Source organism: Alkalimonas amylolytica (assembly GCF_900107845.1).
Classification (GTDB): Bacteria; Pseudomonadota; Gammaproteobacteria; order Enterobacterales; family Alteromonadaceae; genus Alkalimonas; species Alkalimonas amylolytica.
The window spans coordinates 287,032-344,702 of record NZ_FNRM01000003.1 but is presented as its reverse complement, the minus strand read 5'-3'; the positions used below and the strand labels follow the sequence as shown (position 1 = coordinate 344,702).

General features: G+C 50.9%; 50 protein-coding genes, 1 tRNA gene and 1 pseudogene (2 of these 52 only partly in view). 25 read left to right on the top strand and 27 right to left on the bottom strand.

What is annotated here, in order from left to right; translation table 11 throughout:
* Positions 1-2,516, top strand: partial view of an ATP-binding protein gene (locus BLW37_RS07830; protein WP_139243678.1) — the 3' portion only. Its footprint begins 574 nt before the window's first position; only the last 2,516 of its 3,090 coding nucleotides appear in the window; the start codon falls outside the window, past its left edge; the stop codon is at positions 2,514-2,516.
* A 31-nt stretch (positions 2,517-2,547) separates the two neighbouring features.
* Here the strand turns inward: BLW37_RS07830 and BLW37_RS07825 are convergent, their stop codons facing one another.
* Both BLW37_RS07825 and fadE read right to left on the bottom strand, forming a co-directional pair.
* Positions 2,548-5,718, bottom strand: coding sequence for an ExeM/NucH family extracellular endonuclease (locus BLW37_RS07825; RefSeq protein ID WP_091341615.1), 3,171 nt, complete (start codon positions 5,716-5,718; stop codon positions 2,548-2,550).
* Positions 5,719-5,968: 250 nt separating this feature from the next.
* Complete coding sequence (gene fadE / locus BLW37_RS07820; protein ID WP_091341614.1) at positions 5,969-8,437, bottom strand: acyl-CoA dehydrogenase FadE; 2,469 nt, start codon at positions 8,435-8,437, stop codon at positions 5,969-5,971.
* A gap of 196 nt (positions 8,438-8,633) precedes the next feature.
* On the opposite strand from fadE, the gene BLW37_RS07815 reads away from it, so the two are divergent.
* Positions 8,634-9,398 carry a class II glutamine amidotransferase gene (locus BLW37_RS07815; RefSeq protein ID WP_091341612.1) on the top strand — a complete coding sequence of 255 codons (765 nt, stop codon included), beginning with the start codon at positions 8,634-8,636 and terminating at the stop codon, positions 9,396-9,398.
* Here the strand turns inward: BLW37_RS07815 and BLW37_RS07810 are convergent.
* The 12 genes from BLW37_RS07810 to BLW37_RS07755 form a co-directional block, all read right to left on the bottom strand.
* Positions 9,395-10,174 (bottom strand): DUF3108 domain-containing protein, encoded by a 780-nt coding sequence (locus BLW37_RS07810; RefSeq protein WP_245785654.1) that lies wholly within the window; start codon positions 10,172-10,174, stop codon positions 9,395-9,397. The two genes, BLW37_RS07815 and BLW37_RS07810, sit on opposite strands and share 4 nt — an antisense overlap.
* Complete coding sequence (gene purN / locus BLW37_RS07805) at positions 10,149-10,805, bottom strand: phosphoribosylglycinamide formyltransferase (RefSeq protein WP_091341611.1); 657 nt, start codon at positions 10,803-10,805, stop codon at positions 10,149-10,151. Before purN ends, BLW37_RS07810 begins: the two co-directional genes overlap by 26 nt.
* Before the next feature lie 18 nt (positions 10,806-10,823).
* Entirely contained in the window at positions 10,824-11,864 is a 1,041-nt protein-coding gene (gene purM, locus BLW37_RS07800) for a phosphoribosylformylglycinamidine cyclo-ligase (RefSeq protein ID WP_091341609.1), read from the bottom strand.
* Between the two features lie 70 nt (positions 11,865-11,934).
* A complete protein-coding gene (locus tag BLW37_RS07795) occupies positions 11,935-12,342 on the bottom strand; it encodes a hypothetical protein (RefSeq protein WP_091341608.1) in 408 nt (135 codons plus the stop codon).
* Positions 12,315-13,247 (bottom strand): LysR family transcriptional regulator, encoded by a 933-nt coding sequence (locus BLW37_RS07790; RefSeq protein ID WP_091341606.1) that lies wholly within the window; start codon positions 13,245-13,247, stop codon positions 12,315-12,317. Before BLW37_RS07790 ends, BLW37_RS07795 begins: the two co-directional genes overlap by 28 nt.
* A gap of 32 nt (positions 13,248-13,279) precedes the next feature.
* Positions 13,280-14,248: a tRNA 5-methoxyuridine(34)/uridine 5-oxyacetic acid(34) synthase CmoB gene (cmoB, locus tag BLW37_RS07785; RefSeq protein ID WP_091341605.1), complete on the bottom strand. Its 969-nt coding sequence runs from the start codon at positions 14,246-14,248 to the stop codon at positions 13,280-13,282.
* A 7-nt stretch (positions 14,249-14,255) separates the two neighbouring features.
* A complete protein-coding gene (cmoA, locus tag BLW37_RS07780; RefSeq protein WP_091341603.1) occupies positions 14,256-14,987 on the bottom strand; it encodes a carboxy-S-adenosyl-L-methionine synthase CmoA in 732 nt (243 codons plus the stop codon).
* A 76-nt stretch (positions 14,988-15,063) separates the two neighbouring features.
* A complete protein-coding gene (locus tag BLW37_RS07775) occupies positions 15,064-15,435 on the bottom strand; it encodes a hypothetical protein (RefSeq protein WP_091341602.1) in 372 nt (123 codons plus the stop codon).
* Positions 15,432-16,985: a bifunctional GNAT family N-acetyltransferase/carbon-nitrogen hydrolase family protein gene (locus BLW37_RS07770; RefSeq protein WP_091341600.1), complete on the bottom strand. Its 1,554-nt coding sequence runs from the start codon at positions 16,983-16,985 to the stop codon at positions 15,432-15,434. The genes BLW37_RS07775 and BLW37_RS07770 overlap by 4 nt, the downstream gene beginning before the upstream one ends.
* A gap of 27 nt (positions 16,986-17,012) precedes the next feature.
* Positions 17,013-19,106 carry a tetratricopeptide repeat-containing diguanylate cyclase gene (locus BLW37_RS07765; RefSeq protein ID WP_091341598.1) on the bottom strand — a complete coding sequence of 698 codons (2,094 nt, stop codon included), beginning with the start codon at positions 19,104-19,106 and terminating at the stop codon, positions 17,013-17,015.
* Between the two features lie 91 nt (positions 19,107-19,197).
* A complete protein-coding gene (locus BLW37_RS07760; RefSeq protein WP_091341597.1) occupies positions 19,198-19,554 on the bottom strand; it encodes a hypothetical protein in 357 nt (118 codons plus the stop codon).
* Positions 19,554-19,916 carry a thiol-disulfide oxidoreductase DCC family protein gene (locus BLW37_RS07755; RefSeq protein WP_139243677.1) on the bottom strand — a complete coding sequence of 121 codons (363 nt, stop codon included), beginning with the start codon at positions 19,914-19,916 and terminating at the stop codon, positions 19,554-19,556. Before BLW37_RS07755 ends, BLW37_RS07760 begins: the two co-directional genes overlap by 1 nt.
* A gap of 152 nt (positions 19,917-20,068) precedes the next feature.
* Between BLW37_RS07755 and BLW37_RS07750 the strand changes: the two genes are divergently transcribed.
* On the top strand, positions 20,069-21,301 hold the full coding sequence (locus BLW37_RS07750; protein WP_091341594.1) for an Nramp family divalent metal transporter: 1,233 nt from the start codon (positions 20,069-20,071) through the stop codon (positions 21,299-21,301).
* A gap of 42 nt (positions 21,302-21,343) precedes the next feature.
* Complete coding sequence (locus BLW37_RS07745) at positions 21,344-21,622, top strand: hypothetical protein (protein ID WP_091341592.1); 279 nt, start codon at positions 21,344-21,346, stop codon at positions 21,620-21,622.
* On the opposite strand, the gene BLW37_RS07740 is transcribed toward BLW37_RS07745, so the two are convergent.
* On the bottom strand, positions 21,619-21,957 hold the full coding sequence (locus BLW37_RS07740) for a ribonuclease E inhibitor RraB (protein ID WP_091341591.1): 339 nt from the start codon (positions 21,955-21,957) through the stop codon (positions 21,619-21,621). The genes BLW37_RS07745 and BLW37_RS07740 overlap by 4 nt on opposite strands.
* 201 nt (positions 21,958-22,158) lie before the next feature.
* On the opposite strand from BLW37_RS07740, the gene BLW37_RS07735 reads away from it, so the two are divergent.
* The 3 genes from BLW37_RS07735 to BLW37_RS07725 all read left to right on the top strand — a co-directional run bounded on the left by BLW37_RS07735 (position 22,159) and on the right by BLW37_RS07725 (position 24,225).
* Positions 22,159-22,473, top strand: coding sequence for a cytochrome b562 (locus BLW37_RS07735; protein WP_171907576.1), 315 nt, complete (start codon positions 22,159-22,161; stop codon positions 22,471-22,473).
* Positions 22,474-22,515: 42 nt separating this feature from the next.
* Complete coding sequence (locus BLW37_RS07730) at positions 22,516-23,121, top strand: HAD family hydrolase (protein ID WP_245785653.1); 606 nt, start codon at positions 22,516-22,518, stop codon at positions 23,119-23,121.
* A gap of 63 nt (positions 23,122-23,184) precedes the next feature.
* Positions 23,185-24,225 carry a GGDEF domain-containing protein gene (locus BLW37_RS07725; RefSeq protein ID WP_091341587.1) on the top strand — a complete coding sequence of 347 codons (1,041 nt, stop codon included), beginning with the start codon at positions 23,185-23,187 and terminating at the stop codon, positions 24,223-24,225.
* Here BLW37_RS07725 and BLW37_RS07720 read toward each other — a convergent pair.
* A complete protein-coding gene (locus tag BLW37_RS07720) occupies positions 24,164-27,214 on the bottom strand; it encodes a transglycosylase domain-containing protein (RefSeq protein WP_091341585.1) in 3,051 nt (1,016 codons plus the stop codon). The genes BLW37_RS07725 and BLW37_RS07720 overlap by 62 nt on opposite strands.
* Positions 27,215-27,252: 38 nt before the next feature.
* Positions 27,253-28,329, bottom strand: a complete 1,077-nt coding sequence (gene hemH / locus BLW37_RS07715) for a ferrochelatase (RefSeq protein ID WP_091341583.1) — start codon at positions 28,327-28,329, stop codon at positions 27,253-27,255.
* A 426-nt stretch (positions 28,330-28,755) separates the two neighbouring features.
* Between hemH and BLW37_RS07710 the strand changes: the two genes are divergently transcribed.
* The 3 genes and pseudogenes from BLW37_RS07710 to BLW37_RS19005 all read left to right on the top strand — a co-directional run bounded on the left by BLW37_RS07710 (position 28,756) and on the right by BLW37_RS19005 (position 32,827).
* Positions 28,756-29,166: a hypothetical protein gene (locus BLW37_RS07710; RefSeq protein WP_091341581.1), complete on the top strand. Its 411-nt coding sequence runs from the start codon at positions 28,756-28,758 to the stop codon at positions 29,164-29,166.
* The gene (locus tag BLW37_RS07705; protein WP_245785652.1) at positions 29,153-30,370 is read left to right on the top strand and encodes a hypothetical protein; all 1,218 of its coding nucleotides are present in this window, start codon (positions 29,153-29,155) and stop codon (positions 30,368-30,370) included. The genes BLW37_RS07710 and BLW37_RS07705 overlap by 14 nt, the downstream gene beginning before the upstream one ends.
* A gap of 3 nt (positions 30,371-30,373) precedes the next feature.
* Positions 30,374-32,827, top strand: a pseudogene (locus BLW37_RS19005) (putative bifunctional diguanylate cyclase/phosphodiesterase).
* A gap of 8 nt (positions 32,828-32,835) precedes the next feature.
* Here the strand turns inward: BLW37_RS19005 and BLW37_RS07690 are convergent.
* Both BLW37_RS07690 and BLW37_RS07685 read right to left on the bottom strand, forming a co-directional pair.
* Positions 32,836-33,813, bottom strand: coding sequence for a glutathione S-transferase family protein (locus BLW37_RS07690; RefSeq protein ID WP_091341573.1), 978 nt, complete (start codon positions 33,811-33,813; stop codon positions 32,836-32,838).
* A 106-nt stretch (positions 33,814-33,919) separates the two neighbouring features.
* Positions 33,920-34,483, bottom strand: coding sequence for a TetR/AcrR family transcriptional regulator (locus BLW37_RS07685; protein WP_091341571.1), 564 nt, complete (start codon positions 34,481-34,483; stop codon positions 33,920-33,922).
* Between the two features lie 83 nt (positions 34,484-34,566).
* Between BLW37_RS07685 and BLW37_RS07680 the strand changes: the two genes are divergently transcribed.
* Together BLW37_RS07680 and BLW37_RS07675 are read left to right on the top strand one after the other, a co-directional pair.
* On the top strand, positions 34,567-35,457 hold the full coding sequence (locus BLW37_RS07680; RefSeq protein WP_091342029.1) for a sterol desaturase family protein: 891 nt from the start codon (positions 34,567-34,569) through the stop codon (positions 35,455-35,457).
* A gap of 83 nt (positions 35,458-35,540) precedes the next feature.
* Positions 35,541-36,383: a substrate-binding periplasmic protein gene (locus BLW37_RS07675; RefSeq protein WP_171907575.1), complete on the top strand. Its 843-nt coding sequence runs from the start codon at positions 35,541-35,543 to the stop codon at positions 36,381-36,383.
* Positions 36,384-36,387: 4 nt separating this feature from the next.
* Here BLW37_RS07675 and mutH read toward each other — a convergent pair whose 3' ends face one another.
* Positions 36,388-37,056 carry a DNA mismatch repair endonuclease MutH gene (mutH, locus tag BLW37_RS07670; RefSeq protein WP_091342026.1) on the bottom strand — a complete coding sequence of 223 codons (669 nt, stop codon included), beginning with the start codon at positions 37,054-37,056 and terminating at the stop codon, positions 36,388-36,390.
* Positions 37,057-37,438: 382 nt separating this feature from the next.
* Here mutH and rppH point away from each other — a divergent pair, with 382 nt between their 5' ends.
* The 8 genes from rppH to BLW37_RS07630 all read left to right on the top strand — a co-directional run bounded on the left by rppH (position 37,439) and on the right by BLW37_RS07630 (position 44,856).
* The gene (gene rppH, locus BLW37_RS07665; RefSeq protein ID WP_091341568.1) at positions 37,439-37,942 is read left to right on the top strand and encodes an RNA pyrophosphohydrolase; all 504 of its coding nucleotides are present in this window, start codon (positions 37,439-37,441) and stop codon (positions 37,940-37,942) included.
* Between the two features lie 22 nt (positions 37,943-37,964).
* Entirely contained in the window at positions 37,965-40,223 is a 2,259-nt protein-coding gene (gene ptsP / locus BLW37_RS07660) for a phosphoenolpyruvate--protein phosphotransferase (RefSeq protein ID WP_091342024.1), read from the top strand.
* 54 nt (positions 40,224-40,277) lie between these two features.
* The gene (locus BLW37_RS07655) at positions 40,278-41,072 is read left to right on the top strand and encodes a sulfite exporter TauE/SafE family protein (RefSeq protein WP_091341566.1); all 795 of its coding nucleotides are present in this window, start codon (positions 40,278-40,280) and stop codon (positions 41,070-41,072) included.
* Positions 41,073-41,091: 19 nt separating this feature from the next.
* Complete coding sequence (gene lgt, locus BLW37_RS07650) at positions 41,092-41,937, top strand: prolipoprotein diacylglyceryl transferase (protein WP_091341564.1); 846 nt, start codon at positions 41,092-41,094, stop codon at positions 41,935-41,937.
* A complete protein-coding gene (locus BLW37_RS07645) occupies positions 41,934-42,785 on the top strand; it encodes a thymidylate synthase (RefSeq protein WP_091341562.1) in 852 nt (283 codons plus the stop codon). The genes lgt and BLW37_RS07645 overlap by 4 nt, the downstream gene beginning before the upstream one ends.
* Before the next feature lie 86 nt (positions 42,786-42,871).
* Positions 42,872-43,456: a FlgO family outer membrane protein gene (locus BLW37_RS07640; RefSeq protein ID WP_139243676.1), complete on the top strand. Its 585-nt coding sequence runs from the start codon at positions 42,872-42,874 to the stop codon at positions 43,454-43,456.
* An 18-nt stretch (positions 43,457-43,474) separates the two neighbouring features.
* Positions 43,475-44,221, top strand: coding sequence for a FlgO family outer membrane protein (locus BLW37_RS07635; RefSeq protein ID WP_091341557.1), 747 nt, complete (start codon positions 43,475-43,477; stop codon positions 44,219-44,221).
* On the top strand, positions 44,221-44,856 hold the full coding sequence (locus tag BLW37_RS07630) for a FlgO family outer membrane protein (protein ID WP_091341555.1): 636 nt from the start codon (positions 44,221-44,223) through the stop codon (positions 44,854-44,856). The genes BLW37_RS07635 and BLW37_RS07630 overlap by 1 nt, the downstream gene beginning before the upstream one ends.
* Before the next feature lie 61 nt (positions 44,857-44,917).
* Here the strand turns inward: BLW37_RS07630 and BLW37_RS07625 are convergent, their stop codons facing one another.
* Genes BLW37_RS07625 through sufB form a run of 7 tightly spaced genes read right to left on the bottom strand, consistent with a single transcriptional unit; the run spans position 44,918 to position 51,036 of the window.
* Positions 44,918-45,331, bottom strand: coding sequence for a SufE family protein (locus BLW37_RS07625; protein ID WP_091342023.1), 414 nt, complete (start codon positions 45,329-45,331; stop codon positions 44,918-44,920).
* A gap of 55 nt (positions 45,332-45,386) precedes the next feature.
* Positions 45,387-45,920 (bottom strand): putative Fe-S cluster assembly protein SufT, encoded by a 534-nt coding sequence (gene sufT, locus BLW37_RS07620; protein WP_091341553.1) that lies wholly within the window; start codon positions 45,918-45,920, stop codon positions 45,387-45,389.
* A gap of 44 nt (positions 45,921-45,964) precedes the next feature.
* Positions 45,965-46,333 (bottom strand): HesB/IscA family protein, encoded by a 369-nt coding sequence (locus BLW37_RS07615; protein ID WP_091341551.1) that lies wholly within the window; start codon positions 46,331-46,333, stop codon positions 45,965-45,967.
* A 9-nt stretch (positions 46,334-46,342) separates the two neighbouring features.
* A complete protein-coding gene (locus BLW37_RS07610; protein ID WP_091341549.1) occupies positions 46,343-47,575 on the bottom strand; it encodes an aminotransferase class V-fold PLP-dependent enzyme in 1,233 nt (410 codons plus the stop codon).
* Positions 47,572-48,831, bottom strand: a complete 1,260-nt coding sequence (gene sufD / locus BLW37_RS07605) for a Fe-S cluster assembly protein SufD (RefSeq protein WP_091341547.1) — start codon at positions 48,829-48,831, stop codon at positions 47,572-47,574. Before sufD ends, BLW37_RS07610 begins: the two co-directional genes overlap by 4 nt.
* Entirely contained in the window at positions 48,828-49,583 is a 756-nt protein-coding gene (gene sufC / locus BLW37_RS07600; protein ID WP_425426616.1) for a Fe-S cluster assembly ATPase SufC, read from the bottom strand. The genes sufD and sufC overlap by 4 nt, the downstream gene beginning before the upstream one ends.
* A 16-nt stretch (positions 49,584-49,599) precedes the next feature.
* Entirely contained in the window at positions 49,600-51,036 is a 1,437-nt protein-coding gene (gene sufB / locus BLW37_RS07595; RefSeq protein ID WP_091341543.1) for a Fe-S cluster assembly protein SufB, read from the bottom strand.
* A gap of 355 nt (positions 51,037-51,391) precedes the next feature.
* On the opposite strand from sufB, the gene BLW37_RS07590 reads away from it, so the two are divergent.
* From BLW37_RS07590 to recB, 5 genes are all read left to right on the top strand, one after another.
* A tRNA-Arg gene (locus tag BLW37_RS07590) sits at positions 51,392-51,466 on the top strand.
* Positions 51,467-51,582: 116 nt separating this feature from the next.
* On the top strand, positions 51,583-52,140 hold the full coding sequence (locus BLW37_RS07585) for a 3'-5' exonuclease (protein ID WP_091342021.1): 558 nt from the start codon (positions 51,583-51,585) through the stop codon (positions 52,138-52,140).
* 86 nt (positions 52,141-52,226) lie between these two features.
* Positions 52,227-53,411, top strand: a complete 1,185-nt coding sequence (locus tag BLW37_RS07580; protein WP_091341541.1) for a CaiB/BaiF CoA transferase family protein — start codon at positions 52,227-52,229, stop codon at positions 53,409-53,411.
* Between the two features lie 70 nt (positions 53,412-53,481).
* On the top strand, positions 53,482-57,003 hold the full coding sequence (gene recC, locus BLW37_RS07575; protein ID WP_245785651.1) for an exodeoxyribonuclease V subunit gamma: 3,522 nt from the start codon (positions 53,482-53,484) through the stop codon (positions 57,001-57,003).
* Positions 57,000-57,671, top strand: partial view of an exodeoxyribonuclease V subunit beta gene (gene recB / locus BLW37_RS07570; protein ID WP_091341537.1) — the start only. The gene runs 3,255 nt beyond the window's last position; the window shows 672 of its 3,927 coding nt (coding positions 1-672); the start codon lies at positions 57,000-57,002; the stop codon falls past the right edge of the window. The genes recC and recB overlap by 4 nt, the downstream gene beginning before the upstream one ends.

Genomic DNA, 57,671 nt, shown 5'->3' with positions numbered 1-57,671 from the left:
TGCATGCTTTTGTGGCATGGGATTTAAACAAGCGCCATGAACAGCTACTTCGTTTAGAGCGTCAGTTCTTAACCTTTAGTGCGTACCAGTTAAGGCAGTTTCGTACCACTTTGCAGCAGGCAGCACTGAATTATCCACGTTATAAGGATGAGCGTATTCTGGATGATTTACTGCAGCTGCAGCCACACTTTATCTCGGCAGCGGTGACTGATCAGCATGGCGATGTCATTAGTTATCGTTTTCGCGGCGGACAGCAGTTGATGGGCTCAGTCAATGTTTCCGATCGAGATTATTTTCAGCAGCTGCAATTAAAACCGGTGGGTACTTACGTTAGTGATGCCTATGTAGGGCGGGGTCTGGGCGACGATCTGTTGTTTGCCGTGAGTGCGCCTATGCTAAATTCAGAGCAGCAATTTATCGGTATTGTGCAGTCCTCAGTGTTGCTCTCCTCGTTGGCACAACAGCTGCAACCATCTGACAGTCCTGAACAGATACGAGCCGTTTTGTTGGACAATCAGGATAAACAAATTTGGTCGGTCCCTTTTACCGAGGGCTATGGTCAGCTGTTTCTGCGTGGCAGTGACTTTTTGCCTGGGAAGCGTGTTTTTATCAACTCTTGGTTTCTGCCCGAGGGTGGGGTTCAGCTTAATCAGGATGGTCGAGGCTTTATTCGAAGCCATCAAACCGACGATGGCTGGTTGCTGCTGATGCACTATCAGCTAGACGCTGTTTTGTTCGGTTATAACATATTGACTTTAATAGTTATTTTGTTAGTTGGTTTGGCGATCTGGTTGCTGAATCGAACCTCCTTTTACTTTGTACGTTTTTATAGTCGTCCGTTACGGCAATTAGTGCAGTCCATTCAACGACTGGAGTTGCAAACGGATGCACCTTTTTGCGATCTGTCGGCCAGAGCTAGCGGTTTGGAGGTACAGCAGCTGTTCGATGAATACAATGCTATGGTGGTGCGCTTGCATCAGGCCCGAAACCGGCTGGAAGAGCTTAATGCCAGTCTGGAGCAACGGGTAAAAAAACGAACAGAAGAGCTGGCCAATGAACGGGATAGGGCGACTCAATTGGCTCAGGTTAAATCACGCTTTTTAGCCACCATGAGCCATGAGTTGCGCACCCCGCTAACCGCTATTATTGGTTACACAGAGCAGCTTCAGCTCGGTCAGTTGCTTAATGCAAAGCAACAGCAGCAGCTGGAAGTGATCAGCCGTAATAGTAATTATCTGCTGAGCATCGTCAATGATATTCTGGATGCAGCCAAGCTAGAAGAGGGCAAGCTATCAACTGAAGTCCAGTCGGTCGCTATCAAAAAGCTGTTGCAAGACCTTTGCAGTGACATGACCAAATTGGCCACCAGCAAAGGCCTACGGCTGGACTTTTGCTTTGATGACCGTATCCCAGTCTGGCTGCGACTGGATCCCCAGCGATTGCAGCAAATCTTGCTGAACTTGCTCAGCAATGCCATCAAATTCACTGAACAGGGGAGTATTCAGGTACAAGCCTGCCGTAGCTCCTCGCATCGTTTACAGATTTCGGTCAAAGACACCGGCATAGGTATGACGATGGAGCAACTGGATAAGGTGTTCAGTGCTTTTGAACAAGCCGATAGCGGCACCAGCCGAAGGTATGGCGGGACCGGCTTGGGACTGCATATTAGCAGCCAGCTGGCAGAGTTGATGCAGGGGGAATTATCAGTCAGCAGTGAGCCTGGACGAGGCAGTCTGTTTACGTTGGAACTGCCCTTGATGGAGCCAGAAGCCAGTTCGATCGATGTGGCTGCTAAAACTTCGGTCTCAGACATCTCTATCCCAAGGTTAGCTGGTAAGGCATTGGTGGTGGATGATGTGGACGATATTCGCTTGTTGGTGGTTGATTTATTGCAACAAAGCGGTTTAACGGTAATAGCGGCTAAAAATGGAGCCGAAGCCGTGCAATGGGCGAGGAAGCAGGCATTTGATTTAATCCTGATGGATATGAATATGCCGGTGTTGGATGGTGCGGAGGCCACCCGCCAGTTACGCGCAGCTGGTTTTACACTACCCATTCTGGCACTAACGGCGGATGTGTTACCGGAAGACCGAGCGCTGTTTTTGCAAGCTGGCTGCAATGAAGTCTTATCCAAACCGATAGAGCCAGCATTGCTGTATCAAGCTCTGGCGCGTTATCTGCAACAGCCATCCGCGCCAGCAGACAGTTTGCCAGCTGTTGCTCCAGCTGCCGGTATGTCCGCTTCGGAGCGCATTGCCGCTTTAAAGCAGCGCTATGTGGAGCAGTTGCCTGAAAAGTTAGAGCAATTGCAATTGTTGCTTGAGCAGCAAGATGAGGCGGAGCTTGCGGCATTGCTGCATCAGCTGAAAGGTACTGCGGGCAGCTTTGGTTTCCAGCGGGTTTCTGCAGTGGCTGCCGGCATGGAGCAGCAATTAAAAGCAAGGCAGCCTATGAAAGAAGTGGACTGTACTGAGTTAGCTGCAGCAATAGCAGCTGCACAGAGTGAAAGCCCCTGATACCGCCAGGACGGTATCAGGGGAAATATGATTAGAACTGAACCGTTAACAGCTCTGTGCACTGGGTGCTTTGCGCATGACACAACTGGTAACTAGCCTGACTAGCCTCAGTACGAAACTGATCATTGTAGCGGCCAGCGCGGTGAATGCTGGTAACCACAGTACCATCACGTACTAGCTGCAAGCCAGCTGCGTCACCGGTAATCCGCAGTTGCACCAAAGTAGAGCCGGAGCGAGCGCGGTTCACCCGGATAACGTTGAGCTCTGCATTAAGCGGTGGTAATGGCTCACTCAATTGCAAAGCAATCAACAGAGGATCGTGATCCGAAGCACGGAAGGGATCCGCGGCATAGAAATTAGCCGGTTTTTCCAGGCCGCCAGGCAGTGGGCCTTCGCTGTAGTTAAAGGCCGGCATTTCATCCGCGTTGATGTGCCAGGACTTGGCTTCTAATACCTTAGCTGTCATGGATGGGCTGGCAAAGGCATGATCCAGACTGCCTGACTCGCCCATAAAGGTGTAGCTGTACACACTGTAATCGTCCTGGTTGCTTTGTACTGCCAGGTTGACAAAACCTGCGGCTTCCAACGCGGCCAGCGGATCTTCTTTGGCGTAGGCATTAAAATCACCCAGCACCAAAATATCGCTATTGCCGGAGTTGGTGGGATCGGTGTCTAACCAACGCAACATCGCTTCGGCTGATTTGGTACGCCAGTTATTCCAACAGCCCTGACCATCGCCTTGATCTGCGTTTACACCGCTGGCGTTACCGCAAGATTTTGCCCGTAAATGCACGGCAACGGCGGTAAATACTGCACCTTGCTCTGTGGCAAAACTTTGTGCCAGCGCCGGGCGCTGCCGCGAGGTATCAAAGTCTGGATCCACGCTTGAGTCCAGTACGGCAAAATCACCATGCAGGCTTACTCGGTTGGCACGATAAATAAAGGCAGGCTTGATAGCATCGGTGCCAAGCCAGCCAGTGGCAACATAGCTCCAGTCAGCCGAAGTGGCAGCAGCATTGAGTGCCTCGACCAAATGCTCCAGAGTAGAGTCATCGGCATCATTTTCAATTTCGATCAAAGCCAGTACATCGGCTTCCAGAGCCTGAATGGCTGGTACCAGCTTATCCAACTGACGTTCCAGTTCGCTATCCGAGCGGGCTCCGCGACAACCTAACGCATTCGGGCCGCAGCGATTCCCCGGCAAATCAAAGGTGGTAAAAAGATTCTCGACATTAAAAGTCGCTACTTTGAGATCTCCTTGTTCTGCCAACTCAGGGGCATCCATTCTTGGGTTGCCGCTGGTAATAAAGTAGGGTGTGCTCAGATAGCGAACCCGATAGGCACCAAAGGCATAGCTCATCACGCCATCCAAACCAGCTTGCAGCAAATAACCATTTCGGATCGGATTGCTGGCGGAAATTTCGTTGATGCCATCCTTACCGGTGATAAAAGGCTGGCGGTTGACACCGGTCAGGCCATTATCAATGATGATGCGGTTCAGTCGGTTGCTTGCCATCAGTGTTTGTGCTTCCGAGCCTGGCGTGACAATCTGGGTTGGATTGAATAAGCGGCCATTGGACACGGTAAACTCACCAAAACGCACCGCATTAAAAACATCAGTTACGGTTAGATCATCGGCGGTTTGTACCCACATACCAGCAATACTTTCTAACTGCTCGAAGTTTGCTACCGGCAGACTGATTTGAGCCGGGCTGACCAGGTGCAAGCGATTGCTATCACAAACTGCCAGTTCACTGATATTTGCAAGCTGTGTTTCTTCAAAAAACTCAGCCACCGTGCCCCGTACCCGCACCAGGTCACCTGGCTGCACCGGCACCCCAAAGCCATTGTCGTAGACGAAAATACCTTCAGATGTAAGAGGGTTGCTGTCCTGATGGTGATCTTTTTCCTGCAGATAGAAGCCTCCCAGGCCACCGTTGTCGGTTTGCTGGAACACGGCTGTCACCACTGCCTGCAGCTGCACTTCAGCGCCTTGCAGCGGGCTTTGGAAGCCAGCACCCTGTACTTGATGAATACGGGTAGCCGGGTTATCGCAGGCAAAAGCAACCGGTTCAACCGGGTTTTCTGCGGTAAGCAGCAGATTGGCCAGACGCCAGGTACTGCAGTTGCCGCTGTCAAACTGATAACGCAGTGCCAGATGCACCGAGCCATTTAATGCTGAAAGTTGCTCAAAACCATCGAAGCGCACGGGTACATTGTTGCTGCTAAAGTCGTCCGGACTAATGCTGGTGAGTAATACCCAGTCAGCTGGATGCAACTCTGTACCACTGAATTGGGTGGAGTAGTAAATATCCAGATTATTGACGCCAGCAAAGCCGCGGGCGATATCGATGGCCAGGCGCTCACCGGTCTGGCTGTCGACATCAAAGGCTGGTGATACCAGCCAACTGTCATTGGCGCTGCAGCTGCCGTCGACAAAGCCAGAGAAGCTGACATTGTTAAAGCCGCCATCCCACTGCCATTGCTGCTCGCCCTGGAGGCTCCATTGTTGCCAGCCTTTTTCAAACGGGTTGCTGGCAAAATCACGTTGATACACGACGATACGATCGGCATCGGCAGTCAGGGTACCGGTCACCAGCAGATTGTCAAAACGGTTGTTGCCCGTGGCGTTGCTGGCACCATTTAGTTCAATGCGAAAGTACACACTGGCTTGGTTGTTTAGCTCAGTGACGGCAGAAAAATCGTAGCTACGCAGCTGAAAGCTGCTACCAAGGGCACCTGAGTCTACCGCAAAATCTGTGAAGTTCTCGCCATCAACAGACCAACTAATACGACGCTCATTAAACCCTGTGGCAGTGCCGCGCTGGGCCCAACTTAGTTGTAAGTCCTGATAACCCTCACTGCTGATTTGAAGGACAATGGCGGCGCCATTGTTGCTGGTGCCGGGCCCCCCCTGTACCGACAGGCTGCCACCGGCAGCATAACCTGGCAGGGCATTGATGGTACTGCCGGCAAAGGACTGAATGGTGATGTAACTGCCATTGGCTGCTGTATCTTCGTTAAAGTTGGTTAGGACAATGGCACCTGCGCCAACATCGGGCTGTTGAGGAAAGGACTCGGGATTAAAGCCAAAGCTGCCATCCGGCAGTTCATTGAAGTTTTGCGACCAGTAGGCGATGGGGGTTTGCGCCCATAAGCCAAAAGTGCCGAGTAACAGCACCAGTGCGAATAGTTGTTTCATCGTTCGGTATCCATATTATTTTAATGGTTATGACGTGGTACGGCTGTACGTCCTGGTATGCGTTTAGCCTATCCACGCGAAGTACGCATGGCGTCCAGCGTGAACCCGTAACTATAGAAGTCTTTTGTGTCATTTTCATTAAATTTTTTAGCAAATGCTAAGCTAGTTAGGAAGGATTGCTATGTCTGTTAACACTAGATGGCATAAAAAAACCCGGTTGGCACCGGGTTTTTCAAAGAGAAGCTTGATGTTAAGCGGCATTCACCTTAGCTGAGCTTTGCTGCTCTGAAGCCAACAGCGCTTTGTCGGCGGCCAGGTAATTAAAGTCGAAGTCGTCGACATTAATGGTACGCAAGCGACTGGCTTCTGCCTGACGTAAGACCTGGGCTTCCTGCTCGGAAATGACCTTCAGTTCCAGGCCTAAGTCGGCCACTTCGTTTAAACGGAAGAAAGGCAGACGTTTTTTCGCAGCTTCGGTAACTTTGTCAAACAAAGGTTCCGCCGCCAGTACATCACGCAATGCTTGTTCCACCATACCAATCGGGTTGTTGTCTTTGCCAGCCAGATACAGGTGGTGGCCCAGGCGCGAGCGGGCTTCACAAGGTGTTTGCATAATGCGGGCAACCTGGTGTTCCACTGTATCGCTTGGACGGCGCAGCGTACGACCCCATGGGAAGACCACGCGTTTAAGCACCACACCAACCAGACGGTTTGGAAAGTTATCAAACAATTCATCCAGCGCCAGCTGGGCTTTAGACAGGTTGTCTTCACAGGCCCATTGCACCAGAGGCAGATCCTGTGGCTGGCGGCCTTCATCCTGGAAGCGCTTTAATACGCTGGAAGTCAGGTACAGCATGCTCAGAATATCTCCAAGCCGGGCCGAAATTCGCTCACGGCGCTTCAGATCGCCACCCAGTGTACCCATGGCTACATCCGACATCAAAGCCAGCGCAGCACTGAAGCGATTCATCTGCTTGTAGTACTTAGCGGTCGCATCATTGTAAGGCGCACTGCTAAAGGCTGCACCTGTCAACGACAACCAGAAGGTGCGGAAGAAATTGCTGATGGCAAAGCCAATATGACCAAACAAGGCTTTATCAAAGGCGGTGACCGCAGCACGGTTGTCTTCGTTGTAGGCAGCCTGCAGTTCAGCCAATACATAAGGATGGCAACGAATAGCACCCTGACCATAAATGATCATATTGCGGGTCAGGATATTGGCGCCTTCAACTGTGATGGCAACCGGAGCGCCTTGATAACCACGGGCCAGATAGTTGTTTGGCCCCATGCAAATGCCTTTACCGCCATGCACATCCATCGCATCAATCATGGCCAAACGCATGCGTTCGGTAATGTGGTACTTGGTTATGGCAGAAATCACCGAAGGTTTTTCACCCAAGTCGATGGAGCCGACGGACATTGTAGTGGAAGCGCATGCCATGTAAGCGGAGCCACCAATGCGGGCCAAGGCTTCTTCGACGCCTTCCATCTTACCGATAGGGATTTTGAACTGACGGCGAATACGGGCATAAGCACCGGTCGACATCGCAGCAGCTTTAATGCCTGCTGTGCTGTTGGACGGCAGGGTAATTGCACGACCAACGGATAAGCATTCAACCAACATGCGCCAGCCCTGGCCTGCCATTTTGGCACCACCAATGATGTAATCCAGCGGAACAAAAACGTCGTTGCCCTGGGTTGGACCATTCTGGAATGGTACATTCAGCGGGAAGTGGCGACGGCCAATTTTCACCCCTGGGGTGTCGGCGGGGATCAGAGCACAGGTGATGCCTAAATCTTCTTTATCGCCCAACAGCTTGTCCGGATCTTGCAGTTTAAAGGCTAAGCCAAGCACGGTAGCAATAGGTGCCAGCGTGATGTAGCGCTTGTTCCAGGTAAGACGCATGCCCAGTACTTCCTTGCCTTGCCATTGGCCTTTGCAGACAATGCCATAGTCAGGGATCGAGCCCGCATCTGAGCCAGCTTCCGGGCTAGTCAAGGCAAAGCAAGGCACGTCCAGGCCTTTCGCCAAACGGGGCAGGTAATGGTTTTTCTGCTCCTCGGTACCGTAGTGTTGCAACAGCTCGCCTGGGCCCAATGAATTTGGCACGCCGACAATACTGGACAAGACCATACTCTTGCTGGTTAGCTTTTGCAGTACGCAGGACTGTGCATAAGCAGAAAACTCCAGGCCGCCATACTGTTTTTTAATGATCATGGCAAAGAAGCCTTTGTCTTTCAGGTACTGATAGACTTCAGGCGATAAATCGGCGCGGTCGTGGGTGATTTCCCAGTCGTCGACCATATCCAGCAATTCTTCAACCGGGCCGTCCAGGAAAGCCTGTTCTTCAGCACTTAACCGGGGGATTGGGAAGTTATGCAGCTTCTGCCAGTCCGGGTTGCCACGGAATAAATCAGCTTCCCACCAGGTGGTACCGGCATCAATGGCTTCTTTTTCCGTGCTGGACATTTCCGGCATGATCTTGCGATAGACACCAAGCAGCGGCTGAGTCAGCAGCTTCTGGCGAATAAAAGCGACATTCAGCGGCAGGGCAATCAGCAGGAATACAATCCAACTGGCCAATCCGACTGGGCCGGCAACAGTACCTGCTGCCAGGGTAACAGCTATTGCAGCTGTGAACAGCGTTAGACTGGCACGGTAATAGGCCAGAATGCCAATCACAACCAGTAGTATCAGGCTAAACACAAACCCTTCCATATCTATCTCCTAAGAGGTCTGACCACTAATGCTCTAAGAGTATAATCTTCCACAACAACTTGCAAGTCTTTCAAAGGCAGTCCGACATTTGCTCGTACAAAGCCCTTTACACCAGCTGATACGGGAAAGTATAGTCGGTTGGCTCACTTTTAGCGCAGTGGCAGTAAAACTGCCGATCAGAGGAGTTTTGTGGTTCATGTGTGAATTGCTCGGGATGTCGGCCAATGTGCCTACCGATATTTGCTTTAGCTTTAAAGGGTTAAAAGAGCGGGGTGGCCGGACAGGTCCGCACCGGGATGGCTGGGGTGTGGCTTTTTACGAAGGTAAAGGCGTCTGCACTTTTAAAGATGCACTGCCAAGTTATGAGTCGGAGATTGCCCGCTTGGTCAGTGATTATCCGATTAAAAGCTGCGCCGTGGTGGCGCATATCCGGCAGGCCAACCGTGGCCGGGTGAGTTTGCAAAATACCCATCCTTTTACCCGGGAGCTTTGGGGGCGTTACTGGACTTATGCCCACAATGGTCAGCTGCACGATTACAAAGACTTGCCGGTGGCACGTTTTCAGCCCGTGGGCACCACTGATAGTGAGCGGGCTTTTTGCTATTTGATGAGTGAGCTGGATAAGCGCTACCCAAACAAACCGCGCTCGCGTAAGGCTGCTTTTCGCTTTTTGCAAAAAAAAGCCAAAACATTGCAACAGTTGGGTGTGTTTAATATGTTGCTGACCGATGGTGAATACTTGCTGACCTACTGTACCACCAAATTACATTGGATCACCCGGCGGGCGCCTTTTGGCATCGCCCGTTTATCGGATGTGGATGTGGATATTGATTTCTCCCGGGAGACCACACCCAAGGACGTGGTAACTGTGATTGCAACCGAGCCGCTGACCCTCAATGAGCAGTGGCATAAAATGCAGCCGGGGGAGAGTCAGTTGTTTCGTTACGGTGAGCCTATTTAACGCAGCCCGGCAGCGGCAGTCTCAGCTGTGCGCTGCCAATGCACTTTATGCAGCTGCACATCGACTTGTTCGACATTGTTTTCACCGTGCCAAATGCGTACCAGCAAATAGTCCAGATCGGGGGCTACCCAGGCGTAAATTTGCCGATCAGAGTCTTCTTCAACGCGCTCAATGCGATAGGCCATCACATTGCCGTAGGGGAGCGGCAATAACTCTTTGGTAACCACCCGAAAATCATAGGTTTTTGGATCGCCCCGCCGATTCAATACTTCATAGCTAAATGAACGCTTACCAGCGGCCAGATCTATGGCCAGTTGTTGATGGTAGCTAAGTTGATCCAGCCAGTTGTCATCCCAGCTGTGGGATTTAAGTTCGCCTTTACTGCCTTCTCGTAATTCTTCTTTGATTGGATCCAGTGTGAGCACATAATTGCGACTTGGACCTGTGCCACTGCGGTTCATCCGGTAGGCCAGCGGTTGCACCTGGGAACCACGTATTGTAAATTGTGTTTGTTCCTCCCTGCGATCACGAAACACCATCCAACTGATTTCGCTACGATAACGTAGGGTATAGACACCATCGTCCTTTTTCAGCTCACGTTCGGCTTTACCGTGGCTCCGGCCATTACGGTACACCACATACTCTGCCTGGTAAGGGGCAAGCTCTAGTGGCAGCTCGTCCGAAACAGGCTCAGCTGCTAATGGCATTAGCAACAGTGGTAAGCATAAAAAAGGCGCCCGCAGGCGCCATTCAGAGTTCGTACTCATCATCGTCATGGGCATATCCGTATTGCGGTAATGGCTCATCATCCAACAAAGCTTGTTGGCCTTGCTGACGTAAACGTCCCTGACAAAACCAGCGGATCACTAAGGGGTAGGTGCGGTACTCCTGTTCATGCACCCGTTCGGCCACTGTTTCTGCATCATCGTCAGAAAAAATAGGGACTTTGGCTTGCAGCACCACAGGGCCACCGTCCAGCTCCTCAGTAACAAAGTGCACGCTGCAACCGTGCATTTTGTCACCGGCTTCGATGGCACGCTGATGTGTTTGCAAGCCTTGGTACTTGGGCAACAAAGATGGGTGAATGTTCAATAATTTACCGGAAAAATGCTGCACAAAGCCCGAAGTCAGAATACGCATAAAGCCTGCTAGTACTACCAGATCGGGTGCAAACTGGTCGATAAGCTGCTGCAATGCCAGATCATAGCTTTCACGGCTATCAAAGTCGCTATGGGCCAGACAATGGGCACTGCTGCCGGCCTCATGGGCCCGGATAAGGCCATAGGCATCGGCTTTATTGGAAATAACGGCGGTTACTTTACCAGCGATAAAGCCGGAAGCGCAGGCATCCAGAATTGCCTGCAAGTTCGTACCATTACCTGATATCAGTACAACGATGGATTTCATGCCTGCCCTTAGCTGCCCTTAACGGATAATGACTTGCTCTTCGCTATCTGAAGCAGCTTGGATCTCACCCAGATGCCAGGCCACTTCACCAGCCTGTTGCAACATGGCTAAAGCAGCTGGCAGTGCCTGGGCAGGAACCACCACAATCATGCCTACACCACAGTTAAAGGTACGGTACATTTCGTGGGTCGTTACATTGCCTTGCTGCTGCAACCAGGTGAAAATGGCCGGCCATTCCCAGCTGGACCCGTCAACCACGGCTTTGCTACCTTGTGGTAAGACGCGGGGGATGTTCTCCCAAAAACCACCACCAGTGATATGGCAAAGGGCATGCACTGGTTGTTGTTTAATCAGGCTGAGCAGGTTTTTCACATAAATACGGGTTGGTTCAAGCAAATGATCGGCAATGGACTTGCCTGCCAGCTCTGTGTCTGCTGACTGGCCGCTGATTTCAAGGATCTTGCGGATTAAAGAAAAGCCATTGGAGTGAGGGCCGGATGATGCGAGGGCGATAAGTTGATCGCCGGCTTGGACCTTACTGCCATCAATTAACTCAGATTTTTCGACCACGCCAACACAGAACCCAGCAATGTCGTAATCCTCACCATGGTACATACCAGGCATCTCAGCGGTCTCGCCGCCGACCAAAGCACAGCCTGATTGGGCACAGCCATCGGCAATGCCTTCGACTACGGTCGCAGCTGTTTCCACATCTAACTTGCCAGTGGCATAGTAATCGAGGAAAAATAGTGGTTCTGCACCTTGTACGATCAAATCATTGACGCACATGGCAACCAGATCAATACCCACACCATCATGGCGTTTTAAGTCCATAGCTAAGCGCAGCTTAGTGCCTACGCCATCGGTGCCGGAGACCAATACAGGCTCTTTGTAGCCAGCCGGGATTTGGCACAGGGCACCGAAACCACCTAAGCCACCCATTACTTCAGGGCGATGCGTACGTTTGACAGCACCTTTGATACGATCGACCAGGGCGTTACCTGCATCGATATCGACACCGGCGTCTTTGTAACTTAGGGTTGGATTTTGGTTGCTCACGGCATTCCTCAATTGAACAAGGGCTGAAAATGGACGCTATTTTACCTGCATAATCATTGCGACAAAAGCATTACTGGGTAGCATTTGTCATTGCCTGTTCGACATAGCCGGCTACACTGATGCTGTTATCCTGCATGATTTTATGGTAAATAACTGATGCAAAAGGAAATTCTTTATCCAGATAGGTCAGGCAAAGATAAGGCGCATCCTGAGTGCTTTTGTCGTGAAACCACTCACCACCCAGCTCACGGCGAAAGACTTCGCCAGTGTAGGCTCCCAGAATGGTGCACAAAGTGAACAACAAGTCCTGCGCATGCGCTTGTTTCTTTTGACGTTGATGCAAAGCGGACACCAAGGTATCGAGTGGCAGCAAGCTAGCCCGGCTAAAATCCAGCTCGAGCTGAAATTCTTCTTTAGCGTAGTTAACGGCATCATTGGCTGACTGAACCATCAGGTCCCTGAGCTGTTGATCGTGCATAGATTCTCCCTATTTTGTTCCGTTTGATGGGCTGCTAACAGGCACTGACGTAGTAACTTACTGCCGGGGCCCAATTGTTCTTCGTATGGACTTAATAAGGCCATGGGGGCAAGTTTTTCTCCACCACTGCCCAGCTGCAGTACCTTAAGGCTGCCGTCTTTTAAACCCGCTTGCACGGTGTAATCTGGCAGCCAGCAAAAGCCAAGACCCAGTTGCAGAATTTCGATGGCTTCGTAAAAATTATCAACGGTCCAGCGCTGTTCGGATTTCAACCATCCGCCTTGCTCCTGAGGTTTTTGCGCGGTATCACGAATCACGATTTGCAACTGTTGGCTAAGCTCAGCCAGATCCAGCTTGCTATGGTCGGCAAGAGGATGCTTGCTCCCAACTACAGGAATAAAGCGGGTCACATACAAGGGTTCACCAAGATGGCCTTTTGGCACCTGGCCTGAGATCACCAGATCAGCACTTTTATCGCGGATAATCTCGGCTGTCCCAGTGAGCACTGAATCAATAATTTGCACCCGGCTGCCACGGCTTTGCGGGTAAAATTTCAGCAATGCCTGATAAAGGTAATGCTTAGGATAAGCCAACTCAACCGCGATCCGAATTTCTGGTTCCCAGCCTTTATCAATGGTGTCTGCGAGTCGCTCCAAGTCTTCGATTTGCTGAGTCACCATGCGGGAACGCCGAAGCATCACTTCACCTGCTTCGGTTAAAAAGGCTTTGCGCCCTTTAACTTCCAGTAGCTCGACACCCAGCATGCTTTGTAATTTAGCCACCGCATGGTTTAAAGAAGACTGACTTTTATTAAGTAGATCAGCAGCCTGGGCATAGCCGCCGGCATCGACAACTGCTTGCAGGATACGCCATTGTTCGATGGTGGTTTTAGGGCGATAGGGCATAAGTCAGTCGCTCTCCTTTGGGTAACCGGCCGTTAGCGTTCAGCAACAATCACAGCCCGAAGCGGCGCTGGGTAACCTTCAATGGTTTTACTATGGTCATTTGGGTCGAGAAAATCAATTAAACTTTCATTTTCCATCCAGGCGGTGGCTCGTTGCTCTTGCAAGCTGGTTGGGCTGCAATCCACTACGCGAGGACTTTTAAAGCCAAGCCGTTTTAGCCAGTGGCATAAAGCAGCACAGCTAGGAATAAACCAGACATTACGCATTTTGGCGTAGCGTTCACCGGGAACCAAAACGGTGTGCTCATCGCCTTCCACCACCAAGGTTTCCAGTACCAGCTCGCCACCTGGGCGAAGCTGCATTTTCAGCTGTTGTAAAAACTCCAGTGGCGAGCGACGGTGATAGAGTACGCCCATGGAAAAGACCGTATCAAAGGCTTGCAGTTCAGGCAGTTCGTCGCAGCCTATCGGTAACAGATGCACCTTTGGATCCGGATTAAAGTGCTTGATGGCCTCAAACTGGCTATAAAACAGCTGCGAAGGATCGATGCCGACAACAAAATCGGCTTCTGCTTCTCGCATGCGCCATAGGTGATAGCCGCTGCCACAGCCCACATCCAACACAAAGCGGTTTTTCAGTGGCTGAATGTGGGGTAAGAGGCGCTGCCACTTCCAGTCTGAGCGCCATTCGGTATCGATATAAATGCCGTGAATGTTGAACGGGCCTTTGCGCCAGGGCATCAGCTGGCGTAATAAATGCTCAATGCGCTTTCGCTGTCCCTCATCAATTGCCTCGGCAAGGCCGAGCGTGATGGTATCACCTAATTCTTTGCTCGAGACCGTGGTCGCTGGAAGTTGCGCCAGCACTTTTTGCCAGCGGTGAAAATCACCATGGAGGGCCTCTTTTTGCCATAGCGCCAGTTGAGCGGGCAGGGTTTGAAGCCAGTGAGCAAGTCGATTGCCGGCGATTTGCTGGTAAAAAGGGATAAATAAATCTGTCATGCTGATCTCAAGGCTGTTTAAAAGCAATCATCGAGCAAAAGTTAAAGCACTGGAACCAGACGGTGCTTTCTTCAAAGCCTGCTAGCTGCAAGCGCTGCTGGTGTTCTTCGATACTGTCGGGCTGCATCACATTTTCCAGCGCGGTGCGTTTTTGGCTGATTTCAAGTTCGCTGTAGCCATTGGCTCGCTTAAAGTCGTGATGCAAATCCACCAGCAATTGGTTGCTGTGCGCATGTGGACTGATGATTTTTTCAGATAACAGCAAAATTCCGCCGGGCTTTAACGCCTGATAAATGCGAGTTAGCAAGCTGGCTCTATCTTGCTTAGCTAAAAACTGCAGTGTGAAGTTCACCACCACCATCGCTGCATTACTGAGCGCTAGCGCGCGGATATCACCTTCAATCACCTCTACCGGGACTTCGGAGCGAAAAGCCTCCAGGTGGCGCTGACAGCGCTGCACCATGGCCGCACTGTTATCAACGGCAATAATTTTGCAGCCTGCAGCGCTGATATTGCGCCGCATTGCCAGGCTGGCTGCGCCTAATGAACAGCCTAGGTCATAATAGTGGCTATCGGCTTGCTGGAAGCGGTTAGTCAACTGGCCTATGGTTTGGATAATGCTCTGATAACCGGGCACTGATCGCTGAATCATATCCGGAAAGACATCGGCTACCTGATCGTCGAAGCGAAAATCCTGAATATGCGCCAGCGGTTCGGCGTAAATATGATCTTTGTGCATAGGAGAAAGGGATAAACCACCATGGGCTAAGTGTATCTGATTTTGTTACAGAACACGATCTGCTTGTACTGGCTGCTTACTGGGCAGCCAGGCGTTTATTGGCTTCACGGCGACGAACATAGTCGATCAGTCCGACAATCAACAATGCTAGATTTTGATAGAGCGGTACCATGGCCAGGATCAGAATGGCGCGCTCACCCTCTGCTGGGTTATTCATCAGGCCAATGTAGGGTAGCAAAGCCACCAGGTGTATCAGCAGAGCGGCCAGCGGAAATAGCTTGTTTAACTGATAACGAAGGTGCAAAAAAATACAAATACCAGCCGCAGCCACGGCTGGAAGCAGCAGCCACAGCTGCAGTATGGATGCTGGTACCAGCTCGGTGCTTAGTTTGAAAACTAGCAAGGACTGCAGTGCCAGAAGGGCCAAAGTGGTGATCAGAAGCTTCATGTTGAAGGGGTCTCTTTCATGCTGTGTTTGCCAAGCCAGCTTACTTGATACAAATCGTGGCGTCGATCTTTTAAGTTCGTAACAGAGCCTTCATTGCGAATTTGTGTTAAACGGTCCAGATCCAGATCAGAGAACATCAGCATTTCGGTGTTAGGTGTAGTTTCTGACATGACGGCATCGTGCGGAAACGCAAAGTCGGATGGTGAGAATACCGCCGATTGGGCGTACTGCACATCCAGATTATCGACCGATGGCAGGTTACCGCAGCTACCGCAAATCACCACATAGCATTCATCTTCAATGGCTCTGGCTTGAGCACAGTGGCGCACCCGAAGGTAACCATTTTTCGTATCAGTCCAAAAGGGCACAAAGAGCACATCCATTTCCTGCTCTGCCAACAGCCGGCTTAGCTCCGGAAACTCTACATCATAGCAAATCAGAATGCCGATACGACCGGCATCCGTTTGAAATACCTGCAGTTTATCACCACCTTGGATGACCCAGTCCCGACGTTCATGCGGCGTAATATGGATTTTGCTTTGCATTTCGACGGTACCATCGCGCCGGCAAAGATAGCTGACATTGAACAAGTCATCACCCAGCAGCAAAGGCATGGAGCCAGTGATGATGTTGATGTTGTAGCTGACCGCCATATTGGACATTTCCTGCCGAAAGCGCTCGGTAAAGCCGGCCAAAAAGCGAATAGCTTCGGTTTGGTTGGATTTGTTGTCGCACAGGCCCATCAGCGGGGCGTTAAAAAACTCCGGGAACAGCGCAAAGTCGCTTTTGTAATCGGATAGGGCGTCCACGAAGTATTCAACCTGTTGCAATACTTCATCAACGGAGGTTGCTTGGCGCATTTGCCACTGCACCGCACCAACCCGGATTTGGGTTTTACGGCTTTCAATCAGGCGGCCTGGGGGCTCATAGAAAATATTGTTCCACTCCAGCAAGGTAGCGTAGCCTTGGGATTTTTCGTCCTCTGGCAGGTACTTTTTCAGCAAACGCTTTAACTGAAAGTCGTTGGAAAGTTGGAAGGTAAGAATAGGATCGTAAATCTCCCGTCGCTTCACAGCTTCCAGGTAGTCGGCAGCCGACATCTCATCGCTGTACTGATGGAAATTGGGGATCCTGCCACCAGCGATAATGGCGCGCAGGTTTTGCTGACGGCACAGCTCTTTTCTTACCTCGTATAAACGACGGCCCAAGCGATAGCCACGATAATCCGGGTCAATCAGCACATCCAAACCATAGAGCGCATCACCGTGCGGGTTATTCAGGATGGTCATCCGCTGGCTGATCAGCTCATCGTAAGTATGCGGGTTGCTAAAGCGGTCGTAATCGACCTGCAAGGAAAGCGCAACGCCTACAATATCGTCGTGATCTACCACGCAGAACTGGCCATCCGGAAAGTCCTGGATTAGTTTTTCGATGGTGTGCCTTGGCCAGGACCCACCCAAGTCTGTATAAATCCGGTCCATTAAGCGCTTTAATTGCGGATAATCGCTGACTTCAAGGTTTCGTATCTTAATTCTCAGCTCTTCTTGCACCCGGAGTTCTCCCTTAGGTTGAAGCGGTTAAGTGCGATGGACTTTAGGGCCTGCAACTTCACTGCATGTCAGTTGTTGCAGTGTCAGTGGCTGATTTTGTTCCACATCAAAGCTCGTCATGATTTCCGTTAAGGGTACGTGAAGGCCGGTGACGCCGCAAGCCTGATTTCGGCCTTTGGATTTGCCAGAGTAAAGAGCGAGATCAGCCAATTGCAGGGCTTTTTCCCAGTTGAGTTTTTCCTCTGGAATATCGTCAAAGGGCAGGGTAATAAAACCAGCGGTGGCGGTGACGACGATCGGTTGTCCATTGACCATAAAGGGTTTTTCTGCCAGCAGATACAAGGTGCGTTCAACCAGCGTATTCAAGTCTTTGGGCTTAATGCGGTGCAAATACAGCAAAAATTCTTCGCCACCCCAGCGAATGGCCTGATCATGTTGTCGTAGTGACTGGGTCAGGCGTTTGGCAACCTCTATCAGGATGTCATCGCCAGCGGCGTGGCCATGTTGATCATTGATTTGTTTGAAGAAATCAATATCAAGTAAAATCAAGGCATCACGCTCTTCGCCATGATGACGGTGTTCTTTTTGTTGCCAACGCTTGGCCATCCGCTGTTGAAATGATCGCCGATTGAACAGGCCGGTCAGTGGGTCACGCAGCGACTGAAACTCCAGCTGCTTGTTGGCTTCTTTTAGGCGGCGGTTAATGTGGCGGACCTTGCGATACAGTTGCCACATTAAAATACCTGCCAGGGCAGAAGCAAAAGCCGCCAGTAAAATCAGTCGGTTCTGCAATTGCTTGTTCTCGATGGTGCGCTCTTGCAGAGCATTGGCTTGTTCCAGCCGTTGGATATGGTGTGCTTGCTCTCTGGCTTGAAAGCGTTGTTGCATCTCTGCGAGGATGCGCTCCCTATCTGCCTGGAACAGCTCTTTGTTCAGGTCCCGTTGTTCACGCAGGATGGCTGCCTCTTCGCTATGGTAGCCTGCGTGATGAAGCGCTTTGGCAAATTCGGTTAAGAAGCGCTCTAAATCGGAGCGACGGCCATGCTCACGGTAATACTCGATGCTGCTACGCATCTGCTGCAAGCCTTCGTCATAATTGCCTTGCATCACTTCAATGTAACCGAGGTTGAGCAAGACTAGCTGTTGGGTGTATTCATCCTCCAGCTCAATGGCCAGCTCTTTGGCTTGAAGCAGCGGCTCAATGGCTTGCTGATATTGATGAAGTAGTATATGGGCTGCCCCTATATTGTTCAGGCTCAGCAGGGCTATACCCTGATAGCCCTGCTGAGTGGCCTGTTCCAGCGCCAGATAATGCGTCTGAATAGATGCTTCATGCTGGCCCAACTCACCTTCGATGTAACCTTTTGTTAGATAGAAGTCAGGCAGGTGATCTTTTATTTTATCTGGTACACCGGCAATAGCTTGGTTAATCAACTCAAGCCCTTGCTCAAGATTTTGCATATCCGCATGAAGTTGCGCCAGCTGGCTTAGTAAATACGTGCGCCGGATAGCCGTACGGTCATCATCGGTTTCGAGCACAGCTTCCATAGCCGCATGCAAATGCTTACTGGCCAGCTCGAACTGATTGTCCAGGATGTAAATTCGACCTAACAGATTGTTGGCATAAAATCGTATGCGAGGTTGCTTGACAGACTCAAGAAAAGACTCCAATTCAACAATGGTTTGGTAGGCCTCATTCATCTGGCCCTGATAGAACAGTACTTCAACTTGAGTAGCGAGGGCTTCGGCCATCACGTCCGGACTCGGATGCTGTCTGGCGAAATTGCCAAGTTGTTCAAGAGCCGCTGCTAATTGTACTTCGTCGTTGTTGTATAAGTAGTAAAACACTTTCATCGCATAAAGACGTGTGACTGAAGCCGGGGGCGTATTGGCTTGAAGTTGTTGCTGCATCGTTTGCAGCTGTTGCAAAGAAAGCTCTTGGTCCTGATCCAGGATATTCAGATACTGATCCAGCTGTTGCTCCAGTTGCGGATCTGTTTCGATCGACCAGGCTGGTGGGGGTAGCATCAGACAGATAATGACAGCACTCAGGAGCAAGCTAAAGCCAAATAATTTAGGCTGGGTTGAGCCATACAAAGGGGCGCTGGATGCAAAAAACATAACTGTCCTGAGTCAGAGACGACATTTTAAAAATAGCAACTATCGATTAGAAAGCCAATTGCTTTATTTATCAACAGTTTTTTAGTTAAGACTAATTGATTGGCTTCAGCTCTGTGCGACCAAGTGTGATTGAACTGTTTGCTGTAGCCAGTAACCAAAGGCAAGGGCTTTTTCTACGATACTTGCAATGCTGGGGAGATGGGTTGGTCAGAGCATCCCAAAAATCTTTTTCAGTGAGATTCGAACTGAGCAAGCTGTCCCAAAAAACATAGGCATTGTGTTTGACAAAGCCTACTTGGTACATGTTCTCCAGACGTTGTTGGCACTGTTGTTTTAAGCTGGGGTGGCTAAACAACGCGTGGAACAGTTGTTGATGTTTCTCAAGGAGCAGCTGATCGAGGTGTTGCTGCCTTTTGCTGGCGGGTCTGTTTTGTATTTTACGCTTCATTATTCAAGACTGCACTTGCCACTTTTTTCGCGCCAATGAGCCCACAATCGATAGCCTAGGCGACTAATTACGTACAGCGGAGGCAGGCGAAGTAAGCGTGTGGTTCGATGAAAGCCTGCCAGCTGCCAATAATACAAACTGGCATCAAAGCCAGTAATAAACTGTTGACCATCCCACAAGTGCAGCTGTTTCATCATGCTTATTTTGCCGACCCCTTTAAATGCCTCAAAATTGGCATCATGCAGATTTTTCAGTACGATTTTGCCCGTCAGGCGTGGTTCGAGGAGTTTCATCTCTCTGGCGCAAAGGCTGCAGCGACCATCATAAAACAGAATCGGCATGGCGTTATCATCTTCTGACAAGAGGGCTCCTTGAATACTGTGGTTAATCAATTGGCTGTATTGCACAGTACGAGTCCTGTGGACGAACTGATCATTTCAAGAGCAAGAATTGCATTGCTGCTACCAACAGGCATACTAAGCCATACAGTTTTCTTGTAAGGACATTCGTCACTATGCGCTCTTGGTTCCGGCTTGGTCCCGCCACCTTGGTTGCCGCCGCATTTATTGGCCCTGGCACAGTGGTCACTGCTTCATTAGCAGGCGCCAATTATGGCTATGCTTTGCTATGGGCTCTGTTGTTCTCTGTACTGGCTACCATGATTTTGCAGGAAATGGCTGCTCGGCTGGGGATTGTTACAGGGATGGGGCTTGGAGAAAATCTGCGCCAGCTGGTGGCTCAACCGGCACTGAAGTTCTTATTGTTTTTATTGGTAATAGCCGCCATCGTCATTGGCAACAGTGCTTATCAGGGGGGGAATATTACTGGAGCCAGCCTAGGGGCTGATGCTATCTGGGGAGATACCCTCATTATCAGCAGCATTCGCGCTTATACAGGGCTAAACCCATGGGCTTTATTGATAGGAACTCTGGCAGTATCGGTGTTGTGGCATGGCAATTATCGGCTGATTGAACGCTGTCTGATTGGCTTGGTGTTACTGATGAGCCTGGCTTTTGTCAGTACCATGTTGCTGACCCGTCCGGATTATGGTGCTATGCTGCAAGGTCTGTTACTGCCCGCTATTCCTCGCGGGGCCACACTGACGGTGATTGCATTAATCGGCACTACAGTGGTGCCGTATTCATTGTTCTTGCATGCAGCCAGTTCAGCCAATAAATGGCAGGGAGTGCATAATAAAGCGGAGGCATTGCAGCAATCCAATGCCGACTTGCGCACTTCAATTCCTTTGGGTGGGCTTATTTCGCTAGCTGTCGTTTCAACTGCCGCCACGGCCTACTTTGGACGAGGTCTTGCCATTGAAAATGCCGCTGATCTGGCGGTATCGCTGGAGCCTTTGTTTGGTCAACGAGCGACTTACCTGATGGCGCTTGGCTTACTCGCTGCTGGGTTGTCCTCTGCCGTCACGGCACCTTTGGCAGCTGCTTATGCGCTGAGGGGGATTTTACAGCTGTCGAATCTGCACTTTCGCTTGACCTGGCTCACCATCATTCTGATTGGCGTGGTGGTTTCTTCGTTGGGTTTGCGTCCAGTGTCGGTGATTTGGTTTGCGCAGGTGGCCAATGGTATTTTGTTGCCAGTGATTACCTTTTGTTTACTGGCCGCTATGAACATGGCAATACTTGGGCGTTACCGTAATAACTGGCGGCAAAATATAGTGGGTGGCCTTGTCTTTGTTATCAGCTTGCTGCTCAGTGGCCGCAGCTTATGGCTTGCTTTTGCTAGCTAGACCAGGCTTTGCAATAGAGGCTTCAACCCGGGGAGATGGTACATGAGTTGGATTGATTGGGTGGGGATGATACCTGCAATTATTTTTCCGGTGGCGACATTGGTGCAGGTGGTACATTTACTGCGAGTAAAAAATGCCACCGGGGTATCAGCTCTTAGCTGGAGCGCCTTTGCTGTAGGCAATCTGGCACTTTATGTCTATACCGAAAAGTACCTTGAGTGGCAAGCGTTGCTGGGCTTGTTGGGCACTGCTTTGCTGCAAGTCTATTTAATTGCGCTGATCCTGTACTATCAGCGCCAGGCTGTTAAAGAACAAATTTAGCTGGACTCGTCAGGCTCCTGGACACCCCAGCCATCGTATTTGCCAGCAAACTTTTTGGTCAATGCTTCCAGCTCTGCTTCAAAATCAGTTATTGCCTGATAGCTTAGCGGCAGCTGCTTGCTTAATTTAAGCTCCCACTGACTGGCCGCATCCAAAGCCAGTTGCAGTCTGTCTTGTGGGTACTGCTCAGTAAATGCAGCCAGGGCTGTTTCTGCTTTGTCCTGTCGTTTAAAAAAGATATAAAAATCAAGCTCAGTCTCTTGTTGTAGTCTAAAGCCGGATTCAACCAGCAGTTGCAACATATCGCCGTTCGCGTCGTCTGGAAAATGCGTCATACATGGATCCTGTTGTTTTTTTGCAAGTATACCAGTTTCGTTGTGGCTAGGCTTGCCGGAAGTGACATGGTAGGATCTTAGCGATATTTTTCCGGAGGTAACCCCATGAAATTAAGCTTTGCTGTTTTGCTATTCGCAGTAGTGAGTTGGAGTAGTCAGCTGTACGGTTATACCTCACAGACGGATAGCTTGGAGGTGATCATGAAAACCTTCTCATTTCAGTATCGTCAGGCAGTAGAAGCCGACTCGACTGAGCAGCGTCTGGTCCATGTGCGCCAAATGCAGCAAGGTATAGTCGCTGCTCAGCAGGCACCGATGCGGGATGATTTGGCTGAGCAATTTATCGAAGGTTTTCAGCGCGTAGCTGCCAAGCTGGATGGTATTGAGCTAGCCTTGTTAAATGGTCAGCTTGCGCAGGCAGAGCAAAAGCTGCAGCAAATTGACCGATTACGGATTGAGTATCACCAGTTGCGTAAACGCAGCTTCTGGCAATGGCTGTTTGGGGATCGCTCCTAGGCACTTTGTCGCTCATTCATTATGTCACCGGAGTAGATACGCATGCGGATGCTGACAAGCTCAATACGAGCAGATATTGATGTGGTGGCCTTTGATCTGGATGGTACTCTGGTCGACAGCCCGCTTGACTTTGTTGCCATTCGCCAAGAGCTGGGTTGGCAAGATGCCAGTGATTTGTTGCAGTCGATGGCCATGTTGCCGGATGAAATCAGTCGACAACATGCCGCTGGGGTCATTTATCGCCATGAAATGCAGGCGGCTGAGCAGTCGGTATTATTACCCGGAGTGCTGGAATGTTTGAGTCAATTTCAGGCGCAAGGCATTCCGACGGCTATTTTAACGCGTAATATGCGGGCTGCGACCCAGCTGATGATCCAGAAATTGCAGATCCCAATTTCTCTGGTTTTGACACGGGAAGACTGTGCAGCCAAACCCGATCCTGAAGGCTTATATCGCATTGCAGCTCACTACCACACCAAAGTACAGCGCTTGCTGTATGTCGGTGATTATCACTTTGATTTGACGACGGCAGCCAATGCTGGCGCTCAGTCTTGTCTATTGCTGAATGCGAATAATCACCAGTTCTCCTCTCAGGCCGATTGGGTCATCGCTGAATATCAGCAGCTAGCCAGAGCTCTGACAAGTTAAGGTTGCACCGCAACTAGACTTGTCCGTATAGTAGGCGTCGATAATTTAACCTTCGAGGTCGTTTTGATTGCCCGATTGCAGCGAGACTTTCACTTAGCCATGCTTAGCCTGGTTGGCATTATGGTGCTGGTCTGCGTCACACCCTATGCTATTTATCGTTACTGGGATGGCAGTTATTTGATTGCTGCGGTAGATAGTATTCTTGTTGTGTCCACGCTTGCCGCGGTCGCGTATGCCTGGTTGACGGGCAATACCAAAGCTGCTGGCTTCTTCGTTGCTTGCATGTTTTGTGCTGGTGTGGTGATCGTGGTCTTTGGCCTGGGGCCAGTTGGTTTATTCTGGACCTATCCTTTTATCGTGTTTATTTTCTTTTTGGTGCCGCCATTGCGGGCATTGCTTTTACTACTTCTGGTGCTGGTGACCTTGTTGCTGCTTGCTGCGCTCATACCCGGCAAAATATTTTTGGATGGGTTTCAACTGGTATCTTTTGTGGTGACCAGCGCTGTGACCAGCTTTTTTTCTTATGTGTTTGCTTACCGGATGTTGGTGCAGCGCCGTCAATTAGAATCAATGGCTGCTCAGGATGCGTTAACAGGTGCTGCCAACCGGCGTCAATTGGATCAGGCACTGGAATTTGCCGCAGGATCGGGACGACGCAGTAGGCATAATGAGATTGCCATGTTGTTGTTTGATCTGGATTTTTTTAAGCAGATTAATGACAGTGAAGGCCATCAGGCTGGTGATGCTATTCTGGTGGAGCTGGTTCAGTTGTTGCAAAAGCACACCCGTATGTCTGATCAAGTGTATCGATTTGGTGGTGAAGAGTTTGTCGTTTTACTGGAAGACATCACGCAAGAGGAAGCATTGGCTGTGGCCGAAAAGCTGCATGCTGTGATAGACAAAGAGCTGCGCAGCAGTCAGCGAACGGTCAGTGCTTCTGTTGGCGTTGCCGTTCTGGCTCCCGGCGAGAGCTGGGAGCAATGGCTAGCCCGTGCTGATGCCGCCTTGTACCGGGCTAAAGCGCAGGGACGCAATCAGGTGGTTATGGCTGAGATGGGCAACCCTGCAGCAAGTAAGGAAGCAACACCGGCTCCATGCTCTTAAGCACCTGGACTGGCAGTGCCGAAGTAAAACGCAATTGCTCCGCCTGAGCACCTGCGGCATAGGCGGTTAAGGTACCAAAGTAATCCGGCCCTAAGTAAAACACCAAAGTTGCCGTACGGTTCAGGCTGCGCTGATCGATACGATTGCCACGACTGTCAACCGTATTAATTCGATTATCCCCAGTACCGGTTTTACCGCCTGTTAGCCCCAGTTGTTGATAGCTGCCTTGCAGGCGTCTACCGGTACCATCCTGAACGACCTGGTGCAACACCTGACGCAGTGCAGTCGCCACTTCCGGCTCCATCACCCGGATCCCTTGCTGCTGACCTTGCTGCCAGCGGGTGTGATAAGGGGTGTCTTCTCCGAGCAACAACTCCTGCAGGGGCTGGTTTGGGTAGCGGATGCCATCATTCATAATAATGGCCATCAACTCGGCCAGAGCTGCAGGACGGTCGCCTGAACTGCCAAGTGCAGTGGCTAATGAGGGGACCAGATGATCAAAGGGATAACCCAGCTGCTGCCAACGGTAATGCAAATCCCAGAATGCTTCGATTTCCAGCATAATACCGATGCGATTATCACGGGCACTGCGATGCCTGGTTCGAAACAGCCACTGGTAGACTTCTTGACGTTCGTTGGTACTCATTGCCAGTATGTCTGGCCAATTTAACTCAGGATTTTGTTGTAATGTGCCAACCAACCATAGCTCGAGCGGATGCACTCTGGCATGGTAAGCATGATCAGGCAAGCTAAGCTGTCGCCGTGAAAAGCTACGATGCCAACGCTCCAATTGATTGCTGCTGATACCTCCGCTGGATTCCCTGGCAAGAAAGTCTTCCAATTGCTGTAAGTTGGCCTGAGGGTGCAGCCACAGGTAAATGGCGGCCAGTCGGTCTGGTCGTTGCCGTGCAGTCTGCAGTAATAATTGCAAACGTTGACTGGTATCCTGCTGCCGATGTTTACGCCAAAACTGCTGCAGGTAACTGGCTCCTTCCCGATCAGCAAAGCTGCTGAGGTAGTTGGAGCGCCGAGTGCCATCATCTTCCGCCAACAGTTGCTGGCCTTGGGTATCCTTGTGGTAAATGCTGTAATTGATCACATCGCGCAGCAGGCGCACGAAAGGCAAGTTAATCGACTCCTGGGTTGCTTCCAGCAAGGTAGGGGTTCGGGTATTGTCTTCAGCCATAAAGTTGCCGAAACTATGCAGGCCGCCACCGGTAAAAAAGCTTTCCGCCGGGCTGGCACTGTAACGTCGCTCCAGGGCCAACTGCAGCAACTGCGGTAGATCCAGATCCGGCGATTGCAGCAGTTGATCGATGACCCAACGACTGATGTGATCCTGAGGTGCGATATCCAGCAGTTGCAGTTCAGTCGTCGCCTCACCAGCATAACGCTGATACAACTCGGCAATAATTTCCAGATAACTGACCAGGACTCGTAACTTGGCTGTTGAGCCAAGCTCCAGTTTGCTCTGGCTGTTTAAATCAAAAGCCGCTGCAGAGGTATCGGTCTGCACTCTGAGCTGGTAACCATTGTGTTGGCGTTGATACAGGACAAAACTGTACTCTACCTTGCCTGCTTGCTCTGCAGTGAGCAGCCGATGACCTACCAGCCCCTGGTCCGTAGCTATCTGCGGGTTACGTAGTTGCTGTAAAAACCGACTTACCTGTTGTTGCATGCCAAGGTGCAGACTGCTGGTTGCCTGAAGATCAAGACGATCACTGTCATAGGACCGGAGTTGCAGTAGCTGATCCAGCTGCTGTCGCACCAAGTGACTGGCTTTCTGATCGCGGTTAAGATGCTTGCTTTGCCAGGGGTGGGGTGAGACCACCAAGGGGGTGTCCAATGCTAAGGCTACCAAACCCCGTTCAAGCAGTTGCTCTTCTGCCAACAGTTGCAGATACAAGTCGGTGAGTTGATTCAACTGAGTATGGCCTTGCAGCAAATAAAACGACGGACGCCGTTGAGCGATCATCAGCGCCAGCACCTGCTTCAAGGCAATGGCAGTTTCTTCGGTGGTTGCAAGCTCGCTCAGCACTATGCTGCTGCGATGATAGTCGCTGCCAAACCATGCCCAGAGGCCATCAGCTATACCATGAACCTCGCCAAAGCCTGGTGCTGCTGCCAGTGGTACCGTATTGATATAATGCAAAAGCAGTTGATTGCGGTGAGCTGCTGTTACCGGAGAGTTCTGATAAGCCCGCACACTGCCGGAAAGCATTTGGCGAAATTTATCGCTTAGCCCTTGGGTCCGTCCGGCAGGTGAGTGTCGGTATTTTTCCAATTGGGTTGCCAGGGTGCTGCCACCTCCGGCGGCATTGCCATTGCGGCCCAGCCACTGCTGGCCTTGACCAATCATGGCCGAACCTAAACGTGGCCACTCAATCGCAGGATTATGAAAGGGAGATTGGGCGCTTAGAATGCTTTTGTTTTCAATAAATGCCAGCATTTGCGGCATGATGGCTGGCATTTGCAGCAAGCTGTCAAACTGACGCTGTGGATAGGCAAACTGATAGATGGTGTCGAGCTGACAATCCTTGATCTGCAAGCCAGCTTGCTGCTTTTCCTGGTAGGGTGGAAAAAAACCCAGTTTGCTGTAACGCAGCAAAGCTGGTGAGAACTCACTTTGCTCGGTGATACGAAAGCCTTTTGCTGCCAGGCTTGTTTGCCACTGTGGAGCCAGACTGTAGCCACGCTGATGGTTGTAAGGGCCTGTGGTTGGAAAATGGATGGCACTGGCTGGTCCTTCTATCAACTGGCTGTCCAGCCCACGGGCGAGGTAGTGCAACAGCTGCGCTTGATAGAAGCTGGTACGGATCTCCTGCCAAATCAGCCATCCGGCCAATAACAGTGCTATCGGCAATAACCAGGGCCAGTAGCGACGTTTCGCTTTAGCCTTGGGTACCGATCGCTCTTCGGCAGCTGCGCTGAAGTCTTTTCGCTTCAGTAAAGGGGCTGAACCAAACTCAGGTTCGATCCGTGGTGTCATAGGGTTCTCACCGCTGTACTTATACTATTGCTCTGCTACTATTGCTCTGCACCAACTTTACGAGCTCTAAGCTGACGTTCCGGGTCCGCTTCCAGTTGCCAGTGGGCCAGGTTGTTCTCAATCAACTGACACAAGGCATCGATATGAGCCGGGTTATCATTGAGTGCCGGAATGTAGTGGTAGTGCTCGCCACCTGCATGCAGGAAATAGTCTTTGTTTTCTTCCGCTATTTCTTCAATGGTTTCCAGACAATCGGCGGAGAAACCCGGGCAAAATACCTGAACATTTTTAATTCCTTGTTGTGGCAGGCTTTTCAGCGTTTCATCGGTATAGGGTTTTAACCACTCCTCACGGCCAAAACGCGACTGAAATGAGGTGATGTAGTCGCTTTCTGTTAGCCCAAGCCGCTCAGCGATTAAACGAGAGGTTTTGTAGCACTCACAGTGGTAAGGGTCGCCATTTAGCAGGTAACGTTTTGGAATGCCGTGGTAGGAAAACAGCAGTTTGTCTGGTCGACCATGTTGCTGCCAGAAACGTTCGATTTGCTGAGCTGCGGCCTCAATAAAAGGAGGAAAATCATGATAATGACTAACAAAGCGAAAGTCAGGCAGCCAGCGCCGCTGCATAAAGTCTTTGGCAACAGCATCAAAGGTGGAGGCTGTGGTTGAAGCCGAGTATTGTGGATACAGGGGCAGCACCAGCAGTTTTCTGACTCCCTTGGCGAACAGTTCGTTCAAGGCGCTTTGAATACTAGGGTTGCCGTAACGCATAGCAAAGGCGACTTCGAGCTGTTGATGGCCTTTTGTTTGCAGTTGCGCCCGAATGGCATCGCATTGCCGTTGAGTATGAAACAACAGCGGTGAGCCTTGATCAGTAAACACAGTAGCGTAAGCTTTAGCAGAGCGTCGTGGGCGAATGCGCAAGATGACACCATGGAGAATGAGCCACCACAACAAGCGAGGCACTTCCACCACCCTTGGATCGGACAAAAATTCGGCCAGATAGCGCCGTAATGCCTTGGGTGTTGGCGCATCCGGTGTTCCTAAGTTGGTGAGTAAAACGCCGACTTTATCCTGCTGCTGATGTTGGAAGTTTTTTGTATTGGTATAACGCATAGACTTTGTCTGCCTAAAAGATGAATGACTGGCTGAACAGTACGCAATAAACACTAGGTCAGATGCCTGTGTTTACTCTGATTGCTGCTTGGACTCTGGCAGCTTGGGTTAGTCAATTACCCTCTCAGTATACGCAGTACGACCGCTGAATGCCAAAGTTCTAGCTGCTAAGTTGGTGAAAAATCGAACAAAAAAAACTAATTTTTGAGCATTCAGTCAACAGGGATGTGATAATAAACGAATAAAAGAATGATCCTGCTTGCTATGACACTGTTTTTCCTATGAAATGGACAAGTATGTACGACAGGCACTGCTTTGCAGGATGACAAGGCAGCTGATCGTACCGTGTTTAGTTTCACATGTATTCAGATCCAATTGGCCACTGGCGGACTTTGGTCGTGTCTGGAATTCTGGTACCGGTGCAGCATGTTTAAATATCTTTTTTTGGTTTTTGTTCTCTTTTTCAGCCTTTCCAGCCAGGCGGTACAGGTTATTGCCCATCCTTCGGTCGAATTAAAACAGTTAAGCCCAGCACAGCTTCGTGCCTTGTTCAGCATGCGTCAGACACAATGGCCGGATGGCAGCGCTGTACGCGTTTTTGTGCTCAGCAGCGATCATCCCTTGCATCAAAATTTTTGTAAAGAGCAGCTACGAATGTTTCCTTATCAGCTGGATAATATATGGAATCGATTAAGTTTTTCCGGGATCGGTACCCGGCCGCAATTGGTCAGCTCAGAGCAGGAGCTGCTGCAAATGATTCAGCTTACGCCTGGCAGTATTGGTTACAGCTCAATCAGTGCTGAGGACACAGGGGTTCGTATCATTGAAATACTCTAACTTTCAACGTTGGGCAGAGAGTCTGCCTTTTTCCAGACCGTTTGTAGGCCTTCTTGCGCTGATGGGCTGCCTGGCGTTACCAAGCCAGGCGAACGAATGGCAGTGGCATGGCTTTCTGGCACAAGGCGTCATTCAAGCCGACAAAAGCAACTTTATTAATCGCAGTGGAGAACCATCTTTGGCATTAACCGAGCTGGGGCTAAATGGCGCTTTACAACTGCAACCCAATTTACGTGTGGCGGGGCAAGTTGTTTATCTGGATGGAGGAAATCGTTACCCGGATGGCTTGAAGCTGGATTATTTGTTTGTAGACTGGGCTTTAGTCAATCAATTGGACTGGCGTCTTAACGTCTATGCGGGGCGTTTTAAGAATCAACACTGGATCTATTCCAGTACCCGGGATGTCCCCTTGACCCGTCCCAGCATCGTGCTGCCTCAGTCGGTGTATTTTGATACGTTCAGGGATATTGCGGTAAGTAGCGATGGCTTGGCGCTCAAGGCAAGTGTCGATACAACGGCAGGTCACCTTGAGCTGAACTGGAGCTTAGGGGCGACGCCTTTATCGGATAAACAAACCAGGTTATTGCTCGGTGAGCAAGTACAGGGTAAGTCCCGGCAAAAGTACGTGCATCAGGCCAGCCTGTTTTGGCAACCTGAATTTAGCAACTGGACGCTTGGGATATCTTTACTAGACTCGGAGTTTAGTTATCGAAGTGCGGCAGAAGCCCCCTTCCTGGATGCCGACTTTGTGGTGCAGCGCGTGATGTTCAATGCGCAATATCTGCAAGAACGCTGGCAGTTGGTCGCTGAAGTGTTTCAGGAACGTATGGATACCAGCGGTTTTTTTGCCCCAGACTTTGAAGTGCAACAGTTTGGTCAGGGAGGCTATGTGCAGGGCTTGTACCAGGTGAGCCCTGGTTTTCGGCTCAATGCTACCCTGGATTATTTTGTCGCCAATAAAGACGATCGCCGGGGTAAGAACTTAGAGCAAAGCTCTCAGGGAAGCATTCCGGCTTACTTTGGCTATCAGCACAGCTTTAGCCTGGCAGCCAGTAAAGATTTGGCACCCCGGGTTCGAGTACAACTGGAGCATCACTGGATGGAAGGAACGGGCCGGTTGGCCCCCGGGGTCTTGCCTGATTTAGTCACCAATCAGGATCGTTACTGGCAGTTGTGGGCTCTGCAACTGATGTATTGGTTCTAAAGCATGCGTCGCTTTATCAGTTTGCCATGGAAATTGCTGATCGTTATGTTGCTGGTGCTTTTTGTGATGACTTTTGGCCTGACCAGCTTTTCATTGCTGCGAGTACAGGATGAGTTCACTCAACAGCAGCAACACAAGCGTGTTTTAGGAGAGCAGCAGTTTAGTCAATACAATCAACTCATTGAGAATCAACTGAGGATCTGGGTGGAGTCGTACGCTGAGTTAAGTCTGCTATCCGAGCATGATTCTGGGTTGTCAGCTTTTAAGCAGGCACTTTCGCAGCAAATTGAAACTCTGCATTTGCATTTAAATGTTGATCATGTTTGGTTGTATGCCGATGTCAATGAGGTCGTGTTTCAAAGCTCAGCAGCAATACCTGCCGCCGTGGAGCAGTTAGTACAACAAGCCTTTACTCAGCAGCAGCCACAAAGTGATATTTTATGTGATCACTACTGCGTAAAGTCACTGGCCGTGCCTCTTTTATTGGATGACGGTGAAATGGCTGTAGTAGCCATGACCACCACATTAGTCGATATTCTTTTTTACCTGAACCGCTCGCTGCAGGCCGACGTGGCCATCGTCAGTCATCAGAGCAAAGATACCGCCCGGCCGTCTGACATACGACTCTTATCAAGCTCCAATGCTTCTTTATTAAATGACTTGTATTACCAATTACCGCAGTTACTGGATGTCAGTCACATTGCTAGCCAGGGGTTGCGCTTAGAGTTCGCCAATCGGCATTACTTTGCTCATATGCAGCCACTTGATACGCGTCATCTCAAACAGTTTCATTTGATCCTGATTGAAGATATCACCGATTATGTGTTGGCAAATCAGCAGTATCAACAGCGCATTATTTTAATCGCACTGCTGGCATTCTTGCTGCTAGCCTTGTTGACTTATGCCATTACCCAACGACTCAGCGCTCGTTTAATGACCTTAGCAGCACGCTTGCCGTTATTAGCCAACAGGGAGTTTAGTCGCTTTCGCCTGGATAGTGAGCGTCAATCAGCTTTCTTCACCGATGAAGTGGATACACTCAATGAAGCCACTTTAAAGTTAAGCTGGCAATTGGAAGTATTGAATGAGCAAGTAGAACAGCATACCCAAGAGCTGGAAAACATTGCCATGTACGATTTGCTGACCGGGTTGCCGAATCGGAACATGTTGCAGTACCAGTTAAAAAAAGCATTGGCTGCGCTTGAGGAATCTCCAGCTTTTGTTGGCCTGTTATTTTTGGATCTGGACCAGTTTAAAAAAGTAAATGACAGTCGCGGCCATGCAATTGGCGATCAATTGCTGATCGAAGCTGCCATACGATTACGTGCCTGCATCCACAGTGCCGATACAGTGTGTCGTTTTGGTGGTGATGAGTTTGTTATTATTTTAACCAAAATGTCGCATGCCACTGAAACAAATAAGGTTGCTGGAACAGTTTTGGCTGCCTTTGCTGAGCCTATAATGGTTGGCGAGGAAAGTTTCCAGGTGGGTACCAGTATTGGTATCAGCCTGACTTCCGATAGCACAACACCCACCGAAGATTTGATCCGTCAGGCTGATTTGGCGATGTATCAGGCTAAAGCTAAAGGGGGCAATAGCTGGCACCATTATACGGCAGAAATGTATCAAGCTTTTGCTTATCGTTTGCAGTTGGAGACCGAAGTTCGGGTGGCGCTGGAAAAAGGTGAGTTCAGCTTAAGCCTGCAACCGCAAATAGAAGTTGCTACAGGCCGGTTGTTTGGCTTTGAAGCCTTGTTGCGCTGGCAGCATCCTGTGCGGGGCATGGTACCACCAGATGACTTTATAGGTGTAATTGAGAACTCACATCTTATGGTGCCACTAGGGTACTGGGTAATTGAACGTTGCTTTGGCATTGCCCGACGCTTGGCTGATCATGGTTATACCAATCTCAAAATTGCTATAAATTTATCGGCTGATCAGTTTGTCGATCCAAACTTATGCGAGTTTTTACAGCAGCAATTGGATCGTTACCAGCTTGCAGCCAATCAATTTGAGTTGGAATTGACAGAAAGTACGTTGGTAAAAAACGTATCTGAAACATTGGCTAGCATGCACTTGTTAAAGGCTATGGGTTTTGGGTTTTCCATTGATGATTTTGGCACCGGTTACTCTTCACTGAGCTATTTAAAACAGATGCCGGTCGACACGATAAAAATTGATAAAAGCTTTTTGTTTGGCATGCTGGATAACCATGCCGATTACCAAATCATTACTTCCACCATCGCCATGGTGTAAAAGTTGGATTTAAGAGTGGTAGCTGAAGGGGTCGAGAGCAGCGCTCAGTTGCGTATTTTGCGGCAGCATCACTGCGATTTAGCCCAGGGTTTTTATTTTGCCAAAGCCATTCCGGAACCAGAGTTATTGCGATTTTTGCAAGAAAAATTCCGGGACGGCTATTGGCTCGGCAGCGGTAAAATGGAAACTAGCAGTAGCTGACCCCTTCGTCAGTCTTCATGTTCCAGCACCACTTGTTGCAAGGTCCAGTCACCTCGGTTATGGCGAGCACTGAAATCAAGTTCAGGTCCAATTGGCACTACCTGCGTGGGGTTAATCATCGGATGGCTGATGTAATAATGACGTTTAATATGCGACAAATCGACCGTCTCGGCGATGCCTGGTAACTGATACAAAGAACGCAGATAGTTGCTAAGCGCAGGGTAGTCGGCAATGCGACGATGATTGCACTTGAAGTGGCCAACATACACAGCGTCAAAGCGCACCAGGGTGGTAAACAGGCGCCAATCCGCTTCCGTCAGATAATCCCCGGTCAGAAATCGTTGCTCCTGCAACAGGTGTTCGGCCCTACTCAATGCTGCAAACAAAGCATCGAATGCTTCCTGATAAGCGTCCTGGCTGGTTGCAAAGCCGGCTTTGTAGACGCCATTATTAATATCCCGATACACCCAGTCATTGACGGCATCAATGGCTGTTTGCAGTTTTGCTGGATAGAAATCCAGTCGGTTGCCGGTTTGCTGATTAAAAGCCCGGTTAAACATGCGCACAATATCGGCAGACTCATTATTTACCAGCTGTTGCGCTTGTTTATCCCATAGCACAGGCACAGTAACGCGGCCTGTGTAGTCTGATTTCGCTTTGGTATACAGCTGATGCAAATAGTCCGCTGCATAGAGTGGATCCAACTCCCCCTCGTCGCCGCCAAATTCCCAGCCGTGTTCCAGCATGATTGGCGAGACAACCGTTACATCAATAAGTGACTGTAATTCTTTGAGTTGGCGCAAAATCAAGGCCCGGTGAGCCCAGGGGCAGGCCAGCGACACGTAAAGATGATAGCGGCTGGCATCCGCTTGCTTAGAAGGTTCTACGCTATTGCGAAAGCTGGCATCCTGGCGTTGAAACCGGCCGGATGATTTCTTGGTATCGTACCAACGATCCTGCCATTGTCCGTCTACTAGCAGTCCCATATGTTCCCCCTTTGTTCAGCCAAAAGATGACTATAACAAAGATGAAAACGAACAATAAGCGGCAAAAATCGCCTTTAATAGTCAATAATTTAGAAAGTTATAGCGGCTAAATCCACAAGTTCCGCCAACGACCCAGCTGCAAGCCACGTTCCAGCCAGGAGCGGGCGGCAGTTACGGCGGGTTCTGTCGCCGTTAGCCAGCGCACAAAGCCGGAGGTAAATACGGCGGTTAAATACAACTCCTGTTCGATGCGTTTGAAGTTTTGGGCTTTTAAATCAGCGATTTCCCGTAACCATTGTACTGTGCGGCTGATACGAAGTATGGCGGCTGCTTGCAAGTGGAGATGGCCTGGTTCCAACTTATAATACAGCATCTGCCGGGTGATCCGGCGATGAGCGGCCAGAGCATTCAGCCAATGCATCATCGCTGTTAACAACTTATCTTGCGCCGAGCTGTGTTCAAAGTCAGGTTGCTGCTGGCATGCCAGCATGGCTTGGTCTGCCAAATCAAACCAGGCATCCACCAAATCGTCTTTTTGCTTGTAGTGCTGATGGATCTCCACTAAGGGGATATTCAGGCTACTGGCAATATCCCGTAACCGGATGCTTTCCCAATCACTGTGTTCCGCCAGTTGCATCGCCTGTTGTAAAATTGACTGCTGCTTGTTCATTTGATGCCACCGTTTTGAATTACTTGTGCGAGCGAAATTTGCTATAAGTATGGCATAGTTCAGTTAAGAGGCAGCTTTGGATGATCCCGGTTGAGTGGATATTATTGGCATTAAGCCCGGTTTTTCTTGGTTTGGTAGCATTGGAATGGTGGTTTGGTCAGCGACTGCGGCAGCACTGGTACCTCTGGCGTGATACCCTGGCCAATGCGGTTTTGGCTCTGATGCATCAGGCGGGTGAGCTGCTGGCTTTATTGATACTGATGCCCTTTTATTGGTGGTTGCATCAATACCGCTTCTTTGAGATCCCACTCAATGGCTATACCTTGCTACTGGCTTTTGTGTTGCAGGACTTTTTGTATTACTGGTTCCATCGGGCGTCGCATCATATCCGTTGGTTCTGGGCTTCGCACATTGTGCATCACAGCTCAAGGCAACTGAACTTAAGTACTGCTTTTCGTCAAAGCCTGATGTATCCGGTATCCGGCATGTGGTTGTTCTGGTTACCCATGATGCTGCTTGGCTTTTCGCCCTGGTTGGTATTGGCTGTGGTATCGCTAAATCTGGCTTTTCAATTCTTTGTGCACACGCAGGCGATTAAACATGTTGGCTGGTTGGAATGGGTACTCAACACGCCATCCCATCACCGAGTGCACCACGCATGTAATCCTCAGTACATCGACAAGAATTTTGCCGGTGTATTGATTGTGTGGGATCGGCTATTCGGTACTTTTCAGCCGGAAGATGATGCTGAGCCTTGCCGTTATGGTATTACCACCAACTTCCAATCCAACAATCCGCTGGTGATTACCTTTGATGAATGGCGTTTGATGTGGTTAGACTGGCAGCAAGCGTCTGGCTGGCGAGAAAAATGGGCTGTGGTGATTGGGGCACCATCTAAAGCTGAGCCCTTGCCGATGGCATCTCCTGATAAGCACCAAATAACCACTGAGTCTGGTAAAAGCATGGACGGATAAAAGGAAAAGTCGTTGACATAAGAGGAAATTTTTTAAATCTACACTAAGCTTGAAAGTGGAGACACTAATTGCAGAGGTGTGATATGAAACCTTTCTTGCTAGGATTTTCAGCTGTTTTATTCTTATTGGTGGGGTGTGAGCCTCAGATACAACCTCCGGCTGCGTCTGAAGATGCCACGACGGCTCAAGCAAGCGATTATCGGATGGAAGAGCCCAAAGCTCATACGGCGGATTGCCAATTGACCATGGGCTTTGATGCTTGGGAGCCCTATCAGTATGTTGGGGTGGGGAATGTGGTGACTGGTTTGGATGTTGAAATTGTGCATGCTATTGCCAAGTCTATGGAGTGCTCGGTTGCTATGCGACAAGGTACTTGGGTAGAGTTACTAAGTGCTTTACGTGATGGAGAGGTGGATTTTGTGCTGGGAGCCTCGATGACGGATGATCGTCAGCAGTTTGCGCACTTTTCTGATCCCTACCGAGAAGAACAGTTCATTCTGTATGTTCGGCGCTACGAAGGCAACTTACCATACAACAACATTACCGAGTTTGTTCAGGCTGGCCGTAAGCTGGGTATTGTGAATGAATATTTCTATGGCGACGAAATTACAGCGCTTTATACCAACGACGATTACCATCCGCAATTTGTAGGGGCTATTATCAGTGAAATGAATATGGCACGGCTGATTGATGAAGAGATTGATGGTTTTTTAGAAGATAGTTTTGTTGGGGCATCTATTTTACGACGCAAAGGCCTGGATCAGTATATTGAGCCACATGGTATTCGGTTGGAGAGTTCACAAGTGTATGTGATGTTCAGTCGGGCTAGCGTCGATGAGGCTATGGTTGAAAAATTCAACGCCGGTCTGGCACAGATTAAAGCCAGCGGAGTTTACCAGCAGATCATTGAAAAGTACGATCACTAGGTTATCAGCTCTGGCCAAAGGCTTTACGCAGCAGCTGCTGCGTAAAGCTGCTTTTCAGGTAAAAGCCTCTGGGCAGAGCCTGAATAGGTTGGCCGTCTGCGCCAACGGCAGCCGTTAACGCCCTGCTATTGGCTGCTTTGGGACGTAATTGCAATACCTGGCCATGAGCGCCTCGGATTTGATCGATACCGCCTAAAGTAATCAACTCCATCAGCTCCTCCCAATCCTGCTGCAGCAATTGTTGCTCGCTAGCGTCAGGCTGCCATAAGAAGCCACTGCCTATCACCCGATCTGCGATTGGGATGCTTCGCTCTGCTAACAAAGGCAGCCAGAGCACTTTGCTTAGTTTCTGGCACACCCAGGAATCGTGCCACTGCTGCTGGCTGATGCCAGTAAGCGGGGCCACACAAACATAGGTGCTTTCCAGTGGCTTGCCAAGGCTATCTATGGGCAGTGTTTTTAACTCGACACCTAATTCAGGAAAGTCTGGTTCTGCCTTGGAGCCAGCGCTAGCCCCCAGGCCTTGCTCCAACAACTGACCAGCCCAACCTTTGTCTTGTTTTAAATTGTTTGGTACAACCGTACCCAATTCAGCAGCAAGCTGACCTAATGTTAATCCAGCCAAGGCCTGACAACGCAGCATTAATTCATCAAGAGTCTGAGGTGATTTCATTGTTTTAAGTCGGGCTTTTGTACAGCCTTGCAGCATAACATGCAGGAATTTTGGTCGTTGCATAAAAAGGCAGCGATCTGTGTTATGCACATGGCTCTTTTTTTTATAAGTGCCGAGTATAAACATAACTTAATGAAATTGCATGAATTTATATAGTCAATCATGAGTTTAAACTGAAATGCGCTAAGTTGTTCATGGGATAAAGCCTGTTTTTGCACAGCATTATCCACACAGTCTGTGAAAAAGTGCACATGGAGCATCTGGTGTGTGTCTATTTGTGGATAAGTCTCAGAGTTATGCTGTAGATAAAATACCGATTGCCGTACTGATAACTTTGTGAAAGAATCTTTGCTATAGCTGTTGTGAAAAGCTCGAGGTTTATGTGATTGATGCCGAAGGTTTTCGGGCCAATGTCGGCATAGTGATCTGCAATCACCAGGGACAGGTGTTTTGGGCAAGACGTTACGGACAACACTCGTGGCAGTACCCGCAAGGCGGCATTGATCAGGGGGAAACGCCTGAGCAAGCCATGTACCGGGAGTTGAATGAAGAGGTTGGTTTAAAGCCGGAAGATGTCGAAATTCTGGCGGTGACCAAACACTGGTTACGTTATCGGTTGCCAAAGCGACTGATACGACGTGACAGCAACCCGGTCTGCATTGGTCAAAAGCAGAAATGGTTTTTACTGCGGTTGACCTGCCCTGATGGGGATGTGGATCTGGCCAAAACCACCCATCCAGAATTTGATGGTTGGCGTTGGGTCAGTTACTGGTATCCGGTACGTCAAGTGGTTGCCTTCAAGCGAGACGTTTACCGTAAAGTCATGAAAGAGTTTGCCCCGATCGCTTTGCCGTTTCCCCGTAAAACAGGAAAACAAAAAGGGTAATTCGGATGGATAAGCCATGGCCATGCTCAGCCAGTTAAGGCGAATTGTTCAGGATGTGGCGCAAGAGCCTGTTCTGAGTCAGGCGCTCTCTGGTCTGGTCACCAATATTAAGCTGGCACTCAATACGGAGTGTTGCTCGGTTTATCTTGCGGATTACGATCAGCACCACTTTATGCTGATGGCAACCGATGGCTTGAACCCTGAAGCTGTCGGTAAAGTCGCCATTGGCTTTTCTGAAGGTCTTATTGGCTGGGTTGGGCAACGTGAGGAGCCCATTAACCTGGCCGCTGCTCACCAACACCCACGTTTTAAAGTAACCCCTGAAGTCAGTGAAGATCGCTTTTCTGCCTTTTTGGGGTGTCCGATTATTCATCATCGCAAAGTTCTTGGCGTGCTGACCATTCAGCAGGGCACGGAGCGGGTGTTCAGCGAAGATGAAGAATCCTTTCTGGTCACATTAGGCGCTCAGTTAGCTTCTGTGCTGGCAAATGCTGAATTGCGTGAAGCGGCCAGTCCAGGCTCCGGCAGTAAAAGCCGCTCCAGTCAATTAAATGGTTTGCCCGGAGCTCCCGGTATTGCTATTGGCGAAGCGTATGTGCTGCAACCAGCCAGCGACTTTAACGCCGTATCCTTGCAGCGCTCCGAAGAACCGGATAAAGAGTTATCCCGCTTTTATCGGGCGGTTCGTATCACCAAGGCTGAGTTTAAGCGTTTATCAGAGCGCATGGCAGAACATTTGCCGGCGGATGCGCTGGCTATCTTTGATGTATATCAGCAATTGCTGGATGCCGCCAGTTTAGGGCAGGAGATTGAACAACAAATTGCCGATGGCTGGTGCGCAAAAAGTGCGTTGAAGCGGGTGGTGGAAAAGTTTGCCCGTCAGTTTGAAGACATGGAAGACGCTTACTTTAAGGAGCGGGCCACCGACATCCGCGATTTAGGCGAGCGGGTATTGATCCATTTGCTCGATACCGAGCAGCGCCATCATAAACTACCAGATAAAGTGGTGTTGGTGGCCGAGAATGTGACCGCATCCATGTTGGCTGAAGTCCCCAGGCAGCAACTGGTCGCTATTGTGTCCTTACGCGGCTCCGTCAACTCACATGCCGCCATTATGGCCAGAGCGCTCGGCGTGCCTGCCGTGATGGGTGTTGAGGGGCTTTCGTTGATGCAATGGCAGGGACAGCGTGTCATTGTCGATGGCTATCAAGGTCATATTCTGCTAGACCCGGCCGAAGCCATCTACGCTGAATACCAGCAACTGATCAGTGAAGATGCTGAGTTATCAGCGCATTATCAGGCCGAAGTGACGCTGCCAGCTGAATCCGTGTGTGGTCATCGGTTTGCCTTGATGATCAACGCCGGTTTAGCGGTTGATCCCGAGCACATCAATAACGAAATTTGCGATGGGGTCGGTTTATACCGTACCGAGTTTCCTTTTATCATCCGCAATCAGTTTCCCACCGAGCAAGAACAGGTGATACTGTACCGGGACATGCTGTCTGCCTACCCAGGAAAGCCGGTGATTATGCGTACCCTGGACGTGGGTGGGGATAAACCCTTGCCGTACTTTGCCATCAACGAAGAAAATCCTTTTCTTGGTTGGCGGGGTATTCGTTTAACACTGGATCATCCGGAAATTTTTCTGGTGCAAATCCGTGCGATGCTTAAAGCCGATATTTCGTCCAATAATCTGCATATTTTGTTGCCGATGATTTCTGAGTTGTCGGAAGTGGACGAATCTCTGCGACTGATCAAACAGGCGTGCTTTGAAGTGGGCGATGAACTGGGGCTGGAGTTGGTGCGACCAAAGGTTGGCGTGATGGTCGAAGTGCCTTCTATCATGTATCAGCTTAACGAGTTAGCCAGCAAGATAGATTTTTGTTCGATTGGTACCAACGATTTAACACAGTACCTGCTGGCGGTGGATCGGAACAATGCCCGGGTCGCCAGCTTGTACGATGCGATGCACCCGGCAGTCCTTCGTGCGTTGAATCAGATGGGGCAGCAGTTGCAGGCGTTGCAACTGCCGACCAGTGTCTGTGGTGAGTTGGCTGGGGAGCCTGCTGGTGTTTTGTTACTGGCTGCAATGGGGTATGATTCCTTTAGCATGAACAGCAGCCAGTTGGCCAAAATCAAATGGCTGTTGCGCCGGGTAAGCCTGCAGGAGCTGCAGCTGGTGTTGAATGATGCACTAAACAGTGAGTCGCCCAAGATTGTTCGTCGTAAAGTGCATGGCTTTTTAGAGCAGAAAAACCTGGCATCTCAGTTACGTTCTTAAGCTGTCTTCATTTGGGGTTTCGTACCCGGGCAGTGTCTTTTAAAGGAAATTTTCTTGTTTAGTATCATCGTTATTTCAGCGCTGATGGGTGCCATTGTTGGTTTGCTGGCGGGTTTGCTTGGCATTGGCGGTGGCCTTATCGTGGTGCCGGTTTTGCTGATGTTGTTGCCTGCCTTTGGCATCGTGGCACCTGAACACGCCATGCTGGTGGCGATTGCGACGTCGCTTGGCTCCATTGTGATTACGGCAACGTCATCCATTCGGGCGCATCACAAGTGGGGCAATATCCCCTGGCCACTGGCCAGCCGCATTATGCTGGGCTCTGCTATTGGTGCCTGGTGTGTTGGCTATCTGGCGCATTTGGTCGACGGCGTGGTGTTGCAGCGAATTTTTGCGGTGGCGGTGACTTTAATTGCGCTCCGAATGCTTGGCTCTCGCTCAGTAGTGGGAAAACGTTCCTTACCGGGTAACCCGGCCATTGTCGGTGTTTCAGGTGTCCTGGGCGGGTTGGCCAGTTTGCTGGGCATTGGTGGTGGTGCTTTATTTGTGCCGGTACTCAATTATTTTTCGGTGGATATGAAGCGTGCCATTGGTTGCGCTGCTGCCAGCGGGGTAGCAATTGCACTTTTTGGCACTCTGGGCTATGTTATCGCCGGCTGGCAACAGTATCAGCTGAGTGATGGCTTTCTTGGCTTTATTTATTTGCCAGCCATGTTGGGGATTATCCTGACATCCATTTTCACCGCGCCGGTTGGAGCCCGTCTGACCCAGCAACTGCCGGTGATGAAGATTAAGCGCTTCTTCGGTGTTTTTTTGATGCTGGTAGCACTTCGCATGTTTTTTGCCTAAGCAGGACGTAACAGAGCCTATGTCGCAATCTTATCTAAGTTTTCCAAATATTGACCCGGTAGCTATCAGTATCGGCCCCCTGGCCATTCATTGGTATGGTTTAATGTACCTGGTCGCTTTTGCTCTGGCCTGGTGGCTGGCCAATCGTGCAGCTGCTCAGCCTGGTTCTGGCTGGACTTCACAGCAAGTCAGTGATTTGCTGTTTTATGGGTTTTTAGGGGTCATTCTGGGGGGGCGTATCGGTTATGTACTGTTCTACCAGTTCGACAGCTTCTTGGATGACCCGCTGTATCTGGTGAAAATCTGGACCGGAGGCATGTCCTTTCATGGTGGCTTACTGGGCGTGTTGGCTACGATGGCCTGGTTTTCCCGCAAGTACCAAAAAGATTTTCTGGCGCTTGGCGATTTCGCCGCACCCTTGATCCCACTTGGACTGGCTGCCGGCCGCATAGGGAACTTTATCAACGCCGAGCTATGGGGGCGGGTAACCGAGGTGCCCTGGGGCATGGTATTCCCGGGAGCAGGCCCACTGCCACGGCATCCATCGCAGCTGTATCATGTGGCTTTGGAAGGCATCCTGCTGTTTGTCATTATCCTGCTGGTACGTCATTTCAAACCAGCGAAAGGCACTTTAGGCGGTGTCTTCCTGCTGGGTTATGGCGTGGCACGTTTTATCGTCGAGTTTTTCCGTGAGCCGGATGCGCACCTTGGCGTGTTGTCCCTGGGCATGACGATGGGGCAGTGGCTCTGTCTGCCGATGATACTGGCAGGACTTGCTCTGATTGCTTATTGCCAACTGCGTCAACCAGGTAGCGACACAAGCAGCAAGCCAAGCCTTAAGCCAGGTAAGAAGGGGGCCGCATGAAGCAGTATCTGGCGCTTTGTCAGCGTATTATCGATGAAGGGCACTGGGTGGTGAATGAGCGCACCGGCAAGCGTTGCCTGACCGTGATCAATGCCGATCTGGAGTACCAGGTAGCTGCCAACGAGTTTCCGCTGATCACTACCCGCAAAAGTTTCTGGAAAGCTGCCATTGCCGAATTGCTGGGTTACATTCGCGGCTACAGCAATGCGGCTGATTTCAGAGCCCTTGGTACCAAAACCTGGGATGCCAATGCGAATGATAACGCAGCCTGGCTGGCCAATCCGCACCGCAAAGGTATTGACGATATGGGGCGGGTATACGGTGTGCAGGGCCGGGCCTGGGCCGGGCCGGATGGCCAGGTGATCGATCAGCTGAAAAAAGTAGTGGATGATTTGCGCCAGGGCAAGGACGACCGGGGTGAGATCATCACTTTCTACAACCCCGGTGAGTTTGATAGAGGCTGCCTGCGCCCTTGCATGCACACCCACAACTTCTCCTTACTGGGTGATACCCTTTATCTAACCAGTTATCAGCGTTCCTGCGATGTGCCTTTGGGGCTGAACTTTAATCAGGTGCAGGTCTTTACCTTTTTAGCGTTGATGGCGCAAATTTGTGGTGTAAAGCCGGGTAAGGCATACCATAAAATTGTCAATGCTCATATTTACGAAGATCAATTGGCGCTGATGCAGGATGTGCAGCTAAAACGACAACCTTTCCCCTCGCCCAAGCTTATCATCAACCCGGAAATTCAATGCTTGCAGGATCTGGAAACCTGGGTCACGCTGGATGATTTTGCGGTGGAAGGCTATCAGTGCCACCCGGCGATCCAGTACCCGTTCTCGGTGTAAGGTCGCCGCTTTTGGCTTGATTGTGTGAATTTGGCACTGATTTTGAATTAACGCTGTTATCTGTGGTTGGAAGCTGAGGCGTTATTGTGAGAAACGGGCTATTTTTAGTGGTTCTACTGGCGCTGAGCGCCTGCAGCCAGACAGTGGTACGGCAACAAGCTGCCGATACGGAGGCAAAACCACGCCTTGATCCTGTGCTGTTTTATACCGAACGGCTGGCCGATCAACTATTGACTGGCTTACCGCCCTTACCGCATGGCAGCATGACGGCGGTTACCTTTACCGACAGCGCCACCCTGCAGCCGGATAGCACCAATGTGCGGATGCGTCATTTGGGGCTGCAGTTGCAGGAAAGCATGCTGACGGTGGCCAGCCAGTTGGGCTATCAGGTCACGGAGTTTCGTGCTGGTCAGGCCCTTCAATTGCACGCTCAACACGACAGCCTGCTTACCCGGCAGTTATCTGAGTTGGCGACCGAACAGGCTGTGCGCTACGTTATTGCGGGCACCTTATCGCAACACGAAGATTTTACTATAGTAAATGCACGGCTGGTCGATACAGAGACAAACCGGGTATTGGCTGCCGCTGCCGATCAGATCCCTACCGCAGTGTTGGGTTCCGCCGAGCAGGTGCAGCTCCGCCAACAAATGATCTACCGGTCATCTCATTAACTCGAAAGCGGGGGCACTATGCAAAGCAGTATCAGGCGAAGCAGTAACAGGTATAGCAGTATAAGACTGCAAGGGTTTATTGGGCTCGTCGCCGTATTGCTGCTAAATGGCTGTGCATCGCAGCAAAAGTGGCAGGACTACCGCGAGCGTACCCTAAGAGCGGCTCCGGTTCCTGCTTCGGCGGAGCCAGATGCCAGGTACTATCAGAGCCTGACTGCCCAACAAGCCAGCTACAGCAGCAACCGGCGTGCTGAAGCACGCTTGCAGCAGCGGTATCAGGGTGGGCAGCATATGTCGCTGAATCACTATGTGCAGGGCATGATGCACGATTTAATGGCCGTGATGGATCCAAAAATTGCGGATTCTGTCTTTGCAGTGACCAGTTTTGTCTATCTTGATGGCCCATACGATGAAAGTGACTTGCTTGGTAATCAGCTGGCCGAAAGCTTTATGCATGAAGTGCATCAGTTTGGTTTGCACCAAATCGACTTTAAAACCACTGATTTTATCCGGGTCACACCGCAAGGCGACTTTGTGTTTAGCCGGGATTTTCTGGAGCTGCGTGAAGAACAACCGATCGAGTATGTCCTTGGTGGTACCCTGGTACGGCACCAATCCGGTGTTATGGTCAATGCCCGTCTGGTAGGTATCGACTCTAAACGGGTACTGGCCGTGGCGCAAGGCTTTATCCCGCAGCCAGTGATTGCCGGTTTGCAGCCATCAGAGCGGCTTCATCGGGTGCTATTAAAACAGGGTGCTGACTAATGCGTGGTTTGAGGCTGCTTGCTTCCTTACTGCTGGCTCCTTTATTGCTTGCAGGTTGTGGCCAGTTACCGTTTTGTAGAGCGGATCACTGCCAAAATATGGAGCATGATCCGGCCAAATTACCGGAACCGACCACCTGGTACCGTCAGCCTGGGGTTTCCAGGCCGGGTACGTCCGAGGTATGGTTACCTCATTTACCCCAGAGTCAGAAGCGGTTACAGCACTATGTAGACCAACTGGCTTATCAGTTGGCTCAAAGTGACGCCATTCAAGGCCAGCGCATTGCCATCAGCAGCTTTGTAGAACTGGATGAAAGCCTGAGCCAAACTACACCACTTGGGAATCAACTGGCCGAGCTATTGCGCACTGCCTTGCCGCAGCATGGTATTGCGGTGGTAGAGCACAAGCTTACTAGCCAGTTATGGGTTGGGCCTCAGGGTGATTTAGCCTTATCACGTGATACCCGTTTGCTGGCCAGACAGCTTCAGATGGATGCAATTCTTACCGGTACTCTGATTAGTACTGAGCGTGGCATGGAAGTACAGGCACGAGTGGTGCAGCTCGACGCACAGACTATCAGCAGCAGTGCCAGTGCGTTTATCCCGCACTTGGTGTTGAACCAAATCCGCCCCTAGCCTTACTTGCTTTTAGTACCGCAGTGACTTGCCACGGTTCATTATGAAGTGCGTTTTAGCGTCAAGATTGTGCCTGTTTAGCCAGGCCTTGTATTTTTGCCACTATAGCGCGCAGACCATTGCCGCGGGTTGGGCTAATATGACGCTCTAAATCCAGCGTCTGGAAATAGCCATCAATATCAAAGGCCAGGATCTTTGCCGGTGTTTGGTTGTGGTAAGCGGCCAGCACAATGGCCAGCAGTCCGCTCACAATGACTGCATCGCTATCGGCCTGAAACTGCAGCACGCCATCCTTCGTATGACTCAGTAACCAGACCTTGCTTTGGCAGCCGGGCACCAAGAGTTCATCTGTTTTTTGCTCGGCTGCCAGCTTTGGGATACTTTTGCCCAAATCGATGATGTACTGATAGCGCTGCTCCCAGTCATCAAAAAATGCTAAATCTTCAATGATGTCTTCATAGCCTGGTAAATTCATAACGGACTCTTTATTTGCTTTGTATTGCCGGATGTCGGTTGAAGCTTCTGGTGCACTAAAAAAATAATCCAGCTTCAAGTTGTGCTTCTTCGCTCATCATCTCGCGTGACCAGGGCGGATCAAACACCAGGTTCACCTGCACCTTTTTTACGTTTGGCACCATGCCGACCCGGTGTTCCACATCGCCGACCAGCACTGGGCCCATGCCACAGGCAGGAGCGGTCAGGGTCATATCAATATGCACTGTATGCGTTGCTTGTTCTACTTTCACCTTGTAGATTAACCCCAGCGACAACAGGTTGATCGGAATTTCCGGATCGTACACGGTTTCCAGTGCCTGATAGACCTGATGCTCTTCAATGCCAGAATGCTCTGGGGTGGTAAACTCCAGCTTCAATGGTTTGCGGCCGATGGCATCGGCATCGGTACCATCCACCCGGTACATGTTGCCACGCCAGGTAATGGTAAAGTTACCCCCCAGGTCCTGAGTGATGGTAACAAACTCACCGGCAGGGATAAGCTGTTTATCACCATTCGGCACGCGCCGCACCAGACATTCGCGCTCGGTGGAGACTATTTTTTGTTGCATTCATTCACCTTCAGAGCAAACAGCACGCAGTGTGGATACACTGCTTAGCTCACATTAAAGCTTTCGCCGCACCCACACTCTGCGACCACATTCGGGTTGTTGAATTTCAACACACCATTTAAACCTTCTTTCACGTAGTCGATTTCCGTGTTCCGAACCAGGTTCAATGCATCGGGTGCAATGCAGAAAGTCAGGCGATCACTGGCCTGAATGGCTGTATCGCCGGTTTTTGCTTCAGCAACGATGTCGAGCACATAAGCATAGCCAGTACAGCCACTGGTTTTGGTGGATAACCGAACCACATGGCCTGGCGTACTGATCAGTTTGCTTTCGAAGTGCCGGATAGCGGCGTCGGTCAGGCGAACGGCATCGCCATCTGTTGTCTGGGTTGGTGTAAAGGTTTCTACGTGCATGGTTTATCCTTAGGCTAGCATCTGCCGGGCTTTTTTCAACGCAATAAATAATGCATCCACTTCTTGCAGTGTGTTGTACACCGAAAAAGAGGCTCTGGCTGTGCCGGGAACGCCAAGACGCTGCATCAGCGGTTGGGCGCAGTGCGAACCGGTTCGAATGGCAATGCCTTGCTTATCCAATAGAAAACCGACATCAGCCGGGTGGCTTCCTTCCAGTAAAAAACTGAATACGCCGATTTTATCCGCTGCCGTTCCCACAATTTGCAAACCGTCAAAGCCATGTGCTTGTTCGGTGGCGTAGTCGAGCAATCTGCGTTCATGCGTCTGGACAGCCGTGAGATCAAGCCGGTTAAACCAATCAATGGCGGCAGCAAGGCCAATGACGCCGGCAATATTGGGGGTACCTGCTTCCAGGCGGTTTGGCAACTCACCCCAGGTAGACGACTGATAGGTCACCTGAGCAATCATTTCTCCGCCGGTTTGCCAGACTGGCCAGTCCTGCAGTACCGCTTTTTTACCCCAGAGCACACCGACTCCGGTGGGGCCAAAGAGTTTATGGCCTGAAAAGGCATAAAAGTCGCAGCCGATATCGCTGACATCCACACCGCCGTGCGCAATGCCCTGAGCCCCATCAATGAATACCAAGGCTCCTATAGCGTGCGCTTCTGCTGTTAATGTTTTGATCGGGTTGACGGTACCAAGCGCATTGGAGACATGGGGCAGTGCGACCAGTTTGGTCTTATCGGTAAGCAAACGGGTAAAAGCTGTGGTATTTAGAGCACCATTGTCGTGGATAGGTGCCACTTTTAAGCTGGCCCCGCTGCGCTTACACGCTTGTTGCCAGGTGACTAAATTGGCATGATGCTCCATCTCGGTTACCAGCACTTCATCACCTGGCTGCAGGCGTTGCCCGATGCCATTGGCCACGATATTGATGGCTTCCGTGGTGCCGCTGGTCCAAATCACTTCGCTGCGATCCCGGGCCCCAATAAAAGCGGCCACCGTATCGCGCGCTTGCTCAAAGCGCCGGGTCGCTTCATCAGCCAGATGGTGGGCGCCGCGATGCACATTGGCATTGCATTGGGTGTAGTAATCGGTAATGGCCTGAATCACCGCCTTCGGCTTTTGTGTCGTTGCTGCATTATCCAGATAGACCAGTGGGTTGCCTTCAATCTGTTGCTGCAAAATTGGGAATTGAGCCCGGATTGCGTCGATGTCGAAATGGCTGATAGCTGCAGTCATCGAACTTCCATCTCCTTAAAGCGGGCTCTTAGCTGAGGCTCCAGCCACTGTGCCAGCTGCTGGTTTGGCATTTGGTTGATCAGTTCCTGAATAAAGCCATAGTTTAGCATCACCAATGCCTTAGAGCGCGAGATACCACGAGACATCAGATAATAAAGCGCTTCCTCTTCAATCTCTGCAACCGTGGCGCCATGGGCACACTGCACATCATCGGCATAGATTTCCAGCTCAGGTTTGGTATTGATCTGGCCGCGGCGCGACAATAATAAATTGCGGTTATTCAGTTCAGCCAGGGTTTTCTGGGCATCACGATGAATATGAATTCGACCATTGAACACAGCGTTGGCTTTATCACCAACAATACCGCGTACATTTTCTTCGGTAGTGCCGTTGGGTTTGGCATGCTCAATGGTGCTGTGCAGATCAAAATGCTCGGACTCGCCTAGCAAGTAAATCGCATTAAGCTTTGCTTTGGCATGTTCACCATTATGAATAATATCAATATCGGTGCGCGATAACTGGCTGCCATAGCCAATCAGGGTGCTGTTAAGGTTGGCATGATGATGCAGGCAGAAGTGGCAGCCACCGAAGTAAATGGCCTCGCCTGTATGCATCGCAAGCCGGTAATGCTCCAGCTCTGCCTGTTCACCTAAGTCACACTCGGTGAAACCTGTACTCAGACTGTTTTGCTGGCCCAGGGCCTGCTCAATCAGGGTCGCTTTTGCCTGGTTGCCAAGCCGAACCAGCACCCGGTGATGCGACTCATGGCCGCCAGTGCTTAGGCTGATGATTCGAATAGGTTGCCCGATGTGGCTGTTTTGCTCGATATCAATAAACAAGACGTCGCCAGCCAGTGCATCGTTCACCAGGCCAAACAAGTGATGTTTGGGTTTGATCTGAGAGAAAAGGGTGGTGGCTATCACCTGTTGCACAGCCGATGTCGTTTGCACACTGGTAATTTGCAGCCCTGCCGGCAAGTTCATTTGCGCCAGGTTAGTTTGCAACACGCCATTTTTAAACACCAAATCCAGACAGTCCACACCAGGAATTGGCTCGACAGTGGACTGTTGCTTTGCCGATTCGGCAGTTAAATCAAGCTGTTCCAACGCCGTTAACGAAGTGTACTTCCAGCTTTCGGTCCGTCGGGTTGGCCAGCTTGTGTTGCTTAACGCCTCAAGCGCGCGCGCACGTGCCGGGCTTAGCCAGTCATCAATGCCCTGGCCACGCTCTATTGCCTGCTGCAGCCATGCATTCATGCACTTGCCTCCTCACTGGTATCCAGCCCCAAAAAGGCATAGCCTTGTTGCTCAATTTGCTTGGCCAGGCTGGCATCGCCGCTTTTCACTACTTTGCCATTGGCCAGGATATGGACAAAGTCTGGCTCAATGTAATCGAGCAAGCGTTGGTAATGCGTGATGACGATAAAACTGCGTTTGCCATCGCGCTGACTGTTCACCCCATTGGCTACCACTTGCAAGGCATCCACATCGAGGCCAGAGTCCGACTCATCCAGGATACACAACGTTGGCTCAAGTAAAATCATTTGCATGATTTCATTGCGCTTTTTCTCGCCACCAGAAAAGCCTTCATTCACGCCACGCTTTAAGAAATCCAGTGGCAACTGCACTTGCTTGCAGGCTTCTTTGGCTTTTTTCAGAAACTCCGCTGCGGTCAGAGGCTCTTCGCCACGGTGCTGACGCATGGCATTCACCGACTCTTTCATAAATTCCATATTACTGACACCAGGGATCTCAACCGGGTATTGGAATGCCAGAAACAGACCATTTCTGGCCCGATCTTCGGTTTCCATCTCCAGTAAATCCTGCCCCTGAAAATCAACCTGGCCGTCCAGTACTTCATAACCTTCCCGGCCAGACAGGACATAACCCAGGGTGCTTTTACCAGCGCCATTTGGCCCCATGATGGCGTGCACCTCACCTGGTTTGATAGTCAGGTTCAGGTTATTCAAAATGTTTTTTTGCTCAACACGAGCATGCAGGTTTTTAATGGTTAGCATCTGGTAATTATCCTACTGAGCCTTCGAGACTGATTTCGAGTAATTTGCCTGCCTCTACGGCAAACTCCATGGGCAATTCTTTGAATACTTCTTTGCAGAAACCGTTCACGATCATCGAGACGGCCTTTTCGGCATCCAGGCCGCGTTGTTTGCATAAAAACAACTGATCGTCGCTCACTTTCGAGGTGGTGGCTTCATGCTCTACTTTGGCGGTGGGGTTACGACTTTCAATGTACGGAAAGGTATGAGCACCGCAGCGATCACCAATGAGCAGGGAGTCGCACTCGGTAAAGTTACGGGCACCATCCGCTTTAGGTCCCATGTGCACCAGACCACGGTAGCTGTTATTGCTTTGTCCGGCACTGATGCCTTTGGAAATGATGGTAGATCGGGTATTTTTACCCAGGTGGATCATCTTGGTGCCGGTATCGGCTTGTTGGTGGCCGCGTGTCAGTGCCACCGAATAAAACTCACCGACGCTGTTATCGCCTTTTAAAATGCAGCTTGGGTATTTCCAGGTGACAGCAGAGCCGGTTTCCACCTGAGTCCAGGATATTTTGGCATTGGTATGGCACAAGCCACGCTTGGTCACAAAATTATAAATACCCCCTTTGCCATTCTCATCGCCCGGGTACCAGTTTTGCACGGTAGAGTACTTGATTTGTGCATCATCCATCGCCACCAATTCGACCACAGCAGCGTGCAGCTGATTTTCGTCGCGCTGCGGCGCGGTACAGCCTTCCAGATAGCTGACATAACTGCCTTCATCGGCAATGATCAGGGTACGTTCAAACTGGCCGGTGTTTTGCTCGTTGATACGAAAGTAGGTGGATAGCTCCATCGGACAGCGCACACCTTTTGGAATGTAAACAAAAGAGCCATCGGTAAAGACGGCGCTGTTTAAGGCGGCAAAATAATTGTCAGAGCGGGGGACCACAGTACCGAGGTATTTTTTTACCAACTCAGGATATTCCTGAATCGCCTCTGAAATTGGGCAAAAGATAACGCCGGCTTCTTTTAATTTCTCCCGAAAGGTCGTGACCACGGACACCGAGTCGAAGACTACATCGACCGCGACGCCAGCCAACATTTCCTGTTCGTACAAAGGAATGCCCAGCTTTTCGTACACCCTTAACAGTTCCGGGTCGACCTCATCCAGAGATTTGGGTTTATCTTTCATGCTTTTGGGCGAGGAGTAATAGGAAATCGCCTGATAATCGATTTTAGGGTACCGCACATGGGCCCAGTCCGGCTCTTCCATACTAAGCCAGTTGTGGTAAGCGCGCAGCCGCCACTCCAGCATCCATTCAGGCTCATTTTTCATGGCAGAAATACGGCGGATCACATCTTCATCAAGCCCTGCGGCGAAAGTTTCTGACTCAATGTCAGACACAAAGCCGGCTTCGTATTTTCGGGATAATGCTTCTTGGATCTGCTCGGTCATAGCTATGATTCTCGCTGCTGTCGTTGTTTGTGTCACATCGCAATTTTTATACTAACCGGGTATCGTAACCGGCTGATCGCTCTATCAGCGAGTGGATGCGATGGAAATTACGGACTTGTCTAAAGCCCATTCTATAATAGTTGACTAAAATACTCAACTATTATTCCTGACTATTTTACTCGGTTATTAGGTGTTTGGTTACGTACGAAGACCTGTTTTGGCTCGATCTATAACAATAAAAGCCTGGGTATTTTACCTGATTTTGCTGCGGGTTCAGCCAAAACTGCCTAATTAAATCCACCTACAAATCAAGGCTTTTGGTTGGCGGCAATTTTCTGATAGAATTCAGCGCTATTGCCCTATAGTTAAATGGATATAACGGCCCCCTCCTAAGGGGCAGTTGCAGGTTCGATTCCTGCTGGGGCAGCCAAGACCTCATTGTATCACTTCCCCCTTGGGGTACACTTATCTTATCGTTTTAAATCAGAGCATGTAAGCTTGCGTTGTGAAAGCAAGTTTCATGGCAAGCATCATTCGGAAACCACCATGCCAAACCAACTGTTCATTGTTGATCTGGAAGCCACCTGTTGGGACGGGGATGTACCTGGGCTTAGTCGTCGGCAGACCGTGGATGATATGGAAGTGATTGAGTTTGGGTGCGTAGTGGCAACCACCGATGGCAGCGTGCTGGATGCCCGTTCTTTTATGGTGTGTCCTTTGATGCGGCCGGTGTTAAGCGCATTTTGCACCGAGCTAACCAGCATTCGCCAGCAGGATGTAGATGGTGCTCCGATTTTTAGTGAGGTGATTGTTGCCATTGATGCCTGGTTGCAGCCTTATTCTCTGAACGCCTGGGGTTCCTGGGGCGATTATGATCGGCATCAATTGCTGGCCGAGCAGCAGCGTTATGGCCAGGCACCGTCTTTTATGGCGTTAGAGCATATCAACCTGAAAAAGCGCTGGCGCGAGGGCAGGGCATCTAATCGACGCTCTGCTTTGCCGACAGCCCTCGCGCACCATGGCTTGCAGTTTGATGGCTCTTATCACCGCGGTATTGACGATGCGCGCAATATAGCGCGCTTGCTGCCTTTTATGACTTGTTAGTCTGGTATTTTTTTGTCTTCAGCGACTTTTGTGGATAAATACCGTACTCTGTTTCAGGATGAATACCCGGATTATTGGAGTGGTGTATGGCTGGCCCATTACAAGGTGTAAAAGTTCTGGACTTAAGTCGTATTCTGGCGGGGCCTTGGGCCAGTCAGGTGCTGGCCGATTACGGTGCAGAAGTCTGGAAAATTGAAAAACCCGGCGAAGGAGATGATACCCGTCAATGGGGACCACCATTTTTGCATGATCAAGAGGGGCAAAACACCGGTCAGTCGGCTTATTTTTTGTCGGCCAACCGTGGCAAAAAGTCGTTGTGCATTGATATCCAAACTGAGCAAGGCCAACTGCAGATTAAGCAGTTGGCGCAGCAAGCGGATATTTTGCTGGAAAATTACAAAGTAGGTGGTTTGGCCAGGTATGGCCTGAATTACGCGAGCCTTAAAGCCAGTCATCCCCGGCTGATTTATTGCTCCATTACCGGCTTTGGTCAGACTGGACCTTATGCTAACCAGGCCGGTTACGATGCCATGATCCAGGGCTTGGGTGGCTTAATGAGCATCACCGGTGAGCCGGATACGCATCCCGGTGGCGGGCCGCAAAAAGTCGGTGTGGCAGTGGCGGACTTGATGACCGGTATGTACGCTGTTTCTGCTATTTTGGCCGCCTTGCACCATCGCAACCAGACCGGCCAGGGCCAATACATCGATTTAGCTTTGCTGGATACCCAGGTGGCCTGGCTGGCCAACCAGGCCTCCAATTATCTGGTCAGTGGTGAGGTGCCGCAGCGTCTTGGCACGGCTCATCCGAATATCGTGCCCTATCAGGCGATGCAGGTAAAAGATGGCTTTATTCTGCTGGCGGTGGGCAACGATCGGCAGTTTCGTAGCTGCTGTGCGGTGCTTGGTTGTGCTGATCTGGCCGATGATCCCCGCTTTAGCAGCAATGCATTGCGGGTGCAGCACCGTGATGTCCTGATCCCGCGACTTGCCACTCAGCTGTTGCAGCATGGCGTGGCGCATTGGGTCAAAGCCTTGTCTGAGCAGCACGTACCATGCGGGCCTATCAATAACCTGGAGCAGGTTTTTGCCAATCCTCAAGTGCAGGCCAGGGGCATGCATATTCAGGTGATGCATGCCAAAGGCTATCAGGTGCCCATGGTTGCCAACCCGGTAAAATTTTCTGCCACCCCTTTGTCGTTTGATTCGGCCCCTCCGGAGCTTGGTGAACACACCGACGCTGTGTTACAGCAACTTGGCAAAGGCCGTTAACTCATATTTCCTGTCATAAATCAATTTTTTAGCGGTTTGCATTTTTTTCAATCTGCCACTGGGGGATTCATTGAATGCAAGAAGCTATGGCATACTGTGGCAAACGCATAACAACAATGAAAAGAACAGGGATCCGATGACAGCTCAGGACTGGCCAACAGGTTTTATGGTGCTGCAGGGCAACCGGCTGGAGCAATTGCGTGACATCATGTTGCAGTGGTGTCAGCGCTATCCGTTGTCGCCGCTGGAAACTGAAACCTTTCTGGTGCAAAGCAACGGCATTGCTCAGTGGTTGAAACTGGCACTGGCAGCGCCGAAAGCCCAGGGCGGCCTTGGCATTGCTGCCGGGATTAGCACTGAACTGCCGGGTCGGTTTTTATGGCAGGCCTACCGTGCTGTGCTGCCGGCTTTGCCGGCCGAATCGCCTTACAACAAGGATGCGCTTGGCTGGCGTTTGTACCGCCTGCTGCAGCAGCTACCGGATCAGGCCGAGCTGGCACCTTTGCATGGCTTTTTGGCCAAAGACCCAACCGATCCGAGGCGCTGTTATCAGCTGGCGTTTCAGCTGGCAGATTTATTCGATCAGTATCAGGTCTACCGGGCCGACTGGCTGCAGCATTGGCAGCAAGGCAACAACAGCATCGATGGCCATCCGCTGCCGGCTCACCAGCTCTGGCAGCCCTGGTTGTGGCGTCAGCTGCAGCAGGAAATCCAAAGTCAGCAGCCCGGAGCCTTAAGCCGTGCCGATGTGCACCAACAGTTTTTATCCGCCTGTCAGCAACTTCAAGCGCGACCGGCCGGCTTGCCACGACGGGTGGTGGTATTTGGTATCTCGTCATTGCCCCGTCAAACGTTGGATGCACTGCATGCACTGTCACCATTTTGTCAGGTGCTGCTCTTTGTCAGCAATCCTTGCCGGCAGTATTGGGGCGATCTGATTGATGGCCGTGATCTATTGCGTCAGGAGTACCGCCGGGCAAGGAGGCACGAGCAGCACCCTCTGGCACAGTTATCGGCAGAGCAGCTGCATCTGGCTGGCAACCCCTTGCTGGCGGCTCTTGGCAAACAGGGACGGGATTATCTGCATCTGCTGGATGAACTGGATGACAGCGGCAGTTATCAGCAGTATTTTGCCGGTCGCATTGATTTGTTTGAATCGCCCGGTGAAGCGACTTTGTTGCAGCAGCTGCAGCAGGATATTCTTGAACTGCACTCGGCCGAAGAGCGTGCTGCTATGAAGACGCAAGTGCCAGCCAGCGATCACAGCCTGCAATTTATGCGTTGCCACAGTCCGTTGCGGGAGCTGGAGGTTTTGCACGATCAACTGCTGCATGAGCTCAGTCAGGCCAGGCAGCAGGGCCAGCCGCTACAGCCGCGCGATATTCTGGTGATGGTGCCGGATATAAACCAGTACGCGCCCTACATCGCAGCTACCTTTGGGCGTTTTCGCCCGGAAGACCCGCGTTATTTGCCCTTTTTTGTCGCCGACCAGGGGCTGCGCCATCGCAACACCTTGCTGCTGGCTTTTGAAGCCTTGCTCCGTTTGCCGGATAACCGCTTTACCGTCAGTGCCATGCTGGATTTGCTGGATACGCCAGCGCTGCAACAGCGCTTTGGCCTGGATGAAGCTGGGGTTGCCCGTTTAAAGCCCTGGATTGAAGGGGCCAATATTCGCTGGGGACTCAGTGGCCGGCAACGTGCCGCGTTTGGTCTGCCCGGGCAACTGGAGCAAAACAGCTGGTGGTTTGGCTTAAAGCGGATGCTGTTGGGGTATGTGGCAGGCGAGGGCGAAGCCTGGCAGGACATTGAGCCTTATGATGAAGTGGCCGGGTTGGATGCTGCGCTGGTTGGGCCTTTGGCCGAGCTGGTCAGTGCGTTGGAACACAGCTGGCAGCAGTTGCAGCATCCTCATCATGCCAGCGATTGGCAGCAGCTGCTGCTTGGCTTGCTGGAGCAATTCTTTTTACCACAAAGTTCGGTCGATCAGCAGGCTGAGGAGCGTATTCGTCAGCAATTGAGCCGTTGGCAGCAGCACCTGGCCGACAGCGATCTGGCTGAGCAGCCATTAGCGCTGGACGTGGTGCGCGATGCGTTGCTCAGCGAGCTGGATCAGCCTGGTTTGCAGCAGCGCTTTTTGGCCGGGGCAGTGAACTTTGCCACCCTGATGCCGATGCGGGCCATTCCCTTTGCCCAAATTTGGTTATTAGGCATGAACGACGGTGACTATCCGCGTCCGGTCAGGCGCAATGACTTTGATCTGATGCAAGCTGGCTACCGGCCTGGTGACCGCTCGCGCCGGGACGATGATCATTACCTGTTTCTGGAAGCGTTGCTGGCCGCCCGTCACAAACTGGTGCTGAGCTGGGTCGGCTTTAGCATCCGGGATAACAGTGAAAAACCGCCTTCGGTGCTGGTTGGGCAGTTGCGTGACTATCTGGAAACCGCTTATCCCGTTCAGCCCCTGCTGGCGCAGCTGACCCTGGATCATCCGCTGCAGCCTTTTAGCCGGCGTTACTTCGAACCAAAGCGCGACCCACGTTTGTTCAGCTATGCTGCGGACTGGCGCGCAGCTTTGGATGCGACCTCTTCTTTGGCAAATGATGAAACCCTGCCGCCACGCTTTGCTTTGGAGGCCGCCCATATACGCCTGAGCGATTTGGCCAACTTGTTACGGCATCCGGGGCGTGTGCTTTATCAAAAGCGGTTGGGGATCTATGGTGGCGCAGAGCCGGACCGTGAGCGCGACGACGAACTTTTTGCTGCCGGTGGCCTGGATGGCTGGGTGCTGGATCAGGCATTGATCGCCCGGCTGGAGTTAGGCCTGAGCACGGATACCATGGCTGATGGTCAGCCGCTTAGCGTTGATCAGCTGTTGCAGCAGGAAACGGCCCGGCTGCAGCGCGCCGGCGCTTTGCCGATGGGCGGCTTTGGCGATTTGCTGATGCAGCAAAAAAATCAGGAGTTGGCCGCTTTGCTGGCGCAGTGGCAACAGCTGCGGCTGCAATCCGAGCCGCTTGGTGAGACGCTGTACTGGCAGCAACTGCTGGATGAAACCCTGCCGGTGGTATTTGAAGACAGCCTGAGCGATATTCGTAAGCATCAGGATGGCCGCTTGGTGCGTCTGATGGTACAGCCCAGCCGGTTGTTTGATGCAAAAAAACAACTGAAAAGTTATCATCTCTGTCGCTTTTGGCCGGCGCATCTGTTGGCCCAGCAAGCCGGTGCTGTCGAAACCCTGCTGATAGGGCCGGATGCGATTTTTCGCTTAACACCGTTGGATAAAGCGCTGGCGACGCAGTTTTTTAATCAATTACTGGATGTTTATCTGCAGGCGTTGCAACGCCCCTTGCCGCTGGCTTGTAAAACGGTTCTGGCCTTGCTGGGTGGTGATGAAAAAACAGCGATCCAAAGCTACGAAGGCAGCGACTTTCAGGGCGATTACAGCATCACCGCCGAAGTGCGGGATTATCCGTTGTTGCAGCGTTACTGGCCTGACTTCAATCAGTTAAGTACCGATGCCGACTTTAATTCCCTTTGCGAGGCGTTGTATGTGCCCTTGATGCAGTATGCGGTTGCAGGAGATCGCCAATGAAAGCACAGGATTTGGATTTACTGCATTTTCCCCTCAATGGCAGCCGCCTGATTGAAGCCAGCGCCGGCACCGGCAAAACTTTCTCGCTGGCTTTGCTTTATGTACGACTGGTTTTGGGCCATGGCACGATGGCAGGTCATGAGCAAACGGCCTTTAGCCGGGCACTGACACCTCGGGACATTCTGGTACTGACCTTCACCGAGGCGGCAACGGAGGAATTGCGCAGCCGGGTCAGGCAGCGCCTGGTTGAAGCGGCCCGCCTGTTTCGCCAGTCCCCGGCTGAGCTGCGCCAAACAGCAACCAGCGCGGATCCGCTGTTGCAGCTGGTGCTGAGTTATCCGGATGAAGCCTGGCCTGCTTGCGCCTTGCGGTTAAAACGCGCGGCCGAAGCCATGGATGAAGCTATGATTGCCACCATTCATGGCTGGTGCCATAAGATGCTGGCAGAGCATGCCTTTGACAGTCGGGGCTTGTTTCAGCGTGAGCTGCTGACCGATCAAACCGAGTTGCTCGATGCCATCGTGAAAGATTATTGGCGCCAGCATTTTTACCCCCTGACTGCCGAAGGGGCCGCTGTGGTGCAGCAGTGTTATCTGAACCCGGATCGGTTACGTAAAGCTCTGTTGCCCTTGTTGCGCCAGGCCGATCCTGTACTGCTGTTCGCCGGC

Bases quoted from the DNA above. Each gene is read 5' to 3' on its own strand.
- BLW37_RS07690 (WP_091341573.1), bottom strand. From the start codon at position 33,813: ATGGGACTGCTAGTAGACGGACAATGGCAGGATCGTTGGTACGATACC.
- BLW37_RS07720 (WP_091341585.1), bottom strand. From the start codon at position 27,214: ATGACACCACGGATCGAACCTGAGTTTGGTTCAGCCCCTTTACTGAAG.
- BLW37_RS07765 (WP_091341598.1), bottom strand. From the start codon at position 19,106: ATGTTTTTTGCATCCAGCGCCCCTTTGTATGGCTCAACCCAGCCTAAA.
- BLW37_RS07625 (WP_091342023.1), bottom strand. From the start codon at position 45,331: ATGAATTTACCAGGCTATGAAGACATCATTGAAGATTTAGCATTTTTT.
- cmoB (WP_091341605.1), bottom strand. From the start codon at position 14,248: ATGACAGATTTATTTATCCCTTTTTACCAGCAAATCGCCGGCAATCGA.
- BLW37_RS07580 (WP_091341541.1), top strand. From the start codon at position 52,227: ATGGCTGGCCCATTACAAGGTGTAAAAGTTCTGGACTTAAGTCGTATT.
- sufD (WP_091341547.1), bottom strand. From the start codon at position 48,831: ATGAATGCATGGCTGCAGCAGGCAATAGAGCGTGGCCAGGGCATTGAT.
- BLW37_RS07790 (WP_091341606.1), bottom strand. From the start codon at position 13,247: ATGCCCTATCGCCCTAAAACCACCATCGAACAATGGCGTATCCTGCAA.
- BLW37_RS07810 (WP_245785654.1), bottom strand. From the start codon at position 10,174: ATGACGATGATGAGTACGAACTCTGAATGGCGCCTGCGGGCGCCTTTT.
- BLW37_RS07630 (WP_091341555.1), top strand. From the start codon at position 44,221: ATGCGTGGTTTGAGGCTGCTTGCTTCCTTACTGCTGGCTCCTTTATTG.
- BLW37_RS07775 (WP_091341602.1), bottom strand. From the start codon at position 15,435: ATGAAGCTTCTGATCACCACTTTGGCCCTTCTGGCACTGCAGTCCTTG.
- purN (WP_091341611.1), bottom strand. From the start codon at position 10,805: ATGAAATCCATCGTTGTACTGATATCAGGTAATGGTACGAACTTGCAG.
- hemH (WP_091341583.1), bottom strand. From the start codon at position 28,329: ATGCGTTATACCAATACAAAAAACTTCCAACATCAGCAGCAGGATAAA.
- BLW37_RS07710 (WP_091341581.1), top strand. From the start codon at position 28,756: ATGTTTAAATATCTTTTTTTGGTTTTTGTTCTCTTTTTCAGCCTTTCC.
- BLW37_RS07735 (WP_171907576.1), top strand. From the start codon at position 22,159: ATGAAAACCTTCTCATTTCAGTATCGTCAGGCAGTAGAAGCCGACTCG.
- BLW37_RS07730 (WP_245785653.1), top strand. From the start codon at position 22,516: ATGCGGATGCTGACAAGCTCAATACGAGCAGATATTGATGTGGTGGCC.
- BLW37_RS07815 (WP_091341612.1), top strand. From the start codon at position 8,634: ATGTGTGAATTGCTCGGGATGTCGGCCAATGTGCCTACCGATATTTGC.
- BLW37_RS07585 (WP_091342021.1), top strand. From the start codon at position 51,583: ATGCCAAACCAACTGTTCATTGTTGATCTGGAAGCCACCTGTTGGGAC.
- ptsP (WP_091342024.1), top strand. From the start codon at position 37,965: ATGCTCAGCCAGTTAAGGCGAATTGTTCAGGATGTGGCGCAAGAGCCT.
- BLW37_RS07635 (WP_091341557.1), top strand. From the start codon at position 43,475: ATGCAAAGCAGTATCAGGCGAAGCAGTAACAGGTATAGCAGTATAAGA.
- BLW37_RS07825 (WP_091341615.1), bottom strand. From the start codon at position 5,718: ATGAAACAACTATTCGCACTGGTGCTGTTACTCGGCACTTTTGGCTTA.
- cmoA (WP_091341603.1), bottom strand. From the start codon at position 14,987: ATGCACAAAGATCATATTTACGCCGAACCGCTGGCGCATATTCAGGAT.
- mutH (WP_091342026.1), bottom strand. From the start codon at position 37,056: ATGAAATCACCTCAGACTCTTGATGAATTAATGCTGCGTTGTCAGGCC.
- sufB (WP_091341543.1), bottom strand. From the start codon at position 51,036: ATGACCGAGCAGATCCAAGAAGCATTATCCCGAAAATACGAAGCCGGC.
- BLW37_RS07615 (WP_091341551.1), bottom strand. From the start codon at position 46,333: ATGCACGTAGAAACCTTTACACCAACCCAGACAACAGATGGCGATGCC.
- BLW37_RS07795 (WP_091341608.1), bottom strand. From the start codon at position 12,342: ATGCACGATCAACAGCTCAGGGACCTGATGGTTCAGTCAGCCAATGAT.
- fadE (WP_091341614.1), bottom strand. From the start codon at position 8,437: ATGGAAGGGTTTGTGTTTAGCCTGATACTACTGGTTGTGATTGGCATT.
- sufT (WP_091341553.1), bottom strand. From the start codon at position 45,920: ATGCAACAAAAAATAGTCTCCACCGAGCGCGAATGTCTGGTGCGGCGC.
- lgt (WP_091341564.1), top strand. From the start codon at position 41,092: ATGTCGCAATCTTATCTAAGTTTTCCAAATATTGACCCGGTAGCTATC.
- BLW37_RS07760 (WP_091341597.1), bottom strand. From the start codon at position 19,554: ATGAAGCGTAAAATACAAAACAGACCCGCCAGCAAAAGGCAGCAACAC.
- BLW37_RS07740 (WP_091341591.1), bottom strand. From the start codon at position 21,957: ATGACGCATTTTCCAGACGACGCGAACGGCGATATGTTGCAACTGCTG.
- BLW37_RS07750 (WP_091341594.1), top strand. From the start codon at position 20,069: ATGCGCTCTTGGTTCCGGCTTGGTCCCGCCACCTTGGTTGCCGCCGCA.
- BLW37_RS07610 (WP_091341549.1), bottom strand. From the start codon at position 47,575: ATGACTGCAGCTATCAGCCATTTCGACATCGACGCAATCCGGGCTCAA.
- BLW37_RS07645 (WP_091341562.1), top strand. From the start codon at position 41,934: ATGAAGCAGTATCTGGCGCTTTGTCAGCGTATTATCGATGAAGGGCAC.
- BLW37_RS07675 (WP_171907575.1), top strand. From the start codon at position 35,541: ATGAAACCTTTCTTGCTAGGATTTTCAGCTGTTTTATTCTTATTGGTG.
- BLW37_RS07685 (WP_091341571.1), bottom strand. From the start codon at position 34,483: ATGAACAAGCAGCAGTCAATTTTACAACAGGCGATGCAACTGGCGGAA.
- BLW37_RS07745 (WP_091341592.1), top strand. From the start codon at position 21,344: ATGAGTTGGATTGATTGGGTGGGGATGATACCTGCAATTATTTTTCCG.